The organism is Kitasatospora sp. NPDC001119 (assembly GCF_053598475.1).
This window is the reverse complement of the sequence record NZ_JBSFKI010000001.1, coordinates 395,498-451,195: the sequence shown is the minus strand read 5'-3', so window position 1 is coordinate 451,195 and position 55,698 is coordinate 395,498. Positions and strand designations below refer to the sequence as shown.

51 protein-coding genes (2 of these 51 only partly in view) are annotated in these 55,698 nt (G+C 74.0%); 24 read left to right on the top strand and 27 right to left on the bottom strand.

Translation table 11 applies throughout. The annotated features are described in order from the left end of the window. A protein-coding gene (locus ACWDD9_RS02105; protein WP_449810574.1) for a hypothetical protein crosses the window boundary here: on the top strand, nt 1-1,278 show its 3' portion. The gene continues 1,098 nt to the left of window position 1, outside the view; 1,278 of the gene's 2,376 nt are visible here — the last part of the coding sequence; its start codon lies beyond the left edge, outside the window; its stop codon occupies nt 1,276-1,278. 118 nt (nt 1,279-1,396) lie between these two features. Here ACWDD9_RS02105 and ACWDD9_RS02100 read toward each other — a convergent pair whose 3' ends face one another. Then, nucleotides 1,397-2,227, bottom strand: coding sequence for a helical backbone metal receptor (locus tag ACWDD9_RS02100; RefSeq protein WP_449810573.1), 831 nt, complete (start codon nt 2,225-2,227; stop codon nt 1,397-1,399). Nucleotides 2,228-2,487: 260 nt separating this feature from the next. On the opposite strand from ACWDD9_RS02100, the gene ACWDD9_RS02095 reads away from it, so the two are divergent. From ACWDD9_RS02095 to ACWDD9_RS02085, 3 genes are read left to right on the top strand one after another with little or no spacing between them, the layout of a single operon-like run. Continuing rightward, complete coding sequence (locus ACWDD9_RS02095; RefSeq protein WP_079272427.1) at nt 2,488-3,588, top strand: ABC transporter substrate-binding protein; 1,101 nt, start codon at nt 2,488-2,490, stop codon at nt 3,586-3,588. A gap of 3 nt (nt 3,589-3,591) precedes the next feature. Next, the gene (locus ACWDD9_RS02090) at nt 3,592-4,680 is read left to right on the top strand and encodes a FecCD family ABC transporter permease (protein WP_049651665.1); all 1,089 of its coding nucleotides are present in this window, start codon (nt 3,592-3,594) and stop codon (nt 4,678-4,680) included. Beyond that, nucleotides 4,677-5,486 (top strand): ABC transporter ATP-binding protein, encoded by an 810-nt coding sequence (locus ACWDD9_RS02085; protein WP_387820247.1) that lies wholly within the window; start codon nt 4,677-4,679, stop codon nt 5,484-5,486. The genes ACWDD9_RS02090 and ACWDD9_RS02085 overlap by 4 nt, the downstream gene beginning before the upstream one ends. A 32-nt stretch (nt 5,487-5,518) precedes the next feature. Here the strand turns inward: ACWDD9_RS02085 and ACWDD9_RS02080 are convergent, their stop codons facing one another. From ACWDD9_RS02080 to ACWDD9_RS02065, 4 genes are all read right to left on the bottom strand, one after another. Further along, the gene (locus ACWDD9_RS02080; protein ID WP_449810572.1) at nt 5,519-6,502 is read right to left on the bottom strand and encodes an L-tyrosine/L-tryptophan isonitrile synthase family protein; all 984 of its coding nucleotides are present in this window, start codon (nt 6,500-6,502) and stop codon (nt 5,519-5,521) included. A gap of 94 nt (nt 6,503-6,596) precedes the next feature. Then, nucleotides 6,597-7,928: a cytochrome P450 family protein gene (locus tag ACWDD9_RS02075; RefSeq protein ID WP_449810571.1), complete on the bottom strand. Its 1,332-nt coding sequence runs from the start codon at nt 7,926-7,928 to the stop codon at nt 6,597-6,599. Between the two features lie 88 nt (nt 7,929-8,016). Continuing rightward, nucleotides 8,017-9,390, bottom strand: a complete 1,374-nt coding sequence (locus ACWDD9_RS02070; RefSeq protein ID WP_380775766.1) for an MFS transporter — start codon at nt 9,388-9,390, stop codon at nt 8,017-8,019. Nucleotides 9,391-9,649: 259 nt separating this feature from the next. Continuing rightward, a complete protein-coding gene (locus tag ACWDD9_RS02065; protein ID WP_049651662.1) occupies nt 9,650-10,252 on the bottom strand; it encodes a sigma-70 family RNA polymerase sigma factor in 603 nt (200 codons plus the stop codon). A gap of 16 nt (nt 10,253-10,268) precedes the next feature. Here ACWDD9_RS02065 and ACWDD9_RS02060 point away from each other — a divergent pair, with 16 nt between their 5' ends. Then, nucleotides 10,269-10,535 (top strand): zf-HC2 domain-containing protein, encoded by a 267-nt coding sequence (locus ACWDD9_RS02060; RefSeq protein WP_375873333.1) that lies wholly within the window; start codon nt 10,269-10,271, stop codon nt 10,533-10,535. 327 nt (nt 10,536-10,862) lie between these two features. Here ACWDD9_RS02060 and ACWDD9_RS02055 read toward each other — a convergent pair whose 3' ends face one another. Continuing rightward, nucleotides 10,863-11,780: a hypothetical protein gene (locus tag ACWDD9_RS02055; RefSeq protein ID WP_449810570.1), complete on the bottom strand. Its 918-nt coding sequence runs from the start codon at nt 11,778-11,780 to the stop codon at nt 10,863-10,865. Nucleotides 11,781-12,538: 758 nt separating this feature from the next. Here ACWDD9_RS02055 and ACWDD9_RS02050 point away from each other — a divergent pair. Then, complete coding sequence (locus tag ACWDD9_RS02050) at nt 12,539-13,768, top strand: cytochrome P450 (RefSeq protein ID WP_074004426.1); 1,230 nt, start codon at nt 12,539-12,541, stop codon at nt 13,766-13,768. Nucleotides 13,769-13,904: 136 nt separating this feature from the next. Here the strand turns inward: ACWDD9_RS02050 and ACWDD9_RS02045 are convergent, their stop codons facing one another. Together ACWDD9_RS02045 and ACWDD9_RS02040 are read right to left on the bottom strand one after the other, a co-directional pair. After that, nucleotides 13,905-14,612 (bottom strand): N-acyl homoserine lactonase family protein, encoded by a 708-nt coding sequence (locus ACWDD9_RS02045; RefSeq protein WP_049652745.1) that lies wholly within the window; start codon nt 14,610-14,612, stop codon nt 13,905-13,907. Nucleotides 14,613-14,671: 59 nt separating this feature from the next. Then, entirely contained in the window at nt 14,672-15,130 is a 459-nt protein-coding gene (locus ACWDD9_RS02040) for an Lrp/AsnC family transcriptional regulator (protein ID WP_049652743.1), read from the bottom strand. Between the two features lie 228 nt (nt 15,131-15,358). On the opposite strand from ACWDD9_RS02040, the gene ACWDD9_RS02035 reads away from it, so the two are divergent. From ACWDD9_RS02035 to ACWDD9_RS02025, 3 genes are read left to right on the top strand one after another with little or no spacing between them, the layout of a single operon-like run. Continuing rightward, nucleotides 15,359-15,988, top strand: coding sequence for a LysE family translocator (locus tag ACWDD9_RS02035; RefSeq protein WP_449810569.1), 630 nt, complete (start codon nt 15,359-15,361; stop codon nt 15,986-15,988). Between the two features lie 22 nt (nt 15,989-16,010). Continuing rightward, nucleotides 16,011-17,486, top strand: coding sequence for a CoA transferase (locus ACWDD9_RS02030; protein ID WP_449810568.1), 1,476 nt, complete (start codon nt 16,011-16,013; stop codon nt 17,484-17,486). 46 nt (nt 17,487-17,532) lie between these two features. Next, nucleotides 17,533-18,168 carry a DUF6461 domain-containing protein gene (locus ACWDD9_RS02025; RefSeq protein WP_449810567.1) on the top strand — a complete coding sequence of 212 codons (636 nt, stop codon included), beginning with the start codon at nt 17,533-17,535 and terminating at the stop codon, nt 18,166-18,168. A 121-nt stretch (nt 18,169-18,289) separates the two neighbouring features. On the opposite strand, the gene ACWDD9_RS02020 is transcribed toward ACWDD9_RS02025, so the two are convergent. Further along, nucleotides 18,290-18,889, bottom strand: a complete 600-nt coding sequence (locus ACWDD9_RS02020; protein ID WP_049652737.1) for an HdeD family acid-resistance protein — start codon at nt 18,887-18,889, stop codon at nt 18,290-18,292. Nucleotides 18,890-19,062: 173 nt separating this feature from the next. On the opposite strand from ACWDD9_RS02020, the gene ACWDD9_RS02015 reads away from it, so the two are divergent. Then, a complete protein-coding gene (locus ACWDD9_RS02015) occupies nt 19,063-20,982 on the top strand; it encodes an NAD-binding protein (RefSeq protein ID WP_449810566.1) in 1,920 nt (639 codons plus the stop codon). A 113-nt stretch (nt 20,983-21,095) separates the two neighbouring features. Here the strand turns inward: ACWDD9_RS02015 and ACWDD9_RS02010 are convergent, their stop codons facing one another. The 5 genes from ACWDD9_RS02010 to ACWDD9_RS01990 form a co-directional block, all read right to left on the bottom strand. Beyond that, nucleotides 21,096-21,881, bottom strand: a complete 786-nt coding sequence (locus ACWDD9_RS02010) for an enoyl-CoA hydratase (RefSeq protein WP_380737525.1) — start codon at nt 21,879-21,881, stop codon at nt 21,096-21,098. 189 nt (nt 21,882-22,070) lie between these two features. Further along, on the bottom strand, nt 22,071-24,797 hold the full coding sequence (gene aceE / locus ACWDD9_RS02005; RefSeq protein ID WP_449810565.1) for a pyruvate dehydrogenase (acetyl-transferring), homodimeric type: 2,727 nt from the start codon (nt 24,795-24,797) through the stop codon (nt 22,071-22,073). A gap of 193 nt (nt 24,798-24,990) precedes the next feature. Next, nucleotides 24,991-25,656: a GntR family transcriptional regulator gene (locus ACWDD9_RS02000; RefSeq protein WP_049652728.1), complete on the bottom strand. Its 666-nt coding sequence runs from the start codon at nt 25,654-25,656 to the stop codon at nt 24,991-24,993. 43 nt (nt 25,657-25,699) lie between these two features. Then, nucleotides 25,700-26,797 carry an enoyl-CoA hydratase/isomerase family protein gene (locus tag ACWDD9_RS01995; protein ID WP_449810564.1) on the bottom strand — a complete coding sequence of 366 codons (1,098 nt, stop codon included), beginning with the start codon at nt 26,795-26,797 and terminating at the stop codon, nt 25,700-25,702. Nucleotides 26,798-26,945: 148 nt separating this feature from the next. After that, a complete protein-coding gene (locus ACWDD9_RS01990; RefSeq protein WP_449810563.1) occupies nt 26,946-27,599 on the bottom strand; it encodes a TetR/AcrR family transcriptional regulator in 654 nt (217 codons plus the stop codon). Between the two features lie 101 nt (nt 27,600-27,700). On the opposite strand from ACWDD9_RS01990, the gene ACWDD9_RS01985 reads away from it, so the two are divergent. Further along, a complete protein-coding gene (locus ACWDD9_RS01985; protein WP_380737517.1) occupies nt 27,701-28,471 on the top strand; it encodes an SDR family oxidoreductase in 771 nt (256 codons plus the stop codon). Nucleotides 28,472-28,561: 90 nt separating this feature from the next. Here the strand turns inward: ACWDD9_RS01985 and fahA are convergent, their stop codons facing one another. From fahA to ACWDD9_RS01960, 5 genes are all read right to left on the bottom strand, one after another. Further along, nucleotides 28,562-29,785 carry a fumarylacetoacetase gene (gene fahA / locus ACWDD9_RS01980; RefSeq protein ID WP_449810562.1) on the bottom strand — a complete coding sequence of 408 codons (1,224 nt, stop codon included), beginning with the start codon at nt 29,783-29,785 and terminating at the stop codon, nt 28,562-28,564. Next, a complete protein-coding gene (locus ACWDD9_RS01975) occupies nt 29,782-30,693 on the bottom strand; it encodes a hypothetical protein (protein ID WP_449810561.1) in 912 nt (303 codons plus the stop codon). Before ACWDD9_RS01975 ends, fahA begins: the two co-directional genes overlap by 4 nt. Next, a complete protein-coding gene (locus ACWDD9_RS01970) occupies nt 30,690-31,892 on the bottom strand; it encodes a homogentisate 1,2-dioxygenase (protein WP_049659946.1) in 1,203 nt (400 codons plus the stop codon). Before ACWDD9_RS01970 ends, ACWDD9_RS01975 begins: the two co-directional genes overlap by 4 nt. Before the next feature lie 140 nt (nt 31,893-32,032). Next, a complete protein-coding gene (gene hppD / locus ACWDD9_RS01965) occupies nt 32,033-33,247 on the bottom strand; it encodes a 4-hydroxyphenylpyruvate dioxygenase (protein WP_049659944.1) in 1,215 nt (404 codons plus the stop codon). 229 nt (nt 33,248-33,476) lie between these two features. Next, nucleotides 33,477-34,841, bottom strand: coding sequence for a phosphoribosyltransferase family protein (locus ACWDD9_RS01960; protein ID WP_449810560.1), 1,365 nt, complete (start codon nt 34,839-34,841; stop codon nt 33,477-33,479). 341 nt (nt 34,842-35,182) lie between these two features. Between ACWDD9_RS01960 and ACWDD9_RS01955 the strand changes: the two genes are divergently transcribed. From ACWDD9_RS01955 to ACWDD9_RS01940, 4 genes are all read left to right on the top strand, one after another. Beyond that, nucleotides 35,183-35,578: a hypothetical protein gene (locus ACWDD9_RS01955; protein ID WP_449810559.1), complete on the top strand. Its 396-nt coding sequence runs from the start codon at nt 35,183-35,185 to the stop codon at nt 35,576-35,578. Continuing rightward, nucleotides 35,575-35,985, top strand: coding sequence for a hypothetical protein (locus ACWDD9_RS01950; protein ID WP_449810558.1), 411 nt, complete (start codon nt 35,575-35,577; stop codon nt 35,983-35,985). The genes ACWDD9_RS01955 and ACWDD9_RS01950 overlap by 4 nt, the downstream gene beginning before the upstream one ends. Nucleotides 35,986-36,031: 46 nt before the next feature. After that, nucleotides 36,032-36,697 (top strand): hypothetical protein, encoded by a 666-nt coding sequence (locus tag ACWDD9_RS01945; RefSeq protein WP_449810557.1) that lies wholly within the window; start codon nt 36,032-36,034, stop codon nt 36,695-36,697. Between the two features lie 201 nt (nt 36,698-36,898). Continuing rightward, nucleotides 36,899-37,609 (top strand): response regulator, encoded by a 711-nt coding sequence (locus ACWDD9_RS01940; protein WP_234348413.1) that lies wholly within the window; start codon nt 36,899-36,901, stop codon nt 37,607-37,609. A 166-nt stretch (nt 37,610-37,775) separates the two neighbouring features. Here ACWDD9_RS01940 and ACWDD9_RS01935 read toward each other — a convergent pair whose 3' ends face one another. Then, entirely contained in the window at nt 37,776-39,491 is a 1,716-nt protein-coding gene (locus ACWDD9_RS01935; protein ID WP_074004212.1) for an acyl-CoA dehydrogenase family protein, read from the bottom strand. Between the two features lie 91 nt (nt 39,492-39,582). Then, nucleotides 39,583-40,131, bottom strand: coding sequence for a PadR family transcriptional regulator (locus ACWDD9_RS01930; RefSeq protein WP_049652276.1), 549 nt, complete (start codon nt 40,129-40,131; stop codon nt 39,583-39,585). A gap of 185 nt (nt 40,132-40,316) precedes the next feature. Here ACWDD9_RS01930 and ACWDD9_RS01925 point away from each other — a divergent pair, with 185 nt between their 5' ends. Then, nucleotides 40,317-40,790: an SPW repeat protein gene (locus tag ACWDD9_RS01925; RefSeq protein WP_310593178.1), complete on the top strand. Its 474-nt coding sequence runs from the start codon at nt 40,317-40,319 to the stop codon at nt 40,788-40,790. Nucleotides 40,791-40,921: 131 nt separating this feature from the next. Here ACWDD9_RS01925 and ACWDD9_RS01920 read toward each other — a convergent pair whose 3' ends face one another. Both ACWDD9_RS01920 and ACWDD9_RS01915 read right to left on the bottom strand, forming a co-directional pair. Further along, nucleotides 40,922-42,307, bottom strand: coding sequence for a class II fumarate hydratase (locus ACWDD9_RS01920; RefSeq protein ID WP_449810602.1), 1,386 nt, complete (start codon nt 42,305-42,307; stop codon nt 40,922-40,924). Between the two features lie 156 nt (nt 42,308-42,463). Continuing rightward, the gene (locus tag ACWDD9_RS01915) at nt 42,464-43,243 is read right to left on the bottom strand and encodes a carbon-nitrogen hydrolase family protein (protein ID WP_449810556.1); all 780 of its coding nucleotides are present in this window, start codon (nt 43,241-43,243) and stop codon (nt 42,464-42,466) included. Nucleotides 43,244-43,585: 342 nt separating this feature from the next. Between ACWDD9_RS01915 and ACWDD9_RS01910 the strand changes: the two genes are divergently transcribed. Further along, entirely contained in the window at nt 43,586-45,583 is a 1,998-nt protein-coding gene (locus tag ACWDD9_RS01910; protein ID WP_449810555.1) for a cholesterol oxidase substrate-binding domain-containing protein, read from the top strand. Between the two features lie 31 nt (nt 45,584-45,614). Here ACWDD9_RS01910 and ACWDD9_RS01905 read toward each other — a convergent pair whose 3' ends face one another. After that, entirely contained in the window at nt 45,615-46,244 is a 630-nt protein-coding gene (locus tag ACWDD9_RS01905) for a helix-turn-helix domain-containing protein (protein WP_449810554.1), read from the bottom strand. 183 nt (nt 46,245-46,427) lie between these two features. Between ACWDD9_RS01905 and ACWDD9_RS01900 the strand changes: the two genes are divergently transcribed. Further along, entirely contained in the window at nt 46,428-47,192 is a 765-nt protein-coding gene (locus ACWDD9_RS01900) for an AzlC family ABC transporter permease (protein WP_049652290.1), read from the top strand. Beyond that, nucleotides 47,192-47,500 carry an AzlD domain-containing protein gene (locus tag ACWDD9_RS01895; protein ID WP_369808302.1) on the top strand — a complete coding sequence of 103 codons (309 nt, stop codon included), beginning with the start codon at nt 47,192-47,194 and terminating at the stop codon, nt 47,498-47,500. The genes ACWDD9_RS01900 and ACWDD9_RS01895 overlap by 1 nt, the downstream gene beginning before the upstream one ends. An 86-nt stretch (nt 47,501-47,586) precedes the next feature. Here ACWDD9_RS01895 and ACWDD9_RS01890 read toward each other — a convergent pair whose 3' ends face one another. Next, complete coding sequence (locus ACWDD9_RS01890) at nt 47,587-47,913, bottom strand: hypothetical protein (protein WP_074004216.1); 327 nt, start codon at nt 47,911-47,913, stop codon at nt 47,587-47,589. 80 nt (nt 47,914-47,993) lie between these two features. Next, the gene (locus ACWDD9_RS01885) at nt 47,994-48,533 is read right to left on the bottom strand and encodes an N-acetyltransferase family protein (RefSeq protein ID WP_449810553.1); all 540 of its coding nucleotides are present in this window, start codon (nt 48,531-48,533) and stop codon (nt 47,994-47,996) included. A 100-nt stretch (nt 48,534-48,633) separates the two neighbouring features. On the opposite strand from ACWDD9_RS01885, the gene ACWDD9_RS01880 reads away from it, so the two are divergent. From ACWDD9_RS01880 to ACWDD9_RS01860, 5 genes are all read left to right on the top strand, one after another. Continuing rightward, the gene (locus tag ACWDD9_RS01880) at nt 48,634-49,821 is read left to right on the top strand and encodes an acyl-CoA dehydrogenase family protein (RefSeq protein ID WP_049652265.1); all 1,188 of its coding nucleotides are present in this window, start codon (nt 48,634-48,636) and stop codon (nt 49,819-49,821) included. Nucleotides 49,822-49,896: 75 nt separating this feature from the next. Then, entirely contained in the window at nt 49,897-50,274 is a 378-nt protein-coding gene (locus tag ACWDD9_RS01875; RefSeq protein WP_049652263.1) for a hypothetical protein, read from the top strand. Between the two features lie 318 nt (nt 50,275-50,592). After that, a complete protein-coding gene (locus tag ACWDD9_RS01870; RefSeq protein WP_117490852.1) occupies nt 50,593-51,471 on the top strand; it encodes an alkaline phosphatase family protein in 879 nt (292 codons plus the stop codon). Nucleotides 51,472-51,885: 414 nt separating this feature from the next. Continuing rightward, a complete protein-coding gene (locus ACWDD9_RS01865; protein ID WP_049657923.1) occupies nt 51,886-52,368 on the top strand; it encodes a hypothetical protein in 483 nt (160 codons plus the stop codon). A 276-nt stretch (nt 52,369-52,644) separates the two neighbouring features. Beyond that, nucleotides 52,645-53,946 (top strand): multidrug effflux MFS transporter, encoded by a 1,302-nt coding sequence (locus tag ACWDD9_RS01860; RefSeq protein WP_449810552.1) that lies wholly within the window; start codon nt 52,645-52,647, stop codon nt 53,944-53,946. 164 nt (nt 53,947-54,110) lie between these two features. On the opposite strand, the gene ACWDD9_RS01855 is transcribed toward ACWDD9_RS01860, so the two are convergent. Then, nucleotides 54,111-55,698: the 3' portion of a glycosyl hydrolase family 18 protein gene (locus tag ACWDD9_RS01855; RefSeq protein ID WP_449810551.1), read on the bottom strand. The gene runs 470 nt beyond the window's last position; the window shows 1,588 of its 2,058 coding nt (coding positions 471-2,058); its start codon lies beyond the right edge, outside the window; its stop codon occupies nt 54,111-54,113.

Genomic DNA, 55,698 nt, shown 5'->3' with positions numbered 1-55,698 from the left:
GAAGAGCCGACCGACCGGGCCGACGCCGAGGCGGCTGCCCTGCAGGCGCTGGCCGGCGGACAGCGGGACGGGCTCGTGGAAGAGGCCCCGGCCGCGGTGACGGCTCCGGTGGAGGACGCCGAGGAGACCGCTGCGGCGACTGCGACTGCGGTGGCCGAGGCTGAGGCCGAGACCAAGGAAGAGACCGAGACCGAGACCGAGACCAAGGCCGAGGTCGAGGTCGAGATCGAGGCCGAACCGGCGTCGGACGCGGTTGCCGCTGACGACGAGCCGGCGGCGGCGCAGGCCGAGGAGGAGACCCCGGCCGCTGTGGTCTCCCTCCCGGCGCCCTCCCCGGCGGCCGACGACCTGGTGGCCGCCGCGACCGCCGCCCTGGCCGAGGCCGCGGCCGCGGACGAGACGACGGTGGACACGGAGCCGGAGGCTGCCCCGGTCGCCGAGGCCGTCGAGGGCAAGGAGACCGCGGTCGAGGTCGCGGTCGAGGAGCCGGTTGTCGAGGCCGCTGAGATTGCCGTCGACGCCGAGGTTGTGGCCGAGCCGGTTGTCGAGGCCGAGCCCGAGGCCGTTGCGGTGGAGCCCGCTGTCGAGGCGTCGGCCGTGGAGGCTGATGAGCCTGCGGTTGAGGTCGAGGCGGTCGTCGAGGCCGTTGTGGTGGAGCCCGCCGCTGAGGAGTCGGCCACCGCGACTGCCGTTGAGGCGGAGACGGTCGAGGCCGAGGTCGACCCTGTGGTCGAGGCCGAGGCCGAGGCCGTTGTGGCGGAGCCCGCCGTCGAGGAGCCGGCCGCCGTGACTGCCGTCGAGGCCGAGGCTGTGGTTGAGGCCGAGCCCGAGAGCGTTGTCGAGGAGCCCGTCGCCGAGGCCGAGGCTGTGGCCGAAGAGGTGGCGGAGCCAGTGGCCGAGCCCGAGGCTGCCGTGGAGGCGCCTGCGGTTGAGGTCGAGGAGCCCGCCGTCGAGCCCGAGGCCGAGCCCGAGCCCGTCTCCGCTGCCGAGGAGTCGGTCGTCGAGGCCGAGCCCGAGCCCGTCGCCGCCGTCGAGGCGCCCGCCGCCGAGCCCGAGGCCGACGCCCGTCCCGCGAAGCCGGACTTCACGCCCGGCCGCCCCGTGACCGCCTACTCCGCCGACGAGCTGCTCGCCGTCGTGCGGTGGGTGGACGGCGACGGTGCCGAGCGGACCGATGAGGAGCTGCTGCGGGCGGCCATGAAGGAGCTGGGCTTCGCCCGTCTCGGCCCCCGGATCAAGGAGGCGCTGGGCGCCGCCGTGGCCGCCGCGCGCGGCTGACGACGTACGGCCACACAGGCCGAGGGCCCGGGACGCGAGCACGCGTCCCGGGCCCTGTCGTGTTCCGGGGCGCCCTGTGGCGACGTACGCCGGTCCCCAGGTGTCACGGGCGGTCGTCCTACGAGGCGTCCGGACCGTCCGGACCGCCCGGACCGAGGGGGTGGTCGAGGGCGTGCCGCAGTACGGCCGGGGCGGTCACCAGCGACGGTCCGTACCAGGTCAGGTGCCGTCCGCTGACCAGTGCCGCCGGTGTGCCCGGGAACGCCTCCGGGCCGTCCTCGGCGCTGAAGCGGTACGGCTCGTCCGGCAGGACCACCAACTCCGGCTGGCAGGCGAGCAGTTCGGGCAGTGGAACGGCCGGGTAGCGCTCGGGGTGGTCGGCGTGGACGAGCCGCAGGCCCAGGCGGCGCAGCAGGTCCCCGGCGAAGGTGTCGCGGCCGAGGACCATCCACGGGCGGCGCCAGATCGGGACGACGGTCCGGGGGCCGTCGTCCTCCGGGGGCGCGCCGTCGCTCCCGACGGAGGCCCAGGCGGCCTCCGCCTCGTCCAGCCAGGCGGGCCGGGGCAGCCCGCAGGCGGTGGTCAGCAGCCGGTGCAGGGAGCGGAAGGCGTCGTCCAGGGTGCGGATGTCGGTGACCCAGACCGGGACGCCGGCCGCCCGCAGCGCGTCCAGGTCGGGGCGCCGGTTCTCCTCGTCGTTGGCGAGGACGAGGTCGGGCGCGAGCGCGAGGATGCGCGGGACGTCCGGGTTCTTGGTGCCGCCGATCCGGGTGACGGACAGGTCGGCGGGGTGGCTGCACCAGTCGGTGGCGCCGACCAGCAGGCCGGGTGCGGTGGCGGCGACCGCTTCGGTCAGTGACGGCACCAGCGAGACCACCCGGCGGGGCGGGCGCGGTCCGAGCCGGACGGGGAGGTCGAGGTCGTCGCGCGGGGCGGTGGGGTCGGCCATCCGGTCAGCCTACGTCCGGCCCCCGGCGAGGGGGCGTGCGGACGGCGACCGGCCGCGCGCGGCACCGGAGACCCACTGCCGGGAACCCGTTGCCGGCCGCGCGTCGCCGGAGACCAACCGCCGGGAACCCATCGCCCGGGCCGTCCGACTACCTGGTCCGGGTCCGCAGCACGGGCCCTCAGTACGACCACCCGGTGCCAGGGCCGAGCCCGGTCACCCGGGACCGTCACCGAGCACCATCACCGACCAGGAGAGTTGTCATGCGCCCTCGTGTCGTCTGCGGAATCGCGGCCGCCGTCGCCCTGTTCGCCACGGCCTGCGGAAGCGGGACCGGGGGCGGGTCGAGCGCCTCCGTCACCGTCCGGCCCGACGCCGGCGGTGGTTTCCCCGTCACGGTCGCCGACTGCGCGGGCAAGGAGACCACCATTGCCAAGGCGCCCGGCAGGATCGTCACCAGCAACGCCTCCAGCCTGGAGCTGCTGCTCCGACTCGGCGCGGGGGAAAGGGTGATCGGCACCGGCTTCCCGCCCGGCAAGGGCACCCTGCCCGCCGCGCTCGCCGAGCAGGGCGCCAAGGTGCCGGTGCTCGGGGACAAGAGCATCCCCAAGGAGAAGCTCCTCGGCTCCGGCGCCGACCTCTACGTGGACACCTTCGGCGCGATGCCGATGATGGGCGGCGGCGCCACCGGGCCGAGCGAGGAGGAGTACGCGGCGGCCGGCATCCAGCACGTGTACCTGCTCTCCACCGCCTGCGCCGGGACGCCGAAGGCCGCCAAGGCGCCGCGCACCGACCTGGCCGGGATCGAGGAGGACGTCCGCCGGCTCGGCGCCGTCACCGGCACGGCCGCGCGGGCGGAGGAGCTGGTCGCGGGGATGGAGAAGCAGCTCGGCGAGGTCCGCACCGCGCTCGCCGCCGTGCCGGAGGGGCAGCGGCCGAGCTACTTCGTCTTCGACTTCGACGCCGGCACCAAGCAGCCGGTGGCGGTCTGCGGCCGGCAGGTCGCCAACGCCGTGATCACCCAGGCCGGGGCGCGCAACGTGTTCGCCGACTGCGACGCCGACTTCAAGCCCGGCTCCTGGGAGGACGTGGTCGCCAAGAACCCGGACTGGATCCAGCTGGCCGTGCGCAACCGGGGCAGCGAGGAGGCCACGCGCAAGGCCTTCGACGAGGCCGAGGCCTTCCTGAAGGGCTTTCCCGCGACGCAGGGCCTGAAGGCCGTCCAGGAGGGGCACTTCGTCCGGCTCGGCTCCGAGGTGACGACCATCGCGGGGGTGCGCAACGCCGACGCCGTCCGGCAGATCGCCGCGACCGTCCACCCTGACCTCGTCAAGGCCCCCGACCTCGCCAAGAACGGGCAGTAGCCGGTGACGTCGGCCACCGCTCGGAAGGAGCGCGGCGAAGTCCGCCCGGCCCGCATCCTGCGGGCCGGGCCGCTGGCCGCCGTCCTCGTCGTCGCCCTGGTGCTCGCGCTGACCGCCGCCGTCTCGCTCGGCTCGGTGGACGTCCCGGCCGCCGAGGTCTGGTCGGTGGTCGCCCGCCGGCTCACCGGTCGGGCCCCGGAGCCCGGGACCCGTGATCTCATCGTCTGGCAACTGCGCGTTCCCCGTGCCCTGTTGGCGGCCGTGGTGGGCGCCGGGCTCGGCCTGGTCGGCACCGCCGTGCAGGCCCTGGTCCGCAACCCGCTCGCCGACCCGTACCTGCTCGGTATCTCCTCCGGGGCCTCGCTCGGCGCGGTCGCCGCGATCGTCCTCGGCACCACCCTCGGGCTCCAGCTCTCCTTCGGCAGCGCGCTCGGCCTCACCGTCTCCCTGGCGGCGTTCGCCGGCGCGCTCGCCGCGTTCTCGCTGGTCTGGCTGATGGCCCGGCGCGGTGGCGGCTTCTCCCCGCTGCGCCTGGTCCTCGCGGGCATCGGCATCGCCCAGTTCCTCGGCGGCATCACCAGCTACCTGGTCCTGCAGACCCGCGACGAGCAGCAGACCAGGGGCGTGCTGTTCTGGCTGATGGGCAGCCTCGGCGGCGCCGTCTGGGCCCAACTCGCCGTCCCGGCCGTCGCGGTGGCGCTCGGACTGGCCCTGCTCCAGGCCCGCGCCCGGGGGCTCAACGCGATGCTGATGGGCGACGAGACGGCCGCCGGGCTCGGTGTGGACGTCGCCCGGCTGCGCCGCGAGGTCTTCGTCGTCACCAGTGTGCTCACCGGGGTGCTGGTCGCCGTCTCCGGGGCGATCGGCTTCGTCGGGCTGATGGTGCCGCACGTGTGCCGGCTGCTGGTCGGCGCCGACCACCGGCGGCTGCTGCCGCTGTCCGCGCTCACCGGGGCGCTGCTGCTGGTCGTCGTCGACACGGTGGCCCGCACCGCCCTGGACGGCCAGGAACTGCCGATCGGCGTGGTCACCGCCGTCCTCGGCGCCCCCACCCTGCTCTACCTGCTGGACCGACGACTGGAGCGCAGTTGAGGATCGCCGTCGAGGACCTGAGTGTCGCCCTGGCCGGCCGGACGGTGCTGGCCGGGGCCAATCTGATCGCCGAGGAGGGGGAGATCGCCGGACTGGTCGGCCCCAATGGCAGCGGCAAGTCCAGCCTGCTGCGCACCGTCTACCGGCACCTGCGGCCCAGCGCCGGGCGGGTGCTGCTGGCCGGGCGGGACCTGGCGGAGCTACGGCCCGCCGAGTCCGCCCGGCACATCGGGGCGCTGCCCCAGGAGCGCGGCGGGGACTTCGAGTTGAGCGTCCGCGAGGTGGTCGCGATGGGCCGCACGCCCTACAAGCGGGCCTTCGCGGCCGACGACGCCGAGGACCGCCGGATCACGGCCGAGGCGCTGGCCCGGGTCGGCATGGCCGGGGCCGCCGACCGCCGGTTCGCCCAACTGTCCGGCGGGGAACGGCAACGGGTGCTGCTGGCCCGGGCGCTCGCCCAGCAGCCGGACGTCCTGGTGCTGGACGAGCCGACCAACCACCTGGACGTCCGGCACCAGGTCGAACTGCTCGCCCTGCTCCGGGAGCAGCGCCGCACCACCCTGGTGGCCCTGCACGACCTCAACGCCGCCGCCTCGGTCTGCGACCGGCTGCACGTCCTGCACCGCGGCGCCCTGGTGGCCTCCGGGACGCCGCGCGAGGTGCTGACCGCCGAGCTGCTGGCCGAGGTCTTCGGGGTGCGGGCCGCGGTGGTCGAACACCCGCTCACCGGCGACCCGTTGATCGCCTTCGACCACCGCGCCCCGGCAGCGGCGGCGGAAGCGGAGGCCGCCGCGCCGGGGCGCTAGGTGTTCCGTCCCTTCCCGTACGCGACCGTGTCCTAGCGGCACTCGTAGTGGCTCGGCCGGCCGTCCCGCAGGACCAGTCGGCCGAGCCGGGCGGCCTCGTCGCTGCGCAGCAACTCCCGCCGGCCGTCGGCGCGGTGGAGCACGGAGGAATGCCAGGGGGTGGTCCAGGAGTCGGCCGCCGCCAGCAGCCGGATGCCGAACTTGGACGCCCCGGCCGGCTGCGGGTGGATGGAGAGCCGGACGGCGCGCGGGTGGTGCTCGGCGATCAACTCGCCCCAGGCGCGGCTGCGCTGGATCACGCCGTAGGCGCGGCGGCGGCACTCCCGCTGGAGGGCGGAGCGGGTGCCGGTGAAGCCGACGGTGTCCTCGGTGAGGAAGCGGGTGATGCCCCGGTAGAGCCGCAGGGTCTCCTCCTCGGTCAGCACCTGTTCGCGCAGCTCCTCGACGCTCGGCGCGTACCGGGCGTGCACCCGGGCGCGCTTCTCGTCGTACGGGAGGTCGCCGAGGACGGCCCGCAGGTCGAAGGTGTCGAGGTGGGCCAGGCCCTCGCGGGCGATCATGGCGGTCAGGGCGTCCGAGTAGGCGTCTATGTGGTCGTCCGGGACGTTGATCAGGTCGCCGAAGATGTGCCCGTCCGAGCAGATCAGGATGCGCGCACCGGGTGCGTGCAGGCGGCCGATCTCGGCGCACAGGCCGTCGAGGAAGGTCAGCGACAGCCGTTCGCCCTCGTCGGGCAGGTGGCCGAGCACCTTCGCGGGGTTCGGCGACTTGCAGGGGAAGCCGGGCAGGGTCAGGACGATCGGTTCGCCGGCGGCGATGAAGTCCGCCAACTGCGCCAGCTGGAGCGGGAAGTGCTCCGGGCGGGCGTCGAACTCCGGGTCCGCGGCGCGGCGGTGCGGCAGCAGCAGGCCGAGGACGCGGGCGGCGAGGGCGGCGGCGGTGGTGCCGGGGGCGCTGGTGGCAGTGGTGAGGGCGTCGGGGGTGATGACGGCAGGGGCGGTGCCGACGGGCGGCATGGTGGGTCCTCCACGAAAGGCGGTGCGGTACGGGTTTCGGGCTCCGGGCGGTCGGAGCCGGACGGTCGGAGCCGGGGCGCGGTGCGCCCGGGGGTCAGCGGCGGTGGTCGTAGGCGACCGGCAGCCGGTTCACCCCGCGGGCCAGGACGGCGGGGACCCAGGCCAGGTCCGCCAGGCCGTCGCCGGCCGCCTCGGCCGGACGCAGCCCGGGCAGCCGGGTGAGCAGGGTGGCGAGGGCGACCTGGAGTTCGGCCCGGGCCAGCGCGGCGCCGGGGCAGTAGTGGATGCCGTGGCCGAAGGCCAGGTGGGCGTTGGGCGTGCGGTCGAGGTCGAGGCGGTCGGGCTCGGGGAACTGCGCGTCGTCGCGGTTGGCGGCGCAGAGCGAGACGATCACCGAGTCGCCGGCCGGGACGGTGGTGCCGAACAGGTCGCTGTCCTCGGCGAAGAACCGCCAGGTGGTGAGCTCGAACGCGGCGTCGTGGCGCAGCAGTTCCTCCACCGCCCGGGCGAGCCGGCCGGGCTCGTCGACGCCCTCGCGCAGCCGGGCGAGCTGCTCGGGGTGGCGCAGCAGGGTGACCAGCATGGTGGTGATCTGGTTGGTGACCGGCTCCTGCCCGGCGACCAGCAGCTGGAACACCATCGAGTCCAGCTCCGCGCGGCTCAACTCGCCCGCGTCATGGGCGGCGACGAGCCGGCCCAGCAGGTCCTCCTGTGCCGCCCAGCCGGGTTCGCGGCAGTCGGCGCGCTTACGGGCGACGACGTCGGCGATGTACGTCTGGAGGCCGCGCAGTCGGGCCTCGTACGCCGGGCGGCCGGGGTCCTGCGGGCCGACCGGCTGGACCACCTTGCCCCAGTCCCGGTCGAAGCGGTCCGCCAACTCGGGCGGAAGGCCGATGACTTCGGCGAGCACCCGGAAGGGGTAGTGGGCCGCGAAGCCGGCCACCAGGTCCGCGCCGCCGGACTCCGGCAGCTCGTCCACCAGGGCGTCGGCCAGCTCCCGGAACCGGGGGCGCAGCGACTCCACCCGGCGCGGGGCGAAGGCGTCGAGCACGAGCCGGCGCATCGAGGTGTGCTTGGGCGGGTCCTGGTGGAGCAGGTGGACCTGGAGCTGCGAGTGCTGGGGCTCGGGCATGATCGACGCGAGCCGGCGCCAGTTGTCGTTGCCGAGGCTGTGGTTCTTCCCGAGGCGGGGGTCGTTGAGGGCCGCGTGGGCGGCCCGGTAGCCGGTGACCAGCCAGGCGTGGATGCCGCTGGGGAACTCCACCCGGTGCACCGGCCCGGCCTCGCGCATCCGCTGGTAGAGCGGGTACGGGTCGCGCTTGCACTCCGGACCGTACAGCGGGACGGGGGAGGGCAGCCGGTCGTACCCGTACGGGCAGCGCGGGGCGTCGTCGGTGGCGGCCGGGTCGGGGATCGTGTCGGTCATCTGAGGAGGTCCTTCGGTGGGGAGGGGGTGGTGGTGGGGTGCGCTCGGGCGGGTGCGGCGCGGTGCGGTGCGGTGCGGGGTGGGGCGGTCAGGGCCTGGGGCGGCGGTGCAGGGCGAGCAGCGCGACGGCGGTGGCCGCGACGAGGGCGGCCAGGGCGATTCCGGCCCGGGTCCCGGTGGTGTCGCGGGCCCCGGCCAGGGCGGTGGCGGTCGCGAGGGCCGGGCCGAGCGCGAAGCCGAGGCTGCGGGCGAGTTGGACGGCGGAGCCGGCGGTGGCGAGCTTCCCGGGTGGGGAGGCGGACATCACCAGGGCCTGGGTGGGGCCGCCGTTGAGGCCCATCCCGGCACCGGCGAGGGCGAGTCGCGCGGCGATCTCGGGGGCGGACCAGCCGGTGTCCAGCGGGACGAGCAGGGCCAGGCCGAGGGTGGTGACGGCGGCGCCGGTGAGCGCGGTCGGGCGGGCGCCCCAGCGGTCGGCCAGCCGGCCGCCGACCCGGCCGGCCAGCACCATGCCGAGCGGGAACGCCAGCATGGTGAGCGCGGTGGCCGTGGCGCTCTCGCCCCGAGGGCCGCGCAGGTGCTGGGCGAGCAGGTAGTGGCAGGCCGCGAATCCGGCGGCGAGCGCCAGCACGGAGGCGTTGACCCCGGCGGTCCCGGCGGCCCGCAGCACCTCGGCCACCGGTCGGCCGCCCGGGCGGCGCAGCCAGAGCAGCACCAGCGGAACGGCGGGCAGGACGAGCAGCAGCCACAGCGCGGACTTCGGGGCCAGGGTGAGCCCGAGCAGGACGGCGGCCACGGCGGCGCCGATCAGCGCGGCGTCGCCGAGCGAGGACCGGTCGGGCGGCCGCAGTCCGCCTCGGCGCGGGGCGTGGCGCCGCACGATCAGCACGGCGGCCAGGCAGACCGGCAGCTTCACCAGGAAGATCGCCCGCCAGCCCAGGTGGTCCAGCAGCAGACCGCCGATCACCGGCCCGGTGACGGCGCCGAGTGGACCGAGCGTCGCGGGCACGCTCATCGCCCGGCCGCGCAGCTCGGGCCGGACGGAGGTCGCGGCGAGCACCGGCATCAGGACGAAGAGCACGGCCCCGAAGGCGCCCTGGAACAGCCGGGCCGCGATCAGCCAACCGGCCCAGGGGGCGCAGGCGGCCAGCACGCTGCACAGGGCGAAGCAGCCGACCGCGAGCAGCAGGGCCGAGCGGGTGCCGACCTGGTCCAGCCAGCGCCCGGCGGGCAACAGCAGGGCGACGAGCGGGAGTTGGTACCCGAGGACGGCCCACTGGGCGACCCCGGGGGAGACGTGCAGGCCGGCCGAGATGTCGGTGAGCGCGAGGTTGACCACGTTCATGTCGAGCATTGCGACGAAGGACAGCAGTCCGGCGGCGACGACCAGGCTCCAGCGGTCCGCCGATGGTTGCTGACGCTCCGTCAGAGATGAGGCGGTCGGGGTTGGTTGCGCCGTCATGAAGTCCCTCCGTCTCCCGTACTGCTGTACCGGACGCCGCCTCGGCGGCGGGGTCCGGTACAGCAGTCGGTGGCGAGGGGGCTCCGGTTCCGAACACTTGGGGGATTTCTTCTCGATAGCCGGAAGCTGACGGCTGGCAGCGGACAACGGACAGATGACAGACGACAGCTTTCAGCGAACAGATAACAGATTTCGAAATCTGTTATCTGTTCGCTGTCAGTTGTCCGCCGCTGCCCGCTGCCCGCCGCCCGCCCGCCGCTCAGCAGGCGGTCGCGAGCTCCCCGGCCTCGGCGGCGCGCAGGCGTGCCACCAGCTCCTCCCGCGCCCGGGCGACCCGGGAGCGGACGGTCCCGACGGGGCAACCGGCGACCTCGGCCGCCTCGGCGTAGCTCAGGCCGACCACCTGCGTCAGCACGAAGGCCTCGCGCCGCTGGGCGGGCACCCGGTCGAGCAGGTCGCCGAGCGCGACGCCGTCCTCGAACCCGGCCGTCGGTGCGCCGCCCTGCCGCTCCGCCGCCTCCTGCCAGTCCGGCAGAGCCGCGCAGCGCGGCCGGGCGGCCGCCATCCGGTACCGGTCGATCACCGTCCGCCGGGCGATCGACAGCAGCCAGGTGCGGGCGGAGGAGCGCCCCGCGAACGCGGGCAGGCCGCGCAGTGCGCGCAGGAAGGTCTCCTGGGCGAGGTCGTCGGCGGACTGCACGTCGGTCAGGTGGGCGACGAAGCGCCAGACGTCCCGCTGGGTCGCCCGGACGAAGGCCTCGACGTCGGCCGCCCGTCCGGAGCGGGCGGTCAGTGCCAGTGCGGTGAGCTGCTCGTCATCCACGGCGGCCCCCTGCCCGGCCGGTCCCGGCGGCACGGCCATGCGGGACGATGGTCGTATGAGATGCGCGCAGTTCCGTACCGCTCTGTCCGCCCGGCTCGACGGCGAACCGAGCGGTCTGCCGGAGGTACGGCTGGACAGGCACGTCGCGCGCTGCGCCGGCTGCCGGGAGTGGCTGGCCAGGGCCGAGCAGCTGCACGGCCGGGTGCGGGCGGGCGCCACCGACGGGCCCTCGCCCGAGTGGTCGGCCCGGCTGCTGGCCCGGCTGGGCGAGGGCGGCCCCGAAGGCCGTGCTCCGGACGGACCGCGGTCCGTCGAGCGCTAGGCGCGGTGGGCGTGCCCGGCGGGGCGGGCACGTCCGGGGGAGCGGGAACGGCGGGACGGTGGCGCCGGCCGGAGCCGGTGCGCCGTCGAAGTCAGGCATGGGAAGGTCCCGAGGGGAAGGCGGGGAGCGGCACCGCGCAGGGCGGCACCGTCGGCGTCCATGGGCAGCCGCGCGGCACGCCGGCCCTGGGGAGGCGCGGCGGCGGACGCGGGCCCGCACCCTGACGGCACGACGGCGCGGGGCGCGGCCGTACGGCAGGGCGACCTGCCCGTCGCGGGGCCCCGGTGGCCGGAGGTGGCCGGGCGGGGAGGAGCAGCGGCGGGCGCGTCAGCAGGCGAGGGCGAACGCCGGCGGCCCGCGCCGGACCACGGCATGCGTCAGCAGCACCGACCGGGGCGGCCGGGCCCGGTCGTCGGCCGGGCGGGGCGGTGCCGGGGCCCGGTAGCCGAAGGGGCGCGCGAACAGCGCCAGCAGCGGGAGCAGGAGCGCGCCCGCGACCACCGCGCCGAGCGCACCGAGCAGCTCGAAGAGCCGGACCAGCGCCGCGTCGCCGCGCCAGAGCAGGAGCGCGCACGCCAGCGCGGCGAGCACGTGGGCGGCGGCCATTCCCGGTGACATGCCGTGGGACATCCCGTGCGCCATGTCGTGCGCCGGTCCTTGCGCCGGTGCGCTCACCAGGTCCTGCGCCGTGCCGTACGACCCGCCGCCGTGCAACGCGCCGTCGGGCATCATGTGCGGTCCGTCGGGCATCCCGGTCATCCCGGGCAGGCCCGCGTCCACGGCGGTCGCGCCCGAGCCCCCGTGGTGCGTCCCGGCCGCCGGCCGCAGACTGCCGGTGGCCGGCGGGACGTCCGGGTCGATGCCCGCCATCCGCGCCAGTTCGACCGGGGAGAGCCCGCCGGGTGCCCGGTCGGGGTTGCACAGCAGGAGGGCGGCCCAGTCCGTGGTGGCGAGCCGGCCGAGGCCGCCGCCCCCTCGGGAGAACGCCGCGGCCTGTTCGAACAACTGGTGCAGCGCGGTCTGCGCCACGACCATCCAGAGGCTGATCACCCCGAGCCCGCGCCGTTTCCCGGCGAGCAGCCAGGTCAGCCCGAGGACCGCCCCGAACCCGCCGGCCAGCACCGTCGGAGAGACTCCGGATCCGGCCATGGCGACGTGCGCGGTGGCGGCCATCGCCATGCACAGCGCGGCGAAGACCACGGCGCGCAGCAGGCGGATCCGGTCGGTCATCACGATGGCACTCATCGTCGCACCCGCCCTGCCCGGCCCGTAGCGCACCCTCCGGTCATGGCCGGTTCTGTGCCGTGAGACCATGCCCGGCCGCCGGCCCCCGGAGCCCGCCGGATCACCACCCGGTTCGGCCCGCCGACCCGACGCGACGAACCGAACAACGGCTCGTAGGACCATCGGGGCGGTTTGACAGCACGTACCCCATTGCTCACTTAATGTGCACCACCCCGTACGGTGCGTATCGGGACGACGCTGTTCAGAAGCAGGGAGGTCCGGCCTTGGAGACCCCGACGGATACCTCGGCGCCCATTGCCGACAATGCCAAGTCCGCTGCCCCCACGGAGCCGACCGTCCCGCAGCAGGCGACAGGCCGGAAACAGGCGACGGCCGTGGTTGAAGTCGAAGCCGAGGAACCCGGCGAGCAGGCCGAAGCCGCCGCCCCGGCCGGAGCTGTCGAACCGGCCGAAGCCATCGAGCCGGATGAAGCAGAGGAGTCGGCCAAGGCTGAGGAAGCTGCCGGACCGGCCGAAGCCGCCGAGTCGGCCGACGTCGCCGGACCAGCCGAAGCCGCAGAGCGGGCCGAAGCCGAAGAGCCGACCGAAGCGGCGGACGCGGCCGGAGCCGCTGAACCGGCCGAGGCCGCAGAGCAGGCCGACCCACCCGGATCCACCGAGCCCGCCGACGAGGCCGACCCCGCCACCCCGGCTGAAGCAGCGGAGTCGGCCGAGGCCGCCACCCCGGCCGAGCCCGCGAAGCCGACCGAGCCCGCCGCCCTGCCCGCGTCCGTCGACCTCGCGGACCCCGGCTTCTGGCAGCTGCCCGCCCCCGACCGCGCCGCCGCCTTCGCCGAGCTGCGCCGCCGCCCCGGTCCGGTGTTCTTCGGCGACCGCGCCACCGGTCGCGGCTTCCACGCCCTGGTCCGTCACGCCGACGTGGTCGAGGCCAGCCGCACCCCCGCCGTCTTCCTCAGCGGCCCCGGTGTGACCACCCCCGTCCCGGCCCGCTGGGTCCGGCTGCTGTTCGGCGACTCGATGGTGAACCTGGACGACCCCCGCCACGCCCAGCTGCGCCGGATCGTCTCGCGGGCGTTCACCCCGCGGCTGCTCGACCGGGTCGAGGAGGACGTCCGGCGGATCAGCACCGAGCTGGTCGACCGGATCGAGCGGGAGCGGCCGGAGGACTTCGTGACCGCGGTCGCCGCCGAACTCCCGTTCCAGGTGATCTGCACCATGATGGGCATCCCGGAGCGGCCGCGCCGCACCATCCTCGACCTGGTCAACCGCACCTCCGAGGACATCGGTGTGGCCCGGCCGCTGCGCCGCCGGCTGCGGGTGCCGGGGCGCGGGCTGCGGGCGCTCGCCCGGATGCAGGGCATCGTCGCCGGGATCGGCCGCCGTCGCCGTCGCCGGCCGGAGGAGGACCTGATCTCCGCGCTGGTCACCGCCGACGTGGACGGCCGCCGGCTCACCGGACGCGAGCTGGGCGCCTTCTTCAGCCTGCTGCTGGTCGCCGGGGTCGAGACCACCCGCAACGCGCTGGCCCACGGCCTGCACCTGCTGACCGTCCACCCCGAGCAGCGCGCCCTGCTACTCGAGGACCTCGACGGACGGCTCGGCGGCGCGGTGGACGAGATGGTCCGCCACGCCACGCCGATCATCCAGTTCAACCGGACCCTCGCCGTCGACCACGAGCTGGGCGGCTCCGGCGGCCCGCTGCTGCGCGCGGGGGAGAAGGTCGCGCTGTTCTACGGCTCGGCCAACCGCGACGAGGAGGTCTTCCCCGACCCCGACGTCTTCGACATCACCCGCACGCCCAACGCCCACCTCGGCTTCGGTGGCGGCGGTCCGCACTACTGCCTCGGCGCGCACCTGGCCCGGCAGGAGATGACGACGCTGTTCCGCGAGCTGTTCACCCGCCTTCCCGAGGCGCGGTCGGTCGGCGAGCCGCAGCTCGTCCCGTCCAGCTTCGACCACCGGGTCCGCTCGCTGCGCTTCACCTTCTGAGCCTCCTGAGCGCCCCGGCCGCCCTAGATGTCCCGGCTGCCCCGGCCACCCTGGGCGCCCCGGAGGTCCAGGCCGCCCCGGACGCTCCGGGCCTCCTGAGCGACCGGTCCCCTCCGGACGGCCGGGGCTCCGGCGGCTACTCGGCCGGCTCCCAGACCGCGTTGTCGTGCGCGAACAGCACCCGGTGCGGCCCGTGCTCGGCCACCCGGTCGAGCCAGGCCCGGTACCCGGGCAGCGGCGGGGCCACGCCCTCGCGCACCGCCCGCCGGGCGAGCACCGCCTGCCCGTACTCGGAGGCGAAGTCGTAGGCCTGCCCGGCCAGCAGGACCGGCCCGCCGCCCGGGCGGTCCACCAGCAGCGACTGGTGGCCCCCGGTGTGGCCGGGGGTGGGCAGCACCCGGACGCCCGGCCAGACCTCGGCCTCGCCGTCGAGTTCGCGGTACTCGGCGCCGGGGAAGTCGACCAGCGCGTCGATGGTGTACCCGCCGCGCCGGGCGGTGGCCAGCTCCTCGGCCTGGACCAGGACGGGCGTGCCGGCGAACAGCGGGTTGCCGCCGCAGTGGTCGAAGTGGAGGTGGCAGTTGACCACCAGGTCGATGTCGGCGACGGCGACCCCGGCCGCCGCGAGCGCCTCCGGCAGCGGGCGGCGGACCGGGCGGTAGTGCGCCTCGGTCTCCGGTTCGCCGCCACCGATCCCGGTGTCGAACAGCAGCAGTCCCTCCGGACGCCGGACCAGGTACGCGAGCACCGGTTCCACGCGCGGCTCCGGGCCGCCCACTTCGGTGGCCGGTCGGACGAAGTACCCCAGGTCGAGACGGCGGATCACGTGCAATTCAGCCCCCATGTCGCAGTGCGTCGCTCTGCCCCCGTACGGGCGGCCGCGCGGGCCCCCCGGTTCGCACCCTACCCGCCGACCGGCAGCCCCCGGTCGGCCTTCACCTGCTTCATCGTCAGGTGCGAGTTGACCTGCGCGATGCCCGGCAGGCCGGAGAGCACGTCGGTGATGAAGCGTTCGTACGCGGCGATGTCGGCCACCGCGATCCGCAGCAGGTAGTCGGGCTCGCCGAACAGCCGGTGGGCCTCCACCACTTCCGGCAGCTCGGCCACCCGGCGCTCGAACTCGGCGACCGTCACCTGGTCCTCGTGACGCATGGTGATCGTCACGAAGGGCTGGAACCCGCGCCCGACCGCCGCTCCGTCCAGCACCGCCCGGTAGCCGCGGATCACACCGTCCTGCTCCAGTTGACGCACCCGGCGCAGGCAGGGGGACGGGGTGAGGTCCACCCGGGAGGCCAGCTCGGCATTGGTCAGGCGCCCGTCCTGCTGGAGCTCGCGGAGGATTCTGCGGTCGATTCGGTCCATGGCGCAACATTCTGCCAAAACGCTGCTCCGACCAGCATGAAGTCGCCATCGCGTGCCAGCCCGATCCGGCTACCTTCAGTGACCGAACCCGCTGCCGGGTCACTCCGGCAGATCCCCGGGGCACCCCGGCAGGCCGCTGGAACAACCTCCGGCCGATCGCCGGAACGACCCCCGGCCGATCCCGCCGGGCCCACACCGCGACGAGCACGACAGGCCACGCCCACGCCCATGGACACCCACGCCCTCCTCCTCTTCCTCGGAGTCGACCTCCTGCTGGTCTGCACCCCGGGCCCCGACTGGCTCTACATCGCCGCCCGCGGCCTCGGTCAGGGACGCCGCGCCGCGCTGATCGCGGTCGGCGGGGTCTGCGCCGGGTACGCCGTCCACACGCTGCTCTCCAGCGCCGGACTGGCCGCCGCGCTGCGCGCCGTCCCGGCCGCCCTGCCCGTGCTGCGCCTCACCGGCGCCGCGTACCTGCTGGTGCTGGCCGTCATGATGCTGCTGGCGCTGCGCAAGAGCGGGGGCGCCGCCGCCCTCGCCGCGCCCAAGCCGCAGCCCACCGCGACGGTGCTGCGCCAGAGCATGCTGACCGCGCTGCTCAACCCCAAGGGGCTGCTGCTCTACCTGTCCCTGGTGCCGCAGTTCGTCGACCCGGCCGCCGCCCTGCCGGTCGGCGGCCAGGTGCTCGCGCTCGGCTCGCTCAACGTGCTGGCCTGCGCGGTGGTGTACGGGCTGGTCGCGTACGCCAGTGGGCGGCTCGGCGGTCGGTTCGGCGGCACCCCGCAGGCGGCCCGCCGGATGACCATGGTCTCGGCGGTGCTGTTGATGCTGGTGGCGGGCGTCACAGCGAGCGCCTGAGAACGGGAGCACAATGCCGGGCATGACCGAGCGCCCGTTGCCAGAAGGAACCACCGCGGCCACTGGAACCACCGGAACCACGGCAGCCGCCGGAGCCGTCGACCGCCCGACCGCCCACGCCTGGGCCGCTCTCGGCGGACCGCCCGAGCTGCTGGAGCGGGTGACCTTCCACGGCCCGGAGGACGTCCTGCCCTCCGGGCTGCCGGTGCGCCGGCTCGCCCGGGCCACCGTGGCGGTCTGTTCACTGGCCGCCGCCGAGCTCGCGTCCCACCGCGCCGGAGGCTCGGCGCCCCTGGCCGCGTCCGTCCCCGCCGTCCGGGTGGACCAGGGGGCCGTCGCCACCGCCTTCGTCAGTGAGCGGCACCTGACGGTCGACGGCCGCGCGCCCGTCAACTTCGCCCCGCACTCCGGCTTCTGGCGTACCGCCGACGGCTGGGTGCGCACCCACGCCAACTACCCGCACCACCGGACCCGGCTGCTCTCCGCCCTCGGCCTCGCCGCGGACGCCGGGCCCGAGCAGCTCGCCGAGGTGCTCGGCAGGCTGCCGGCCGAGCGGATCCAGGAGCGTGCGTACGCGGCGGGAGCGCTCGCGGTGGCCGTCGTGCCGGTGAGCAGCGTCGTGCACCCCCTCGTGGAGCACCTGGAGGTCGGCGCCGCCGCCGGAACCGCGCCGGTCCGCCCGCTCGGCCAGGCCCCGGTGGACCGGCCCGCCGCCGGGATCCGGGTCCTCGACCTCAGCCGCGTGATCGCCGGACCGGTGGCCACCCGTACCCTCGCCCTGCTCGGCGCCGACGTCCTGCGGGTCGACTCGCCCCGGCTGCCCGAGGCCGACGACGCCCACGCCGACACCGGTTTCGGCAAGCGCTCCACCCGCCTCGACCTCGCCGAGCCCGCCGACCGCGCCGTCTTCGACGGCCTGCTCGCCACCGCCGACGTCGTCGTCTCCGCGTACCGCCCCGGCTCCCTCGACGCCCACGGCCTCGGCCCCGACGCGCTGTTCGCCCGTCGCCCGGACCTGATCCTCGCCCAGCTCTGCGCCTGGGGTTGGACCGGCCCCTGGGCCGGGCGGCGCGGCTTCGACAGCCTGGTCCAGGCGGGTGTCGGCATCGCCGCCCACGAGGCCGCCCCCGAGACCGGATCCGCCACCGGCGGCCGCCCCGGCGTGCTGCCCGCCCAGGCCCTCGACCACGGCACCGGCTACCTCGTCGCCGCCGCCGTGCTGCGCTCCCTCACCGACCAGCGCACCCGCCGCCCCGGCGGCCGCCACCTGCGCTTCTCCCTCGCCGGCACGGCCTCCTGGCTGCTGCACGGCATCGAACCGGAGACGCCGCGGGGAGGCCCGTCCGAGCCCTACGACCCCGCCCGCCGGCTGGCCGAGGTCGACTCCCCGTACGGGCGGCTGCGCCACGCCCTGCCGCCGATCGGGTACGAGGGGGCGCCCGCCGACTGGTCGCGCCCGCCGGGGCGTTGGGGAACGGACGAGCCGGTCTGGCTCTGACGGCCTCGGGCGGGCGCTGTCCGAGGCGTCTGGCAGCATCGCCGTCATGACCGCACACGCCACGGACTACACCTGGTTCACCCGGTGCTACCCCGTCCTGGGGGAGGCCTGCTGCCTCACCCAGGTGCAGGGGCTCGAGGCCGGTGAACTGCTGCGCCGCTTCAACGCCCTGCCGGGGACGGGTGCCGTCGGGCTGGAGGGGGTGGTGGCCCGCTGGAGCTCCTACACGAACGGGGCCGACGCCGAGGCCAGGGAGCTGTTCGACCCCGCCGAGGACCGGTTGCTCGTCGCCGTCACCGAACTCGACGGCTGGGCACTCGCGGTGGAGCCCTTCGGCTACCTCGGCATCCTGGAGAAGGAGATCCTCCGGCTCGCCGAGGGCACCCGGCTGGTCTCGCACTACCGCAACGCCCTGGGGGCCGACCACTTCCACTGGTGGGAGCACGGCATCCAGCGGCTGCACTTCGAGCCGCTCTTCCCCGACCAGCGGGACGGCACGGACGCCGAGGCGCCCGGCATCCCCGAGCTGCTGACCGCCTGCGGCTTCGAGCTGGAGACGGAGGCGTACGACCTGTGCGGCGAAGCCGCGTTCGCGCTCGCCGAGCGGCTGACCGACGTCCGGCTCGACCCGGAACGGCTGGAGGCCGCGACCTTCCGGATCGGCTACGCCCCGCGTCCGTGAGCCGTTTCGCGTCCGTGAGCCGTGCCGTGCCCGTGAGCCGCTCCGCGTCCGTGAGCCGTTCCGCCCAGCGCTGAGGCCGCGCCCCGGCGGGACGCGGCCTCGGTGCACCGGACGGCTGTTGTCAGACCCCGGACGGGATCTGCTTGGCCCGGCTGCGGACCTGGAGCGCCGTCACGATCTCGACCAGGCCCAGGATCACCAGCCAGCACCCGGACAGTACGGCCAGCGCGGTGATCGACCCGACCGGCCACACCATCAGCAGCACACCGGCCAGGGTGTTGGCCACGCCCGCGAAGGCCTGCCAGCCCCGGGCGGGCATCATCGGGTCGGAGATCGCGGCGGCGAGCTGGGTGATGCCGCGGAACAGCCAGCCGATCCCGATCCAGAGCGCGAGCAGCAGCAGCGACTGCACCGCACTGCGGAAGCAGAGCAGTCCCAGCAGCACGCAGATCGCGCCGCTGATGAAGGCCAGCACCCGCAGTGCGGTGGTGGAGTGGGTGCCGAACGCGGCGATCAGCTGCACGATGCCGATCACCAGCAGGTAGAGGCCGAACAGCACGCCCACCACCAGGAGCGTCTCCCGGGGCCAGGCGAAGACCACGATCCCGAGGGCGAGCGAGGCGAGTCCGGCGACCAGCAGGACCTGCCAGGCGGCCTTGGCGAGCAGTCCGAGCGGACCCTGGACCGGGGTGCCGTCGGGGGTGATGATCGGAGGGGCCACGGTGGCGTACTCCTCGGGGCTGACGCCGGGGCGGCCGGCTGACGGGCAGGGAACGAACCCCAGCCTCTCCGCGCCACGGCCGGACCGCGCGTCGGATACGGCCGTTCGGGGGATTCGCCGCGGTCGCCGGAACGTCACCCTCCGGACACTTGCCGTCGATACCATCCGTCGGTATGACTTCTGAAGGGTGGGGGACCCCTCCGGTCGAGCCGATCAGCCAGCACTACATCGTCTGCGGGGGCAACGCGCTGGCACACCGACTGGTCCTGGAACTCGTCGAGCACTACGAGGTCCCGGTCGTCGTCCTGGTCGCCGACCGGACCCGCGACCACGCGCCGCAGATCGAGCAACTCTCCGGCGTGGCGGCGGTCGTGGAGTACGCCAGCGTCACCGAGGAGGCGCTGCGCGCGGTGTCCATCGGCACCGCGCGCGGCCTCGCCCTGGTCGAGGGGAGCGACCAGGAGAACATCCACGCCGCGCTCAGCGCGCAGAACCACAACCCGGACATCCGCATCGTGTTCCGGATGTTCAACCAGCGGCTCGGCGAGAACATCGAACGGCTGCTCAGGAACGGTGCCGCGCTCTCCGGCTCCGCCACCGCCGCCCCGGCCTTCGCCTCCGCGGCGCTCGGGCGGCCCAACTCGGTGGAGATCGAAGGGCGTTACCTGCACATCGCGTTCGACGACGACATCACCTCCGACCGGATCTGCGTGGTCGCCGACCAGATCGACCGGCAGGACCTCGGCAGGATCCGGCTGCTGCCCGAGCAGCAGGGAGACTCGGCCGAATTCGTCCGGCTCGCCGCCGAGTTCGGCGACCAGGGGCCGATCCGCCCCGGTGGCGTACGGCCCGAACCGGCGCCGTCGGCCGAACCGGAGCCTTCGGCCGAACCGGCGCCGGCGGCCGAACCGGAGCCTTCGGCCGGGCCGATGCCGCCGGCCGGTCCGGTGCCGTCGCCCGGCCCCGCCCCGGAGGGGGAAGCGGGCGGCCGGGCGGCGCTCCAGGTGCTGCGGATCGAGCCCCGGGAACCGATCGACTGGATGAGACGGCTGCGCTGGCGGCTGCTCGACACCATGCGCTTCTTCACCAGCGCCCGGATGCGCCTGGTGCTGCTCACCGCCCTCGCGGCGGTGCTGCTGGCCTTCGGCGTGCTCTGGTACCTCAACCGGAACTTCGGCTGGACCGTCTACATCGCGCTGCTCGACCTGGCCGGCGCCGCCCAGCCGGACCAGCTCTCCGACGTCGCCGCCGGGACGGGGGCGGGCACCGGCGGGTTCTGGCAGCGGGTCGCGCAGGTGGTGATCACCATCTGCGGGATCACCTTCGCGCCGGTCGCCACCGCGATCGCGGTCGAGGTGCTGGGCTCCGGGCGGCGCGGGCAGCCGCGCAACCCCGGGGCGGGCACCCGGGACCACGTGATCGTCGTCGGCCTCGGCAACGTCGGCACCCGGGTCGCGACCCAGCTGCACACCATGGGCGTGCCGGTGGTCTGCATGGAGCGGGACCCGCAGGCGCGCGGCATCGCCGCCGTACGGGCACTGGGGATCCCGGTGGTGATGGGCGACGGCCCGTTCGAACAGCAGCTGCGCCGGGCCCGGCTGAAGCACAGCAGGGCGCTGGTCGCGGTCAGCGGGGACGACGCCACCAACCTGGAGGCGGCCCTGGAGGCGCGCCACGGGAATCCCGAGGTCCGGGTGGTGGTGCGGCTGTTCGAGGACGACTTCGCGAGTCACTTCTACAAGACGCTGGACAACGCGGCCTCCCGGTCGGTGTCCTACCTGGCCGCGCCCGCCTTCGCGGCGGCGCTGATGGGGCGCGAGGTGCGCGGGACGCTGTCGGTGCTCCGGCACGTGCTGCTGATCGCCGAGCTGACGGTGGAGGACGGCAGCGGGCTGATCGGGCTGAACCGGCACGACCTGGAGGACCCGGGCGGCGTCCGGGTGATCGCGGTGCGCTTCGCCCACGGCGGACAGCTGCAGTGGAACTTCCCCGACCGCACCCGGCGGCTGGCCCCGGGCGACCAGATCGTGGTCGCCGCCACCCGCAGCGGGCTCGCCCGGCTGAACACGGTGGCGGTGGAGGAGCAGGGCTGAGCGGGGCTGTCCTCGGACAGGGTTCAGCTGACAGATTTCAGATTTCAACATCTGAAATCTGAAATCTGTCAGCTGTTATCCGTCGGCCGTCAGTTGTCAGCCGTCCTCGGCCGTCAGCGGTTCTGGAACTCCGGCGGGCGCTTCTCGGCGAAGGCCGTCATGCCCTCCTTCTGGTCCGCCGTGGCGAAGGCCGCGTGGAAGAGCCGGCGCTCGAAGCGGACGCCCTCGGCGAGCGTCGTCTCGAAGGCGCGGTTGACGCTCTCCTTCATCATGATCGCGGCCGGGGCGGACATCGCCGCGATCGTCTCGGCGGTGGCCAGCGCCTCGGACAGCAGCTGGTCGGCGGGGACGATCCGGGAGACCAGCCCGGCCCGCTCGGCCTCCTCGGCGCCCATCATCCGACCGGTCAGGCACAGCTCCATGGCCTTCGCCTTGCCGACCGCCCGGGTCAGCCGCTGCGAGCCGCCGATGCCCGGGATCACGCCGAGCTTGATCTCCGGCTGCCCAAACTTCGCGGTGTCCGCCGCCAGCAGGACGTCGCACAGCATGGCCAACTCGCAGCCGCCGCCCAGCGCGAACCCGGCGACCGCCGCGATCACCGGCTTGCGCAGGGCGCCGAGCCGGTCCCACGGGCCCAGCCAGTCGTCCAGGTAGACGTCCGGGAACCGGTTGCCCTGCATCTCCTTGATGTCGGCGCCGGCCGCGAAGGCCTTCTCCGAGCCGGTGATCACCAGACAGCCGACCTCCGGGTCCCGGTCGAAGGCGGTCGCGGCGGCGACCACCTCGTTCATCAGCTGGGTGTTCAGCGCGTTGAGCGCCTTGGGCCGGTTGAGCGTGATCAGCCCCACCCGGCCCTTGCGCTCGACCAGGATCGTCTCGTAGGTCTCGGTCTCGGTCATCGCCGTCGACTCCCATTTCCGCTGCTCGGCGCCCGTGGGAGCGCCCTGACCACCCAACGATCTACGACGCGCCCCGCCTCGCGCCAGTCTTGGTATGCGAGACGCCGGTCACCAGGGGACGGAGGCGGCGGCGGGGCGGTCGGACGGAGGCGGCGGGACGGAGTGCCGGCCGGACGGACGCCGGGCCGGTCAGAAGCGGACGCCGTAGCGCTCCGCCGCCTGCCGTACGGTCTCCGCCTTCACCTCGCCCCGGCGGGCCAGCGCGGCCAGCGCCGCGACCGTCACCGACTCGGCGTCCACCCCGAAGTGCCGCCGCGCCGCCGCCCGGCTGTCCGAGAGGCCGAAGCCGTCGGTGCCCAGCGAGGTCCAGTCCTGCTCCACCCACGGGCGGATCTGGTCCGGCACCGCGCGCATCCAGTCGCTGACCGCCAGCACCGGCCCGGGTGCCCCGGCCAGCGCCCTGGTCACGTACGGGACGCGGGCCGCCGCGCCGGTACCGGCCGCGGCCTGCGCCAGGTTGGCCGCGTCGCAGTCCAGCGCCTCGCGGCGCAGCTCCGTCCAGGAGGGTGCGGACCAGACGTCGGCCGCCACGCCCCACTCCTCGCCGAGCAGCCGCTGCGCCGTCAGGGCCCACTGCACGGCGGTGCCGGAGGCGAGCAGTTGGAGCCGCGGCGGGTCGGCGGGCAGGTCGACGGCCGGGGTGGCGGACGACGCGGCGGCGTCCGCCGTGCGGTAGCGGTAGAGGCCGCGCAGGATGCCGTCCACGACCTCCTCGCCGTCCGGGAGCGCGGGCTGCACCAGCGGCTCGTTGTAGACGGTGAGGTAGTAGAACACGTCCTCGCCGTGGGGGTGTTGCTCGCTGCCGCCGTACATCCGGCGCAGGCCCTCGCGGATGATCACGGCCACCTCGTAGCCGAACGCCGGGTCGTAGGAGAGCGCGGCCGGGTTGGTGGAGGCGATCAACTGGGAGTGGCCGTCGGCGTGTTGGAGGCCCTCGCCGGTCATGGTGGTGCGGCCGGCGGTGGCGCCGACCAGGAAGCCGCGGCCCAACTGGTCGGCCATCGCCCACATCTGGTCGGCGGTGCGCTGCCAGCCGAACATCGAGTAGAAGATGTAGAACGGGACGACCGGCTCGCCGTGGGTCGCGTACGAGGTCGCGGCGGCGGTCAGCGAGGCCATCGAACCGGCTTCGGTGATGCCCTCGTTGAGGATCTGGCCGGTCGTCGACTCCTTGTAGTGGAGCAGCTGGTCGCGGTCGACCGGGTCGTAGGTCTGCCCGAGCGGGGAGTAGATCCCGGCGGTCGGGAAGAGCGACTCCATGCCGAAGGTGCGGGCCTCATCCGGGACGATCGGCACCCAGCGGTGGCCGGTCGCCTTGTCCCGCAGCAGGTCCTTGATCAGCCGGACGAAGGCCATGGTGGTGGCGATCTCCTGGCTGCCGGAGCCCTTGAACAGCGTCTCGAAGGGCTTCGCGGGCGGGGCCGGCAGCGGGGTGAAGCGCACCCGGCGGGCGGGCGCCGGCCCGCCCAGTGCGGCGCGGCGCTCGCGCAGGTAGCGGGCCTCCGGCGAGTCCGGGCCGGGGTGCGCGTACGGGGGTAGCGGGTCGTTCAACGCAGCGTCCGGAATGGGGAGTTCGAGCAGGTCGCGCATGGCCCGGAACTCGGCTCCGGAGAGCTTCTTCATCTGGTGGTTGGCGTTGCGGGACTCGAAGCCGGGGCCGAGCGTCCAGCCCTTGACGGTCTGCACCAGCACCACGGTGGGCGCGCCCCGGTGTTCCAGCGCCGCGCGGTAGGCCGCGTACACCTTGCGCGGCTCGTGGCCGCCCCGGGAGGTGGCGACCGTCTCGATCAGCCGCCGGTCGTCCACGGTGTCGGCGAGCGCCCGCAGTTCGGGCGAGCTGTGGAAGAGGTGCTCGCGGACGTACCCGGCGTCCGAGGCGGCGTAGGTCTGGAACTGCCCGTCCGGCACCTCGCCGAGCCGGCGGACCAGTGCGCCCGTGGTGTCGCGGGCCAGCAGTTCGTCCCAGGCCTCGCCCCACAGCGACTTGACCACGTTCCAGCCGGCCGCGCGGAAGCGGCGTTCCAGCTCCTGCACGATCTTGCCGTTGCCGCGCACCGGCCCGTCCAGGCGCTGCAGGTTGCAGTTGACGACGAAGGTGAGGTTGTCCAGGCCCTCCCGGGCGGCCAGCGCGAGCGCGGCGGTGGACTCGGGCTCGTCCATCTCGCCGTCGCCGAGGAAGGCCCACACGTGCGAGCCGGAGGTGTCCTTGATCCCGCGCGCGGTCAGGTAGCGGTTGAACCGGGCCTGGTGGATCGCCGAGAGCGGCCCGAGGCCCATCGAGACGGTCGGGAACTCCCAGAACCAGGGCAGCCGGCGCGGGTGCGGGTAGGAGGGCAGGCCGTCGCCGCCGGCCTCCTGGCGGAAGCGGTCCAGCTGGGCCTCGGAGACCCGGCCCTCCAGGAACGCGCGGGCGTAGACGCCGGGGGCGGCGTGGCCCTGCACGTACAGCTGGTCGCCGGAGCCGTCGGCCTCCTTGCCGCGGAAGAAGTGCTGGAAGCCGACCTCGTACAGCCAGGCGGCGGAGGCGTAGGTGGCCATGTGCCCGCCCAGGCCGCCGCGGTGGTTGCCCCTGGTCACCATGGCGGCGGCGTTCCAGCGGTTCCAGGCGGTGATCCGGCGCTCCATCTCCTCGTCGCCGGGGAACTCCGGTTCGGCGGCGGTGGGGATGGTGTTGACGTACGGGGTGTCCAGCAGCGGAGGGACGTCGAGCCGCTGCAGCTCGGCGTGCTCGACGAGGCGGCGCAGCAGGTGGGCGGCGCGGTTCGGTCCGCCGAAGTCGCGGGCGGCGTCGAGGGACGCGCGCCACTCCGCGATCTCCTCGGGGTCGTGGTCGGGAAGCTGGTCGAGCTGGGACACGGGTGGTTCCCCTTTACCGGTGCGCTTCAGGGTGCTTATTCCAGGATGCGGAATAGCATTTCTCTCCATGGAACTATTTGGACGGTAGAGAGCGATCGGGCGGTCCGTCAACCGCTACTGGCGGGTAGTTTGAGCGATGATCGATCATCTCTATACGAACTTTATGCGGAAGGGCAACCCCGGCCCGAGCGGCTCAGTCGGAGTGCCGGGCGTACTCCAGGACGTGCTCGGCCAGCAGCCGGCCGACCGCCGGGTCCTGCCGCCGGAAGGCCTCGATCAGCGGCCGGTGGTCGGCGGCGTTCTCGTGCAGCTCCGGCCGGACCCGGTGCAGCGACAGCACCGTCCACACCTCGACCCCGAGGCCCTCCCAGGCCCGCAGCAGCGTCCCGTTGCCGGAGGCGGCGACGATCTCGCGGTGGAAGGCCACCCCGTGCCGGGCCTGGCCGAGGGCGTCGCCCGCCGCCGCGGCCGCCGCCATCCGCTCGGCGTGCCGCTCCAGCGCGGTGGTGTCCCCGGCGAGCCGGACCACCGCCGACTCGGCGGCCAGCCGCTCCAGCGCGGCCCGCACCTGGTAGACCTCGCGCAGCTCGGCCGGGCCGATCTCGCGCACCCGCACGCCCCGGTTGGGCTCGGCGTCGAGCAGCCCGAGGGTCTGGAGCGCGCGCAGCGCCTCGCGGACCGGCGCCTGGCTGACGTTCAACTCGGCGGCCAGGCGCCGCTCGACGATCCGGTCCCCGGGCTGCCAGCGGCCGTTCAGCAGGCCCTCCAGCAGCAGCCCGCGCACCTGCTCGCCCAGCGGCACCCGGGACAGCGGGTCGGTGCCCCCGGCCGGAGTCGGCGGCGGGACCGGGTGGTTCATGGCGGGCTCCAGGTGTGCCGTGAAAGTGGGGAAGGGGTGGGGCTCAGGCCAGGCCCAGTTCGTCGCCCTCGCGCGGGGCGAGGAAGCGGGCGACGTCCGCCTCCGTCACCTCGGCGAGCGTGCCGGGCTTCCACCGGGGGTTGCGGTCCTTGTCGATCACCTGTGCGCGGACGCCCTCGACCATGTCGTGGCCCTCCAGCGCGGCGCAGGAGATCCGGTACTCCTGGTCGAGCACGGCCTCCAGCGAGGGGAGCGTACGGGCGCGGCGCAGCGCGGCCAGGGTGGTCTTCACGGCGGTGGGGGAGTTCGCCAGGACGGCCTCGGCGGCCTCCTTCGCCTCCGGGACACCGGAGTTCAGCAGCCGGTCGACGATCTCCTCGACCGTGTCGGCCGCGTAGCAGGCGTCGATCCAGGGGCGCTGGGCGGCCAGTGCGGCGGGCGGCGCGGGCTCGGCGTGCGCGGCGACGACGGCCGCGACGGCGGAGGCGACGGCGGTGGTGCCGGCGGTGGTGGTGCTGTCGGGCGCCGTGGCGGTGCTTCGGCCCAGGGCGTCGAGCAGGTCCGGGATGCGCCGCGAGGGCACGAAGTGGTCCGCGAACCCGCACAGCAGGGCGTCGCCCGGGCCCATCGAGGCCGCGCTGAGCCCGAGGTGGGTGCCCAACTCGCCCGGGGCGTGGGCGAGCAGCCGACTGCCGCCGACGTCCGGGGCGATCCCGATCCGGGTCTCGGGCATCGCGACGGTGGACCGCTCGGTGACGATCCGCACCGCGCCGTGGGCGGACACGCCGACGCCGCCGCCCATGGTGATGCCGTCCATGACCGCGACGTACGGCTTCGGGTAGCGGGCGATCAGCGCGTTCAGCCGGTACTCGTCGCGGAAGAACGCCCGGGTGCCGGCCCCGCCCGCCTTGGCGTCGTCGTGCATCGCGCGGATGTCGCCGCCCGCGCACAGGCCGCGCTCGCCCGCGCCGGTCAGCACGACGACGCGTATCCGGTCGTCCGCGGCCCAGCCGTCCAGGGTGGCGCGCAGGGCGGTGACCATGCCGTGGGTCAGCGAGTTGAGCGCCCGGGGGCGGTTCAGCACGAGCCGTCCGACGCCGCCGTCCAGGAACGCCTGGACCTCCGCCACCTCTGCGTTCATCGGGCCCGCTCCCGTTCCTCGGTGCTGTCGTCGGCGATGCCGATTCCCGCCGTCCACCGTACCGGGGCGGGCGCCCGTTGTGATCACTCGCCCGGCGATCATGTTTCCGACGGGCGCTCCAGGGGCGCTCCGCGGTGCGCGGGAGGCGCTACGGCCAGGCGCGCAGGGCGAGTTCGGCGGTGCGGGCCAGGTCGGCGGGGGTGGCGCCGTCGCGGGCCTGCTGGGACATGCCCTGGAGTACCGCACCGAAGTAGCCGGCCAGCCCCTTCGGGTCGGCCTCCGGCGGCAGTTCGCCGTCCTGCTGTGCCCGGCGCAGCCGCTCCTCGAAGTTGCGCAGGTTCCCGTTGCGTCGTTCGCGCAGCTGGTCCTGGATGACGGCGTCCTGCGGGGTCACATTGGTGGCGGCGGAGATCACCAGGCAGCCGGCCGGATGCGACGGGTCGGCGTAGACGGCGGCGGCCTCGCGCAGGATGCGGGCGAAGGCGCCGTACGCGGTGGGCTCCTCTGCCAGCGCGATGGCCGCGAACTCGCCGGCGGGGGAGTGGCCGTACTGGCGGACCACCTCCTCGAACAGCGACCGCTTGTCGCCGAAGGCCGCGTACAGGCTGCCGGGGCGGATGCCCATGGCGGTGGTGAGGTCGGTGACGGAGGTGGCCTCGTAGCCGTGCTGCCAGAACAGCCGGGTGGCCGCGGCCAGGGCCTCGGCGCGGTCGAAGGCCGGCGGGCGTCCGCGACGGGGAGTGCGCGGCGGGCCGGTGGGCCCGTCCGGGGATGCCGTTGTCGCCGCGTGCGCCTCTGTCATGCGCTGAATTTTAGAGCACTCACTCAAGAAGTGTGTGCTAGCGTATTTTTTGAGCGATCGCTCAAGAAATACGTTGAGTGCAAGCAGGAGGGGGCTCGGACATGGGCGCGGACAGGCTTCAGGGCAAGACGGCACTGGTCACGGGGGGCAGCAGGGGGATCGGCCGGGCCATCGCCCGCCGGCTCGGGCGGGACGGCGCCACCGTCGCCGTCGGCTACGCCCGCGATGCGGTGGCGGCGGAGGAGGTGGTGGCGGGCATTCGGGCGGACGGCGGGCGGGCCTTCGCGCTGCCCGCCGCGCTCGGGCGGCACGGCGATGCCGTCGCGCTGTGGGAGGCCTTCGACGCGCGGATAGGCGAGTACGCGCCGGCCGGGGGCGTCGACATCATCGTGAACAACGCCGGGATCGGGCGCAGCTCCGACCTCGCCGGCCTGACCGAGGAGGAGTTCGACGAGGTCTTCGCGGTCAACGTCCGCGCACCGTTCTTCATCGTCAAGCACGGGCTGGAGCGACTGCGTGACGGCGGCCGGATCATCAACATCTCCAGCGGCCTGGCCCGGCTCGCCATGCCGGAGATCATGGCCTACGGCGCCACCAAGGGTGCGCTGGACACCTTCTCGCTCAACCTCGCCCAGCAGCTCGGGCCGCGCGGGATCACCGTCAACTCCGTGGCGCCCGGGATCATCGACACCGACCTCAATGCGGAGTTCCTGGGCGATCCGGAGGCGCGGGCCTGGGCGGCCTCGGTCGCCGCGCTCGGCCGGGTCGGGGCGCCGGAGGACATCGCGGACGTCGTCGCCTTCATCGCCTCGGACGACGCGCGGTGGATGACGGGGCGCGTGGTCGACGCCACCGGCGGCTCGCGGCTGTAGGCGGGAGCCGCCGGCGGTGGGCTGACAGATAACAGCTGATGAAATCTGTCAGCTGTTATCTGTCATCCGTCATCCGTCGGTCGTGGGCCCTCAGCCCCGCACGCGCCCGGTGACCTCGCCGAACCCGATCACGGCGCCGTCCGGCCCGGGCGCCGTGGCGGTGATGGTCACCTCGTCGCCGTCCTCGAGGAACGTCCGGGTCGTCCCGTCCGGGAGCTTCAGCGGCTCCTCGCCGTTCCAGGTCAGCTCGATCAGCGCGCCCCGGGTGTCCCGCTCCGGCCCGCTGACCGTCCCCGAGGCGAACAGGTCGCCGGTGCGCAGCGAGGCGCCGTTGACCGTCATGTGGGTCAGCTGCTGCTGCGCCGTCCAGTACATGGTGGCGAACGGCGGCCGGGAGACCTGGTGCCCGTTCAGCCGGACTTCCATCGCCAGGTCCAGGCCCCACGGCTCGCCGCCCCGGTCGTCCAGGTACGCCAGCGGCTCGACGTCGCGCTCCGGCGGCGTGACCCGGGCGTGCTCCAGGGCGTCCAGCGGCACGATCCACGGCGAGATGGAGGTCGCGAAGGACTTGCCGAGGAACGGGCCGAGCGGCACGTACTCCCAGGCCTGGATGTCGCGCGCCGACCAGTCGTTGAGCAGGCAGACGCCGAACACGTGCTCGCGGAAGTCGTCCAGCGCGACCGGCCGGCCCAGCTCCGACGGCGTGCCGACGACGAAGCCGACCTCGGCCTCGATGTCGAGCCGGCGCGACGGCCCGAAGGTCGGCGCGGCGTCGGCGGGCGCCTTGCGCTGCCCGGACGGCCGCACCACCGGCGTGCCGGAGACCACGACCGTGCCCGCCCGCCCGTGGTAACCGATCGGCAGGTGCTTCCAGTTGGGGGTGAGCGGCTCCGAGCCCGGGCGGAAGATCCGGCCCAGGTTGGTGGCGTGGTGCTCGGAGGCGTAGAAGTCGACGTAGTCGGCGACCTCGAACGGCAGGTGCAGCTCCACCTCGTCGGCCGGCAGCAGCGCCGGCGGCAGGGCCTCGCGGAAGGACTCGTCGGTGAGCCAGGTGGTGAGGTCCGCCCGCACCCGGCTCCAGACCGGGCGCCCCGCCGCCATCAGCGGGTTGAGCGAGTCCGCGTCCAGCAGCACCGACGGCGCTCCGGCCGCGCGGGCGGCCGCCCCGGCGTCCAGCACGAAGTCCCCGACGCGCACGCCGATCCGGCGCCGCCCGGGCTGGTCGGCGGCGGTGAAGACGCCGTACGGCAGGTTGTGCACGCCGAACGGCGAGTCCTGGGCGCTGGCGAGCCAGCTGCTGGGGGTGGTGCTCAACGGTCCTCCTGGTGCAGTGGACTGGGCGACGACAGCAGGCCGAGCGCGGCCAGGTCACCCAGGGGCTCGGCGATGCTACAGGTGCCGAACGCGGTGAACGAGTTGCGGATCACCACGATCTGACGGTCAGTCAGTGCGCGTGCCGCCTTGGCCAGCACCTCGCCGTCGCGTTCCGCCAGCACCGCCGCGGCGGCGGCCCGGTCGGTCTCCTGCGCGGCCAGCAGCACGTTCAGGAAGCCGTGGTGCTCGAAGCCGGTCTCCGGATCGGTGTGCCGGACGGCGTTGTGCAGCCCGGCCGTGCACTTGTACGGCAGTCCGCGCTGCGCGCAGCCGGTGAGGAAGGCGGCCAGTTCGTCCTCGTCCGGGAAGGCCTCGGCGACCAGCCCGCCGGTGCGGAACTTCGCCCGGTACGGGCTGTCCACCAGCACGTCCAGGACGGCGTCCAGCCCGTCCCCGCGCAGCAGTTCGCGCGGGAGTTCGACGGCGGCGGGGACGTCCGGCGGCAGCAGCCGGTCCAGCGCGGCCACCGCCTCGGCGGCGTCCCGGGTGGCCAGCTCGACGCCGGCCAGCTCGAACGGTGCGGCGGCGGCGAGCGCCGGGGCGAGCTCGATGCTGCCCCCCGGCAGCACCAGCCCGACCTTGAGCGGCCGGTCGCCCGCCACCGCCGAGTCGTCCGCCCCCACTGAGCCCGGAGCCGCGCCGGCCGAGACCGCCGCGGCCAGCTCGCCCAGTCGGCCGGCCCCGCAGAGGAAGGGCCCGACCGCCTCGGCGTACCAGGCCGCACGGTGCGCCCGGTGCGCGGGCACCGCCTCGGCGACCGGCAGGTTCCCGGGCGGGAACACCGCCGCGTCGTCGAACAGTCCGCGGAACAGCTCGGGGATCACACCCCCCGAAGGAAGTGCGTTCATCGCCCGGGCCCCCGACCGGCCCAGGTCCAGGCGTAGTTGGCGTCCTCAGTGGCCCGGCCGCCCTCGCCGAGTTCCAGCGGGCGGAAGGTGTCCACCATGACGGCCAGCTCGTCGAAGAACTCCGCGCCGATGCTGCGCTCGTACGCCCCCGGCTGCGGCCCGTGGGTGTGCCCGCCCGGGTGCAGCGAGATCGAGCCCTGGCCGATGCCGGAGCCCTTGCGGGCCGCGTAGTCGCCGCCGCAGTAGAACATGACCTCGTCGCTGTCCACGTTGGCGTGGTAGTACGGCACCGGGATCGCCAGCGGGTGGTAGTCCACCTTGCGCGGGACGAAGTTGCAGATCACGAAGCCGTTGCCCTCGAAGACCTGGTGGGCCGGCGGCGGCTGGTGGATCCGGCCGGTGATCGGCTCGAAGTCCTTGATGTTGAACGCGTACGGGTACAGGCAGCCGTCCCAGCCGACCACGTCGAACGGGTGGTGCGGCACGGTGTAGCGGGTGCCCGCGATCCCGTTCGGGCCGCGGTGCTTGACCAGCACGTCGACGTCCCCGGGGGCGTCCACGACCAGCGGGCCGACCGGTCCGCGGAAGTCCCGCTCGCAGTACGGCGCGTGCTCCAGCAGCTGCCCGTACTTGGACAGGTAGCGCTTGACCGGGGTGATGTGGCTGTTCGCCTCGATGCAGTACGCGCGCAGCGGCTCGTCCCCGGCCGGCACCCAGCGGTGGGTGGTGGCACGGGGGATGACCACGTAGTCGCCCTGCCCGACCTCGATCGAGCCGAACACCGTCTCGACCGTGCCGGAGCCGGACTCCACGTACACGCACTCGTCGCCGAGCCCGTTGCGGTAGAGCTCGCTCGGGGCCCCGGCGGCGACGTACGAGATCCGCACGTCGCCGTTGCCGAGGACGAGCCGGCGGCTGCCGACGACGTCCGCGGACTTCCAGTCCTGGTCCGCGAACAGCTCGTGCAGCTTGAGGTGGCGGGGGAGGAGGGGGTGGTTGGGCACCGTGGACTGGTCCGGCAGCTCCCACGGCACCGCGTTGACCACCGCCGAGGGGATGCCCCGGTGGTAGAGCAGTGAGGAGTCCGAGGAGAACCCCTCCTCGCCCATCAACTCCTCGTAGTACAGCCCGCCTTCGGGGGTGCGGTGCTGGGTGTGCCGCTTGGGCGGGATGCTTCCCAGCTGCCGGTAGTACGCCATCTCCGTGGTCCTCCTCGACCGTTCGGCAGAGATCCGTTCGTCAGAGCCTGCCAGAGCCTGTCAGGGCCCGGACAGACCCTTGTCAGGGTCCGTCCGGGCTTCTGCAGAGCTCGTTGGGGCCCGTCAGAGCCCTCGGACGCTCACAGGTTGCCGCGTCGGTCCTGCTCGCGCTCGATGGACTCGAAGAGCGCCTTGAAGTTGCCCTTGCCGAAGCCGAGCGAACCGTGCCGCTCGATGAACTCGTAGAAGACGGTGGGGCGGTCGCCGATCGGCTTGGTGAAGATCTGCAGCAGGTAGCCGTCCTCGTCGCGGTCGACCAGGATGCCGCGCTTCTTCAGCTCCTCGACCGGCACCCGGACCTTGCCGATCCGCGCGCGCAGCTCCGGGTCGTCGTAGTAGGAGTCCGGGGTGGAGAGGAACTCCACGCCGCGCGCCCGCAGCACGTCCACGGTGGTGAGGATGTCGTTGGTGGCGAGCGCCATGTGCTGGCAGCCGGGGCCGGTGTAGAACTCCAGGTACTCGTCGATCTGGGACTTCTTCTTGGCGATGGCCGGCTCGTTGAGCGGGAACTTCACCCGGTGGTTGCCACTGGCGACGACCTTGGACATCAGCGCGGAGTAGTCGGTGGCGATGTCGTCGCCGACGAACTCGGCCATGTTCACGAAGCCCATGACGCGGTTGTAGAACGCCACCCACTCGTCCATCCGGCCCAGTTCGACGTTGCCGACGGCGTGGTCGAGGGCCTGGAAGAGGCGCTTGGGCGAGCCCTCCGGGTGGGTGACCCGGCTCTCCGCGACGACGTAGCCCGGCAGGTACGGGCCGTGGTAGCGGGAGCGGTCGATCAGGGTGTGGCGGGTCTCGCCGTAGGTGGCGATGGCCGCGCGGCGCACGGTGCCGTTCTCGTCCGAGACGTCGTTCGGCTCCTCCAGCACGGTGGCGCCGGTCGCGCGGGCGTGCTCGATGCACTTGTCGACGTCCGGGACCTCCAGGGCGAGGTCGACGACGCCGTCGCCGTGGCGGCGGTGGTGGTCCAGCAGCGGGCTGTCCGGCTGGACGCCGCCCTTGATCACGAAGCGGCAGGAGCCGGAGCGGAGCACGTACGCCTTGCGGTCGCGGCGGCCGGTCTCCGGGCCGGAGTAGGCGACCAGCTCCATGCCGAAGACGACCTGGTAGAACTGCGCCGTCTGGGTGGCGTTGCCGACCACGAAGACGACCGCGTCCTGGGCCGTCACCGGGAAGGGGTCGGCGGCGGCGTCGTGCTCGACGAGGCCGACGAGGCGGCGCAGCTGGTCGGCGTCAAGACCGGCCTCGCGCTCCTCGGGGGTCAACTCAAGGGCGTGGGACTGCGGGGTCATCGCTCGTTCCTCCACTTCGGGCCTCGCCGTCGAGGCTTCCGCTGGATCGCGACCGCACCGAACGGGTGGGCGGTGTGGTTGCGGAGAGCTTGCTCCTGTCGGGGTGGTTGGGCAACAGGTCGGATTTTGACTGCTCAATGTGTACAAGCTGATCAGAAATTCCCGCTGTCAGCTGCGCAAAATGCGCTGCTCACCGGGGGTGAAGCACGAGGTCTGCGCAATGGGACGGTCACGCGCTCCCGGGGCCGACGGGGCGCGGGAGGTGGCGGAGGAACCAGTCCGCGGCCAGCTCGGCGACCCGGTCCAGGGTCCCCGGCTCCTCGAACAGGTGGCTCGCGTGCGGCACCACCGCGAGCCCGGTCTCGCAGCGCAGTCGGCTCCGGGCCCGCCGGTTGAGGTCGAGCACGGTGGGGTCCAGCGACCCGACCACGAGCAGCGTCGGGGCGCGGACCCGGGTCAGGGTGTCGGGCGCGGCGAGGTCCGGGCGACCGCCCCGGGAGACCACGGCGCGCACCGCCGGGCCCAGTTCGGCGGCGGTGTGCAGCGCGGCCGCGGCGCCGGTGCTGGCACCGAACAGGCCGAGCGGCAGGCCCCGGGTCTCGGGCACGGTGGCGTCCGGGCCGCCCTCCGCCGGGCCCAGCCGCCGGGCGACGGCCGTCAGCCGGCCGCCCAGCAGCGCCACGTCGAACACGTTCCGCCGGTCGGGCTCCTCGGCCTCGGTGAGCAGGTCGAACAGCAGCGTGGCCAGCCCGGTGCGGTTCAGGTACTCGGCGACGTGCCGGTTGCGCGGGCTGTGCCGACCGCTGCCGCTGCCGTGTGCGAAGACGACGACGCCGCGCGCGCCGGCCGGGACGGTCAGCCGGCCCGCGAGGCGGACCCCGGCGACGGGCAGCGGCAGCTCCCGGTCGACCCCGGCGGAGGCCCCGGGCGGGTCGCCACGGGCGGCCTCGGCCAGCAGCCGCAGCACCTCCTCGTCCTCGGTCTGCGAGAAGTCGGCGTAGAACTCGCCGATCGCGTAGAACGGGGACGGCGTGTCGACGCAGACCAGTTCGTCGGCGACCTCGTCGAGACGCTCGGCCCAGTCCGCGGGCGCGACCGGCACCGCGAGCACCACCCGCGCCGCGCCGCGCTCCCGGACGATCCGGCAGGCCGCCCGGGCGGTGGACCCGGTGGCGATGCCGTCGTCCACCACGACCACCGTCCGTCCGCGCAGGTCGGCGGGCGGCCGGTCACCCCGGTAGCGGCGGGCCCGGCGCGCCAGCTCGGCGCGCTCGCGCCGTTCCACCTCGGCCAGTTGGCCGTCCGTGACCGAGGAGAACCGGATCACCTGCTCGTTCAGCACCCGGACGCCGTCCTCGCCGATCGCCCCCATGCCCAGCTCGGGCTGGTACGGCACGCCGAGCTTGCGGATCACGCAGATGTCCAGCGGTGCGCCGAGCGCCGCGGCGACCTCGGCGGCCACCGGCACGCCGCCCCTCGGCAGCGCCACGATCACGGTGTCGGGGCCGGCCAGGTGGCCGAGCCGGGCGGCCAGCCGACGGCCCGCCTCGGTGCGGTCGGCGAAGCGGGTGAAGTGGGTTCCGGTGACGTGCATGACACGGCCTCCGGTTCCACCGTACGTCGTTCCGGGCGGCTCGGGGCGGTCGCGGACGGGGGCTCCCGGGGTGCGTGCGGAGGGCGGTGCGAGGGATCGGGAGCCGCGACCGGACCGGGGGCGCGACCAGGGCGCGACCAGGGCGGGACCAGGGCAGGACCCTGGCGCGACCGGGGCGGGACCGGAGCGGGATCCGGCCGGGACGGGGCCGGGATCCCGGGTGGGATCGGGTCGGGAGCCGGACGGGACGACACCCCCGTGTGGTCGGGACAACGGGCGGCGCACGGTGGATCACAGAGGCGGACCGCAGCGCCCGCCCGCGACCGGAAGGAGCGCCCGTCATGTCGGGCACCGTGATCACCGACCTGCGCCGCCGAGGCGCCGTCGACCCCGGCCGCCTGCTCGCCGGACCGCTGCGCGGCGTCGGCCTGCAACGGCTCGACCCGGGACGGCGCACCGAGGTGGCCGCCGACGGCGTCGAGCACGCGCTCTACGTCACCGCCGGCTCCGGTCTCGCCGAACTGCCCGAGGGCGCCGTGCACCCGAACCAGCCGGACCACCAGGACCGCCAGGACCATCCGGAGCGTGCCGAGGCCGGCCTGCCGCTGGTCGAGGGCACCGCGATCGTGCTGCCGCTCGGCTCGCGGACCGTGCTGACCGCCGGCACGGCCGGACTGGAGTACTTCCACGCCGTCCTCGCCGTCCCGCCCTCCTCCGAAGAAGGTGACCCCAGGTGATCGTCACCACCGACACCGGCGCGGCCATGGTCGTCATCGGCCCGAACGGCGAGCGGGTACGGATCCGCTCCCTCGCCCGGCGCCCGATGCTCGCCAGCGCCTGCGAGACCTTCGACCACCTGCGGCTGAGCCCCGGCGCCCACCACGTGCTCGTGGGCCGACCCGACACCGAGACCGTCCTGCACGTGCTGCGCGGAGCCGCCGTCGTCGGTCAACTCTCCGACGAGACCGACCACTTGGCCTCCGTGGGGGACCTGCTGATGGCCCACCGCGGCCGCACGCTGCACCTCGAAGCCGGACCGCTCGGCGCGGAACTGCTCTGCCTGACCCTCGCCGTCCCCCGGCACACCGCCGGCGCCCGGGCCGCCCCGGCCCGCCGCCGAGCCACCCGCCGCGACCGGCCCTGACCGGCCCCGACGGGTCCTGCCAGTCCTCGATCCGAGGAGACCCCTCGTGATACTCGTCCCCGCTGCCGTCCCCCGCACCGCACCCGCGTTCCAGCGGCTGATCGACCCCGAGCAGCGGCCGGCCGTCCGCGCCGGACTCACCGTCGAGGCGTTGCCGCCGGGCGTCCGGGTCGAGCAACTCCCTTACGAATCCGTCGAATCGGTGACGGTGGTGCTCTCCGGTCGGCTGCTCGCGGCCGGCCGGATCCTCTCCCCGGGCGAGGCGCTGCACCACCGGCCCGGCACCTCCTACCGGCTCATCGCCGTCCGCGGCGCGCCGACCGCCGTGCTCACCGTCCGTCCCACCCCGCCCCGGGTCGTCATCCCGGCCCAGCGGTCGGGCTCCGCACCCGCCCCGAGCTGGCGGCAGGTGGAGGTGGGCACCGTACGGCTCGACCCGGTCGGTGTCTGCGGACCGTACGCGGACCGGGCCGCCGACGCCTTCCTGGTGGTCCTCTCCGGAGCCTCCTCCTTCCTCGGCGAGCTCGGTGAAGTGCCGCTGCTCCCCGGCGACTTGGTCTACGTCCGGGCGGGGGAGCGGTACGGCCTCCGGGCCGGCCGCCGCGGACCGGTCACCGCCGTTCTGGGCCGCGTCGGCACCCCCGGCGCCGCCCTGGGGCCGGAGTGGGACAGCAGGCCCATGCGCTCGGGGCAGGCCGATCCGCAGGGGTGAGGGCGCGAGGCCGGGAGGCCGCGGTGAGATGACAGTCGACAGCTGACAGAGTTCAAAATCTGTCAGCTGTCGACTGCCATCTGTTATCCGTCTGCCGCCCGTCCATCGCCGTCGGGTGCGGCGGGCGGCGGGCCGACACGCGGAGGGCTTCACGCGCACGTCACGGAAAGTCACGCGATCGCCGCTGATAGTGTCGGCCGGGTGGATGAAGAACAGCCGGTGGAACCTGCGGACCCGGCCGGAGACCCGCCCGTCCGTGTGCTGATCGTCGACGACCACCCCCTGTTCCGGGAGGGGCTCAAGGCGGCACTGGAGAGCGCTGAGGGCGTCCTCGTGGTCGCCGAGGCCGAGCGGGTCGCCGACGTTCCGGGGGCGGTCGCCCGGCACCACCCCGACGTGGTGATCATGGACCTCTCGCTGCCCGACGGCTCCGGACTGGAGGCCGTCCGGCAGCTCGCCACCCGGGAGGCGCCGCCGCCGGTGCTGATGCTGACCATGTCGGACGACGACGGGAACCTGCTCGCCGCCCTCCAGGCGGGCGCGCGCGGCTACCTGGTCAAGGGGGCCGGGCGGGAGGAGGTGCTGCACGCGGTGCGGACGGTCGCGACGGGCGGCGCGGTGTTCGGCGGCGAGGTGGCCGGGAGGATCACCGCCCTGCTGGCCGGGGCGAGGATGCGGGAGGCGGGGCAGCTCTTCCCCGAACTCACCGCCCGCGAGGCCGAGGTGCTGGGCCTGGTCGCGCGCGGGCTGGACAACCGGCGGATCGCCCGGGAGCTGGTGGTCGCGGAGAAGACCGTCCGCAACCACATCACCCACATCTTCGAGAAGCTGCACGTCGCCACGCGCGCCGAGGCGGTCGCCCGGGCCCGCGACATGGGCCTCGGCGACGGCCGGACCTCCCCGGAGCGGTGAACCGGAGCGGTGAACCGAGGGGCGCACCGGGGCGGTGAACCGAGGGGCGCACCGGGGCGGTGAACCGAGGGGCGAACGGGGAAGGTGAACGCGGGCGGTGGGCCGGAGAAGTGAACCGGGGGTGCCGGCCCGCCGACCGGCACCCCCGGAGTCCTGCCGCTCCGCCCTACGGCCGCATCTCGTACGCACCGGAGAGGGCCTCGACCCGCTCCCACACCCGCGCGTCCCGCGCCGGGTCGGCGACCGGGCGGCGCACGTTCGTCAGGGCCCAGGCGGCCTGCTCCTCGGTGGCCGAGGCCTTGCCGTGCAGCTCGGTGGCGTGTGCGGAGAAGTCGCGGACCAGCGCGTCGAAGATCCGGTCCAGCACGTCGCCGCCGTCCTCGGAGGCGGTCAGGCCGGTCAACTCGGCCTGCTCCAGCACCAGCTGGCCGTAGACGATCAGCGCGAACAGCTGGCCGATCTCCAGCAGGAAGTCCAGGTCGGCCTGCTGCTCCTTGCTCGGCGCGTTCTCGAGCAGCAGCGCGCAGAAGCCGTCGGCCTGCTCGCGGAAGCGGGCGACGTTGGGCAGCGCGGCGTGGCGGTCGTAGGCGGCGCGCCAGTCGTGGAAGCGGATCGCGCCGAGGCCGCGGGCCGGGCCCTGCCGGAACAGGAAGTCGTCGTCGGCGGCGTCCAGGCGGCTCGGCACCGGGGCGTAGTCGGCCGGGGCGAACAGGTAGTTGCCCATGAACTTGAGGATCAGCGCCAGGTTGACGTGGACGGTGCCCTCCAGCTTCGGCAGGCCGCGGATGTCCTTCGCGGCCTTGTCGAAGTAGGTGTCCGCCTCGAAGCCCTTGGCGGCGATGACGTCCCACATCAGGTCGATGACCTTCTCGCCCTCGGTGGTGACCTTCATCTTGGTCATCGGGTTGAACAGCAGGTAGCGGCGGTCCTCGGGGGAGGCGGTGCGGAAGTAGTCCACGGCCCGAGCGCTGAACAGCTTCATCGCCACCAGGCGGACGTAGGCGTCGGTCAACTCCCGCTTGACGTGCGGGAAGTCGGTGACCCGCTTGCCGTACAGCACCCGGTTGTGGGCGTGCGTGACGGCCTCGTACATCGCGTGCTCGCAGATGCCGATCGAGGCGGTGCAGAGGTTGAACTTGCCGACGTTGACGGTGTTGAGCGCGGCGTCGAAGGCGGCCTGGCCGGTGTGCAGCACGTCCTCGGCGCGCACCGGGTAGTCCTCCAGGCGGAACTCGCTGACGTACATCTGCGCGTTCACCACGTTCTTGACCAGGTGGTACGCGTCGTGGCGGCTGTCGGCGGCGAAGAAGACGTAGCCCTCCGGGCCCTCGACGTCCGAGCGGCGGCCGAACACCGAGACCAGGCCGGCCACGTTGCCGTTGCCGATGTAGTACTTGGAACCGGTCGCGGTGAAGCCGCCCTCGCCGTCCGGAGTGAGGATCATGTCGGTGGAGTAGATGTCCGCGCCGTGGGTGCGCTCGGAGAGGCCGAAGGCCATCACGTGGCCCTCGGCCAGCAGCTTGGCGGCGCGGGCGCGGACGGCCTCGTTCCCGCTCTGCCAGACCGGGCCCAGGCCCAGGATGGTGACCTGCCAGGTGTACCAGTAGCCGAGGCCGTAGAAGCCGAGGATCTCGTTCAGCTCGGCGATGCGGGCGGTGTCCCAGCGCTTGTCGGGGTCGGCCGAGGCGGGGGTCAGGAACTCCGCGAACAGGCCCTCCTTCGCGGCGAAGTCCAGGAAGTCGGCGTACCAGCTGCGGTCGATGTAGGTGTCGATCAGCGCCTTCTTGCCGCGGGACTCGAACCAGTCCACCGTCGCGCGCAGCAGCCGGCGGGTCGGCTCGTCGAACTGTGCGGGGTCGTAGTTGCGCGGGTTGAAGAGCATCGAGGGGCTCCCGGGGGTCGAGGGTGTGAGGAGGGGCGGGTGGCAGGGACCGGGCGTCGCCCGCCGTCCGCCGGTCGTCGGCGGTCCGCCGTCAGCCGGCGGAGGAGAGGCGGCGCAGGGTGGCGAGCACGTCGTCGAGCCAGGCGAGGGTCATCCGCTCGTACTCGATGCCGCCGCGCAGCACCACGTGCTGCAGCTGCTGCCCGGCGTCGAGCGCGGTGGCGTCGGGGAAGTCCCGCTGCTCGCCGTGCAGGTAGCGGGCGAGCAGGGCGGCATGGCCCTCGCGGTGCCGTTCGACCTCGGAGATCAGTGCGGCCGGGTCGTCGAAGGCGGCGGCCCGGATCTTGACCGCGAGCTCGTGCCGGACGGTCTCCGGTTCGACCGGTTCGCGCAGCCAGCCGGCCAGCGCGGCCCGTCCGGCCTCGGCCGCCGAGTAGACCTTCTTGTCCGGGCGTCCGTCCTGGCTGACCTCCTGCGCGGCCACCCAGCCGTCCGTCTCCATCCGCCGCAGCACCCGGTAGATCTGCTGGTGGGTGGCGGTCCAGAAGCGCCCGATCGAGCGGTCGAAGCGCCGGGCCAGCTCGTAGCCGGAGCCGGGCTGCTCCAGCAGTGAGACGAGGATCGCGTGCTCCAGTGCCATGGCCCGCATCCTGCTATGCAACGAGTTGCATAGGCAATGGCGACCCGGACGGTTGAGACGCAGGTCACCGGCGTGATCCGATGGTTATCGGTTATTCCGGACTATTGGGTGCAAATCGTTGGATAAGAGCCAGAATAGGTACGGGGCAAGCGCCTTACCGGTTCCGACCACAGGAGGTGGTATCGGTGGCAACCCATATCCCGACGACGGGCATGGAGCACCATCCGGACATCGTCGAACTGCGCGAACGCTACGAGCGGGTCACCTCGACCCCCCGTGCCCAGGGCATCGAGGCCCTGGCCGTCCTGGCCGGCCTCTTCCTGGCGGCATCGCCGTGGATCGTCGGCTTCACCGCGTACAACACCCTGACCGTGACCTGCCTGATCGTCGGGCTGGCCTACACGGCTCTGATGGCCGGCTACGGGTCGGCCTACGAACGCACCCACGCGCGGGCCTGGGCGGCCGCCGCGCTCGGTGCCTGGACGATCATCTCCCCGTGGGTCGTCTCCGGGTCCGTCGCGCACGGCAAGAACATCGTGACCTGCGTCATCGTGGGCGCCGTGATGTTCCTGCTCGGCCTCGCGGCGATCTCGATGGCGACCATGACGTCGAACGGAGCATCGATGCGGCGCGGCCGGGCCGGTCGCGCCAAGGGCTGATCTTCCCCGCAGCCCGTGACCGGGGCGCGGAGGGCGCAACCGCCCGCCGCGCCCCGGCGCACGTCCTCCGGCGAAGGCGAGGCCGGCGACCGGGACCAAGCCGTGTCACAGCCGCCGGCCGGCCCGGCCCGCTAGGGGTGCGTCATCCGCAGCACGTCCAGCGCCTCGTCCAGCTGCTCCACGGTGAGCCTGCCCTGTTCGACGTAGCCGCGCTCCAGCACCACCTGACGGATCGTCTTGCGTTCGGCCAGTGCCTGCTTGGCGACCTTCGCGGCCTCCTCGTACCCGATGTAGCGGTTCAGCGGGGTCACCACCGAGGGCGAGGACTCCGCGTACTCCCGGGCCCGTTCGACGTTGGCGGTGATGCCGTCCACCGTCCGGTCGGCCAGCAGCCGGGCGCTGTTGGCGAGCAGTCGCACCGACTCCAGCACGTTGCGGGCGAGCACCGGGAGCATCACGTTCAGCTCGAAGTTGCCGCTCGCGCCCGCCAGGGTGACCGTCGCGTCGTTGCCCACCACTTGGGCGGCGACCATCAGCACGACCTCGGGCAGCACCGGGTTCACCTTGCCCGGCATGATCGACGAACCCGGCTGGAGGTCCGGCAGGTTGATCTCGCCGAGCCCGGTGCGCGGACCGGAGCCCATCCACCGCAGGTCGTTCGCGATCTTCGTGAACCCGACCGCCACCGTGCGCAGTTGACCGCTCAGTTCGACCAGGGCGTCCCGCGCGCCCTGCGCCTCGAAGTGGTTCCTGGCCTCCGTCAGCGGCAGGTCGGTGGCGCGGGCGACCTCCGCGATGACGGCCTCCGGGAAGCCGGGCGGGGTGTTGATCCCGGTGCCCACCGCCGTGCCGCCGAGCGGGAGTTCGGCCACCCGGGGGAGGGTGGCCAGCAGCCGCTCCCGCCCGTGCCGCACCTGCGCCGCGTAGCCGCCGAACTCCTGGCCGAGCGTGACGGGCGTGGCGTCCATCAGGTGGGTGCGGCCCGACTTGACCACCCGGGCGAACTCGGCGGCCTTGCGCTCCAACGCCTCCGCGAGGTGCTCCAGCGCCGGGACCAGGTCGTGGGTGACGGCGCTGGTGGCGGCGATGTGGATCGAGGACGGGAAGACGTCGTTGGACGACTGGCTGGCGTTGACGTGGTCGTTCGGGTGGACCGGCCGGCCCAGCCGCTCCCCGGCCAGGGTGGCGATCACCTCGTTGGTGTTCATGTTGGACGAGGTGCCCGAGCCGGTCTGGAACACGTCCACCGGGAACTGGTCGTCCCAGCGCCCCTCCGCGACCTCCTCGGCCGCCGCCGCGATCGCCTCCGCCGTCTCCTCGTCCAGCACCCCGAGCCGGGCGTTCACCCGGGCGGCTGCCGCCTTGATCCGGGCCAGCGCGGCGATGTGCGCCCGCTCCAGCCGCTGACCGGACACCGGGAAGTTCTCCACCGCCCGCTGCGTCTGCGCCTGCCACTTCGCGTCGGCCGGCACCCGGACCTCGCCCATCGAGTCGTGCTCGATCCGGTACTCCTGCAGCTTCTCCTGCTGGCCACCCATCGCGCGCTGCACCTCCTGTACGGGCCCGACCGGGCCCGGAACGGATCTCCGATCACCACAGCCGCGAGCGGGGCCCGGGTATTTCCGGTGGGGGTGACCCGGTTTCCGGTTCTGGTCCCGGTTCGGGCCCGGCGCCTACGGCCGAGGCAGGCCGGTACGGGCCACCTCGGCGCGGACCAGCTCGCCCGGGGCGGTACCGGCCTGGACGACGAGGCCGCCGCCCGGGGCCCAGACGCCGGAGCCGCCCGAGCTGTCCGGGTACTCGCCGGTGGCCCCGGCGCAGGTCGCGAGCACGCACCACACCCCGTGGGCGGCGGCCCGGTCGCGGACGTGGCCGTCCCGGCGCTCGGCCTGGGCGGCGCCGGGCCCGTAGAGGGTGGAGGCGACGTAGGCGTCGATGCCGAGCGCGGCGGTCTCCTCGGCGTGCGTCGGATCGGCGGCGTCCGCGCAGACGGCGAGGCCGAGCCGCAGACCGTCCAGTTCCAGGACGACGGGCTTCCCGCCCGGGGTGAAGCGCTCGACCTCGGCGCCGTGCAGGCGCATCTTCCGGTAGACGACCTCGGCGCCCTCCCCGGTGACCGCCAGCGTGGCGATGGACTCGCGCCCGTCGGCCTCGACCGCCGGCGCCCCGACCAGGGCGACGGCGCCGGCCGCGGCGCAGGCCGCCACCAGCGGTGCGAGCCGGGCGTCCGCCGGGTCGACGGCCGGTGCGGCCAGGTCGTAGCCGGTCAGCGACAGCTCGGGGAACACCACCAGCCGGGTGCCCGCCTCCCGTACCGCCTCGGCGTGCAGGGCCACGTTCTCGGACACGGTGTCCGGACGGCCGGCGGCGGCGCAGACGGGCTGGGCGACGGCGACCGTCAGCGGCCCGGGCACGGGACGCGCGGGCACGGGCGGGTTCGCGGACGAGGGCATGGCGGGGCCTCCGGCGGGCGGGGTGGGGTGATCGCGATCAACCTATGCGCCCGCCGAGGAGCCGGGCAACAGAGTCCGGACGAGGAGCTGTGCAGGTGGACGGGGTTCCCGGGGCGGATCGGACCGATCTCACTCGAAGGAGTGAGATCCCCGGCGGGTGCTTCAAACGGCCGTACGCCCCTCCATACGCTCCAGACCGGGCCGGGCGGACTCCGGCCGGACCCGGATCGCCGCAGCTCGGCCCGGGGGGACCAGCGCGAAGGGGCGGACGGACGGATGACCACAGGACACGGCCCGAGGGGCGGAACGGGTGACGGGGCGACACCGGAGGGGATGACCCCCATGAGTACCCGCATGAACGCCCAGGTGGACGCCGCTGCGGACCCCCCGACGAAGGCGTCCGCGGGCGCCCGGGCGCAGGCCCCGGCGAGAGCCTCGTCGACGGCCCCGGCGGGCCCGCGGAGGAGCACCACCGACGGCCTCACCCGCCGACAGCTGCTGGGCGCGTCGGCGGTGCTCGGCGGCGCGGCCTGGCTGCTGCGCGGCACCGTCGGCCCGGACAGCGCCGAGGCCGCCGGGCCCGTACCGCCCGGGCTGCCCGCCGGCACCGAGCTCTACCAGCGGGTCTTCCAGAACTGGTCCGGCGAGATCCGCACCGACCAGCTGTGGACCTGCGCGCCGCGCACCCCCGAGGAGGTCCCGGCCCTCGCCGACTGGGCGCACGCCAACGGCTGGCGGCTGCGCGCCTCCGGCTACCGGCACACCTGGGCGCCGCTCACCGTCGCCGCCGGGACCCCGGAGAGCGCCCGGGTCCTGCTCGTGGACACCAGCCGGTACCTCACCGCCATCAGCGCCGACTCGCCCGGCACCGTCCGGGTGCAGACCGGCGCCACCATGGAGGCCCTGCTCGCGCACCTGGCCCAGCGCGGCCTGGGCCTGACCGCCTGCCCCGCCCCCGGCGAGCTCACCGTCGGCGGCGTGCTCGCCATCGGCGGCCACGGCACCGCCACCGCGGCGGTCGGGGAGGTGCGGCCGGAGGGGCACGGCTACGGCTCGGTCAGCAACCAGGTCGTCCGGCTCACCGCTGTCGTCCTCGACCCGGCCACCGGCCGCTACACGCTGCGCACCTTCGACCGCTCCGAGGCCGACAGCGCCGCCTTCCTGGTGCACCTGGGCCGCGCCTTCCTCACCGAGGTGGTGCTGCGGGCCGGTGCCGACCGCCCGTTGCGCTGCGTCAGCCGGCTCGACATCCCGGCGAGCGAGCTCTTCGCCCGCCCGGGCAGCGGCAGCGGCACCGGGACCGGCGGCGGGCTCGGCGGAGTGCTCGGGGGAGTGCTGGGCGGCGTCCTCGGCGGCGGGAGCGGCCCGCGCACGCTCGCCGAGTTCGTGGACCGCGACGGCCGGGTCGAGGCGATCTGGTTCGCCTACACCGAGTACCCCTGGCTCAAGACCTGGAGCGTCACCCCGAACAAGCCGCTCGGCTCCCTCTCCGTCGACCACCCCTACAACTACCCCTTCTCGGACAGCATTCCGGAGCCGGTCGCCCGGCTCGCCGGGGAGATCGTCGCCGGCGCCTGGGCATCGGCCCCGCTGTTCGGCCAACTCCAGTACCTGGTCGCGAAGGTGGGGCTCACCGGCGACATCACGGACATCCTGCTCTCCGGCGACCTGCTGCGCCGGCTGCTCAGCGGCGAGGTGCTCACCCACCTGCTCGCCGGCGGACTGCACTCCGACCTCTGGGGCCCTTCCCGCGCCCTGCTCCAGTACGTCCGCCCGACCACCCTGCGGGTCACCGCCAACGGCTACGCGATCCTCACCAAGCGCGCCGACCTCCAGTGGGTGGTGAGCGAATTCGCCGCCTACTACCGGGAGTTGCTCGCCGCCTACCAGGCCCGGGGCGAGTTCCCGGTGAACGGCGCGGTGGAGATCCGGGTCACCGGCCTGGACGACCCGGCCGCCTCCGGCGTCCCCGGCGCCCGGCCCCCGCTGCTGTCCGCACTGCGCCCGCGCGCCGACCGTCCCGAGTGGGACACGGCGGTCTGGCTGGACGTCCTGGCCTTCCCCGGCACCCCCGGACTGGAGCGCTTCGCCCGGGAGTTGGAGCAGTGGCTGCTGCGCACCTTCGACGGCACCCGGGCGGGCCTGCGGGTCGAGTGGTCCAAGGGCTGGGCCTACACCGACGCCGCCGCCTGGTCCGACCCGGACATGATCGGCCGGGCCATCCCCGACAGCCTGCGGGCCGGCGGCGGGCCCGGCTGGGACGAGGCGGTCGCCGTCCTGGACCGCCACGACCCGCACCGGGTGTTCGGAAACGCCTTCCTGGACGGGCTGTTGAAGTAGTCCGTGCCCGTGCGGGGATGCTGACTGGTCGTCAGATGTGTTCCATGACGATCACCGCGAGGGTGTCCGGGGCCAGGGCGCGGAACACGTGCGGAGCGTCGCCCGGGTAGCTCACGTAGTCGCCCGGGCCCAGTTCCACCGGCGCCTCCGTCGGCCCGACCAGCGCCCGCCCGGCACCGATCAGCACGTGCTCGACGGTGCCGGGCATGTGCGGGTCGGAGGCCCTGGTCTCGCCCGGCTGCGCCTCGATCCGGTAGATGTCGCGCCGGGCGTTGGGCGGGCAGGAGGAGAGCACGGTGGCGGCGTAGTCGGCACGCTCGGAGTGGGTCACCGGGCCCTCGCCGGCCCGGATCACCTTGACCACCGGGCGCGGCGGGTCGACCAGCCGGCTGAACGGCACGTTCAGCGCGACCCCGAGTGCCCAGAGCGTCTCCACGCTGGGGTTGCCCGCACCCGACTCCAGCTGGGACAGGGTGGACTTGGCGATGCCCGCACGCCGGGCCAGCTCGGCCATCGACAGGCCGCTGCGCTCGCGCTCGCGCCGGATCGAGGCGGCGATCTGGCCGATCAGCTCGGTGCCGTTCCCGTTGCCGCTGCCGCCGCCGGGGCGGTTGCCGGTGCCGCCGTCGGGGCCCGTGGCCGGGGTGGTCTGGTCACTCATGCTCGCCACTCACGCTTCCTCCTGGCCCCTTCCACGTCCACGGCTCCCGGTGCGGCCGATGCCGCCGTTCATGCTGCCACGGTCGGTCGCGCCGACCGTACCGACCGCGTCGGCCATCGTTCGCCGGATCGGTCCGCCTGTTCGCCTTGACGAACGAGGCTGGAGCGGTTCACCCTAATGAACATGCGTTCGCTACTCCGAACACTGGAGCGCGCCACCCTCCGGGACGTCGCTCTGGTCTGCCTGGCCGATGCCCTCGTCGGCGCCTCCTTCGGCGCGATCAGCGTCTCCGGCGGTCTGCCGCTCTGGGTGCCGGTCGCCCTCTCCGTCCTGGTGTTCGCGGGCGGCTCCCAGTTCGCGGCGGTCGGCGTGGTGCTCTCCGGCGGCGGCGCCCTCGCCGCGGTCGCCACCGGGCTGGTGCTCAACGCCCGGCTGCTGCCCTTCGGCTTCACCGTGGCCGATGTGCTCGACGGCCCCTGGTGGCGGCGCCTGCTGGGCGCGCAGCTGCTCACCGACGAGACCGCCGCCTTCGCCCTGCAGCAGAACGAGCCGCGCCGGCGCCGGGCCGTGTACTGGCTCTGCGGGATCGCGCTGTTCGTGGTCTGGAACGTCTCGGTGCTGCTCGGCGCGCTCGCGGGCGGGCTGCTCGGCGACACGGACGCGCTCGGCCTGGACGCCGCCTTCCCGGCGGTGCTGCTCGCCCTCGTCCTGCCCTCGCTCGTGGACCGCCGCATCCGTACGGCGGCGCTGGTGGGAGCGGTGGTCGCGGTCGCCGCCACGCCGTTCGTCCCGGCCGGGCTGCCGGTGCTGCTGGCCCTCGTCGGGCTGCTGTTCGCCGGACGGCCGGCGGCGGGGGAGGCGGCCCGGAGTGCCGCGGACGAGCAGAACGTGGAGAACGCGGTGGGCGGGGAGAGTGCCGTGAAGAGCGAGAAGGAGACGGTTCGATGATGCCGCTGTACGCCGTTCTGCTGCTCGCGGCCGGAACGTACGCCTACCGGCTCGCCGGGCCGCTGCTCGCCGGCCGGCTCGCCCTCTCGGAGCGACTGCGGCACCTGCTGGCCGTCGCGGCGACGGTGCTGCTCGTGGCCCTGGTCGCGACCGGGGCGCTGACCCAGGGGCACGGCTTCGCGGGGTGGGCCCGCCCGGCGGGCGTGCTGGCCGCAGGGGTGCTCGCGCTGCGCCGGGCACCGTTCCCGGTGGTGGTGGTCGCCGGTGCGGCGACGACGGCGGTGCTGCGGCTCTGCGGGGTGGGGTGACGGCTGACAGCTGACAGAGTTTGAAATCTGTTATCTGTTATCTGTTATCTGTCGGCTGTCATCTGTTCGCTGTCACCCGCCCTCCGTCACCCGTCCTCCGCGTCCCCCTCGGCCAGGCGCTCCGCCTGGACCTCCGGCCGCTCGCTGTCCCACAGCAGCTCCCACACCTTGAACACGCAGTGGTAGTCGCGCATGCTCCCCTGCGAGACCAGCAGGTAGGTGTCCCCGTCGCGGAGCAGCGTCCGCCGTCGACTGTTGAACGGGTGCTGCGGGGTGTAGGAGGGGACGAGCCGCTTCAGCTCCTCGACGGCCTCCTCGCGGCTGCCCTCGACCTCGGCGAGCACCTTGCTGCCCCAGGTCCGGTCGTGCCCGGTGCCCACCGTCTCCTCCACGACCAGCGCCCAACGTGCCATGCCCTGCTCCCGTTCCGTTCCGATCCGTCGTGTTCCCCCGGCCCGCCCGGCCCGCTTCGCCCGCTCGGGCCGTCGACCCGTCAGCGCGTCGGCGACTTGAAGAAGATGGTGGTCGGCCGGAGCACGCCCGCCGGATCGGCCGCGAAGTCCGGCACCGAACCGACCCGGGTCCAGCCCGCTCCCTCGTAGAGCCGCTCCGCCGGGCTCCCGGTCTCGGTGTCCAGCACCAGCAGCCGGATGCCCAGCTCCACCGCCCGTTCCTCCAGCGCCGCCAGCAGCCGTCCCGCCAGCCGGTGCCCGCGATCGGCGGGGTGCACCATCAGCTTGGCCACCTCGCCCCGGTGGCGGCCGTTCGCGGTGGTGGCGGGCCGCAGCTGCACCGTGCCGGCCAGCCGTCCGTCGGCCCGGTTCCGGGCGGTCCACAGCACCAGCCGGCCGGCCGCGAGGTCCGGGCCGAGCGCCCGCCACCACGTCCTGGCCTCGTCGGGCGCCAGCGGGGCGAGGAACCCGATCGAGGCGCCGCCGTGCACGGTCTCCACCAGGAGCCCGGCGAACTCCTCCGCCGAGTCGTCCAGCTCCCGGGCCGTCACCTCGCCGATCACGTACGCACCGTCGGACATGTCGCCATCCTCACTCGTTCGCGCCCGCCCACCGCTCGGCCGGGTGCGCGATACTCGCCGGTATTCCGCTGGTATTCCGCCGAGAGTACAAGGAGCTTCGATGACGAAGCCGACCCGGATCGACCCGTCCGACCTGCTCGCCGTCGGCGACCTGCTCTCGGACGAGGAGCGGCTGATCCGCGACACCGTCCGCCGGTTCACCGAGGAGCACATCCGCCCGCACATCGGCGACTGGTTCGAGCGCGGGGTCTTCCCGGTCCGCGAGCTGGCTCCCGAACTCGGCGCCCTGGGCGTGCTCGGCATGCACCTCGACGGCTACGGCTGCGCGGGCGCCGACGCGGTGGCGTACGGGGTGGCCTGCATGGAGCTGGAGGCGGCCGACTCCGGGCTGCGCAGCTTCGTCTCCGTCCAGGGCTCGCTCGCCATGCGCTCGATCCACGCCTTCGGCTCCGAGGAGCAGAAGCAGCGCTGGCTGCCCGGCATGGCCGCCGGTGAACTGATCGGCTGCTTCGGCCTCACCGAGCCGGACTTCGGCTCCGACCCCGCCAACATGCGGACCCGGGCGGTGCGGAAGGGCGGTGAGGGCGGTGACTGGGTGCTGTCCGGCAGCAAGATGTGGATCACCAACGGCAGCATCGCCGACGTCGCCGTGGTCTGGGCGCAGACCGAGGAGGGCGTGCGCGGCTTCCTGGTCGAGCGCGGCACCCGCGGCCTGACCGCCACCGACGTGCACGGCAAGCTCTCACTGCGGGCCTCCGTCACCAGCGAGCTGGCCTTCGACGAGGTGGTGCTGCCCGCCGACGCCGTGCTGCCCGGGGTGGTCGGCCTGCGCGGCCCGCTCTCCTCCCTCAACGAGGCCCGCTACGGCATCCTCTGGGGCACCGTCGGAGCCGCCCGCGACTGCTACACCGCCGCCCTGGACTACGCCAAGAGCCGGATCCAGTTCGACCGCCCGATCGCGGGCTTCCAGCTGACCCAGCAGAAGCTGGTCGAGATGATGCTGGAGGTCGAGAAGGCCTACCTGGTCGCGCTGCGGATCGGCCGGCTCAAGGAGCAGGGCGCGGCCCGCCCGCCGCACATCAGCTTCGGCAAGCTCAACAACGTCCGCACCGCGCTGGAGATCGCCCGCAGCGCCCGGACCGTCCTCGGCGCCAACGGCATCACCACCGAGTACCCGGTGCTGCGGCACGCCAACAACCTGGAGTCGGTGCTCACCTACGAGGGCACCAGTGAGATCCACACCCTGGTCCTCGGCGAGGCCATCACCGGCGAGTCCGCCTACCGCTGACGGGCCGCCGCCCGCCCTTCCCGGCCCGGGAAAACCGGTGGCCGGGCCCGTCGCGGCCCGGCTACCGTCCCTGCCATGACCAGCCAGTACGTCCCGACGCGGCCCCCGACCACCACCCTCTGGCGCCCCACCGGCCCGGAGGAGCTGGCCCTGGTCGAGGCCGCCGACCGGCGCGCCTGGCCGCCCCGCCTGCCCGAGCAGCCGATCTTCTACCCCGTCCTCAACGAGGACTACGCGATCCGGATCGCCCGGGACTGGAACGTGCCCGCCTCCGGCGTCGGCTACGTCACCCGCTTCGAGGTCGACACCGCCTTCCTCGCCCGCTACCCCGTCCAGCGGGCGGGCGGGCGGACGATCCTCGAACTCTGGGTGCCCGCCGAGGAGTTGGCCGAGTTCAACCGGCACATCGTCGGCCGCATCGAGGTGGTCCACGAGTTCCGTCCGCAGTCGTGACCCGCCCCGCCGCCGGCAGCCCCGACCTGCCCCGCCGTCCGTAGCGCCGACCTGCCGCCGCCCCGCCTGCCGCCCCGCCGCCCGGAGCCCGCCGCCCGGAGCCCGCGGCGTCGGCACGGTCGGCGGGGCGGCCCGTTCCGTACGGCCCCCGTCGGCCGCGGACCGCCCCGGCGGCTTCCCGGCGCTCTTCCGACACCTCGTGGACACCCGGCGTTCGGTGAGGTGACGCCGACCGGTACGGCGGTCGGTGGAGCATGGCGCGGTCGGCGGCGCCCTCGGCGGGCGCGGCCGGGTGCGCACGACCGAAAGGAACGCCCCATGTCCGCTGCCCAGTGGCCCCGCCCCCGCGTGCTCGTCGTCGGGATCGACGGTGTCCGCCACGACTACCTGGCGCAGGTGCCGATGCCGCGCCTGGAGGAGGTCGCCGCGGCCGGGTTCCTGGTGCCGGTCACCGTCGCGGACGGCACGCCCACCATGTCCGGGCCGTGCTGGACCACCATCGTGACCGGGGTCGAGCCCGCCAAGCACGGGGTCTGGGGCAACCACCTGGGGGGCAACCGGCTCGACGTGTTCCCCGACTTCGCCACCCGCCTCGCCCGGGGCGACCGCCGCCGCACCTTCGTCGCGGCCGGCTGGGACCCGCTGATGATCAACGAGTCCGGCGGCCCGCTGTTCCGCGCCCCCGGCCGGCTCTCCTACGTGGCCCCCGCCGAGGACACCCCCGAGGCCTGGGAGGCGGTGGACGAGGAGGTCGTCCGGGAGGCCGTCCACGTCCTCGGCGCCGCCGACCCCGAGGCCTCCTTCGTCTACCTCGGCGCCGTCGACGAGACCGCCCACTTCCTGGGCTGCGGCGACGAGTACCGCGCGTCCATGCGCACCGCCGACGAGCGCCTCGGCCGCCTCCTCGACGCGGTCCGCGGCCGGGCGACCTACGCCGAGGAGCAGTGGACGGTCATCGTCGTCACCGACCACGGGCACGTGGACGCCGGCGGCCACGGCGGCCGTACGGTCGAGGAGCGGACGGCCTGGGTCGCCTGCGCCGGGCACGGCATCCCGGCCGGCCCGCCCACCGGCGAGATCCGCCACCCGGACGTCGCCGCGCAGGTGTACGCCTCCCTGCTGCGCCCGATCGACCCGCACTGGACCCTCGACGGCCGCCCGTTCCCGCTGGCCAGGCCGGTGCCGGCGGCGGTCTGAGCGGCGGGCGGTCCGCGATCCGGGGGTACCGGCGCCCCCGGGTGCAGCAGGCCGGGCTGCGGCGGCGCCGGGCTTGAGCGAGGCTCGACCGGGGCTCGGGCCGCGCTCGACCCGGGCGTGCCGGCCTGGGCGCCGGAGCGGCACGCCTCCGAGCCCGCGGGGCCCCGGACCTGCGGGCCTCAGGGTCCCTGCCGAAGGACATACGCCTGAAGGTGGAGAAGGTACCCCGTGGGTTGGAGACAAGATCGCGACCTGGTGGTGACGATCCGACGGGTCGGGACGGGCCACGATGGTTGCACCGGACGGTGGAGCACGCCGACCGGGTCGGCGACGCGGACCTGAGCGGCCGCCGGCGGCGGAGACGAGCGGTCGGCGACGGCCGCACCGGTCACGACACGGAGAGGACAGCCGGGCATGAAGGGCATCGTGAGCAAGGTCGCGCTGGGAGTCGCTGGTACCGGCATGGCCGTCGCCGTGGCGGCCGTGGCAATCGGCCCGCGGGTGTCCGACTGGTACGACGAGCACCACCAGCAGCAGGGCTCGTACGAGACCGGCACCCAGGCCAAGGCCGACCGCCGGTCGATGCCGACCTGGCTGCCCGACAACGCCTCCGGGGTGAAGTACCTGATGTCCACCAGGGGCGACGACCGCCTGCTGCGCGCCACCCTCCCGGAGGAGCGGCTGCCCGTCGGCTGCACCGCCGGGCAGCCGGGCAAGAGCGCGCACCCGGTGCCGGAGTCGCTCAAGGCCGGCTGGTTCCCCGAGGGCGTCGCGACCAAGGTCATCGGCACCTGCGGGTACTACAACGTGGCGCTGACCGGCAACCAGCTCTACGCGTGGCAGGACGGCGCGGCGGTGCAGGCGGCGCTGCGCGCCGAGCACGTCGCCAAGCGCTGAGTCCGGCGGGGCACCCGAGTACTCCTGAGCACTCCCGGGAACCCCTGAACACCTCTGAGCACTCCTGGTCGCCGCGACCGGGGAACGGAACGGCCCGCCGGGCACCGGAAGGTGCGGGCGGGCCGTCGCCGTGTGCGGGCCGGAAACGGGCGGCGGACGATCCGCCCGGCGCACCCCCGCAGCCGGACAGCACGTACCCCCGCTGTCGGAACCGGACCGTGCTGCGGTAGGACGGAGCGCGAACGAACCCCACGTCGCCCGTCCGTAAGGAGAACCATGCCCGGCCCGACCGTCGGCCCCACCGACGACACGTCGACCGCTGCCGCCACCACCGCCGCCCCCGCATCCGTCGCCGCACCCGCCACCGGCCAGTCCCGTCCCGGCTGGGCCGTGATCGCCGCCCTCGGCGGCCTCACCGCGCTCGGCCCGCTCACCACCGACCTCTACCTGCCGGGCCTGCCCGCGATCGCCGACGACCTGGTCGCCCAGCCGGCCGCCGTCCAGCTCACCCTGACCTTCTCGATGTTCGGGGTCGCCGCCGGGCAGCTGCTCTTCGGGCCGCTCAGCGACCGCTACGGGCGCCGGGTGCCGCTGCTCGCCGGGCTCGTCCTCTACACCCTGTCCAGCGTGGTGTGCGTGTTCGCGCCGAACCTGGCCGTGCTGATCGCCGCCCGCTTCGTCCAGGGCGCGGCCGGGTCCGCCGGGCTGGTGATCGGACGCGCCGTCTCCCGGGACCGCTTCCAGGGCGTCGCGCTGCTGCGCTTCCTCGCCTCGATCGCCCTGATATCCGGGCTGGCACCGATCCTCGCGCCGATCATCGGCGCGCAGCTGATGCGGTTCACCTCGTGGCGCGGCACCTTCGGCGTGCTGACGGCGCTCGGGCTGCTGCTCACCCTGGTCTCGTTCGGGGTGCTGCGCGAGACGCTGCCGCCGGAGACCCGGGACCGCGGCGGCGTGGGCGCGACCCTGCGGACGATGGGACGGCTGCTGGGCAACCTGCCGTTCCTCGGGCTGGCGCTGACCAGCTCCCTCGCCTTCGGGGCGCTGTTCGGCTACATCAGCGGGTCGTCGACGGTGCTCCAGCACGTGTACCAGGTCTCGCCGCAGACCTACAGCCTGCTGTTCGGGCTGAACTCGTTCGCGATCGTGGTGATGACCCAGGTGAACGGGCGCGTACTGGCGCCGCGCTTCACGCAGCGGGTGCTGATGCTGGGCAGCCTCGCGGCGGCGGTCGCCGCCGGGGTGGCGCTGGTGCTGCTGACCACGGTGTGGGACTTCGGACTGGCCGGGTTCTGCCCGCCGCTGTTCGTGATGATGGGCAGCCTGGGCGTGCTGCTGCCGAACACCGCCGCCCAGGCGCTCGGCCTGGTCGAGCCGCAGGTGGCGGGTACCGCGTCGGCGCTGCTCGGGACGGGCAACTTCCTGTGCGCCGCGGTGGTCGCGCCGCTGAGCAGCCTCGGCGGTCAGCCGTCGGCGGTGCTGCTGGCGCTGGTGGTCCTGGTCTGCGGGGTGCTGGCGACGGTGGTCTACCTGGCGCTGTGCCGACCGGAGCGGATGCGGGCGGCGGTGGGGGGCTGACGGGAACGGGCGGCAGGCCGCGGCCGGACGACTGACGGCGGACGGATGACAGCGAACGGGTAACAGCGAACAGAAGACAGATGACAGCTGACAGATGTTGAAATCTGTCAGCTGTCATCCGTTATCCGTTATTCGTCAACCGTCATTCGTCGCCTGGGGCGGTCTCAGGCGATGGAGAAGTCATCCCCGTACACGTTGCCCTGGCCGTACCAGCCGTGCAGGTACACGGAGACGGTGCCGTTGGCGCCGGTGGTGAAGGGAACGGACACCTTGGTCCAGCCGGAGGAGTTGGCCCACGCACTGGCGGTGGCGCCGCCGTTGACGCCGATGTAGGCGTAGTTGCCCTGCACCCAACCGCTCAGGGTGTAGCTGGTGTTGGGCTTCAGCGTGACGGTCTGCGCGCACTCGCCGGTCTGGGCGGCGGTGGCTGCGGCCTGGAGGGCCTTGGTGCCGGAGTGGACCGGGGTGGAGACCACGGCGCCGCCGCTCTGGCAGGTCCACGGGGCCAGGCTGCCGCTCTCCAGGTCGCCGTTAACCAGGCCGGTGGTCGGCGTGGTCCCGGTGACGGTCAGCGTGTAGGACGCGATGTGGTTGCCGGAGGCCCCGGTGGCGCTGATGCCCAGCGGGTAGGTGCCCGGAGTCACGGCCGAGGTGGTGGAGATGTTCAGCGTGGCGCTGTTGCCGGCGGTGACGCTGCCGGGGGTGATGGTGGCGGTGATGCCGGGGACGGGCTGGCTGACGACCGCGAGGTTGAGGTTCTGTGCCGAGCCGGCGGTGACCGCCGTCGAGATGGTCGCCGAGACGGACGAACCAGCAGCGACCGTACCGGAGTTCGGGTTCACGGCGACAGAGAAGTCATTGCCGGGCTGGGTGCCGGTGACGGTCAGGGTGAAGGTGCCGGTGTGGCTGCCGGAGGCCGCCGAGCCGGTGACCGTGATCGGGTAACTCCCGGGCGTCACCGAGGAGGTGGTGCTGATGTTCAGCGTGGCGCTGTTGCCGGCGGTGACGCTGCCCGGGGTGACGGTGGCGGTGACGCCGGCCGGGGCGCCGCTGACCGTGAGGTTGACGCTCTGCGCGGAGCCCGCCGTCACGGCCGTCGCGATGGTGGCCGAGGTGGACGAACCGGCCGCGACCGTGGCGGAGTTCGGGCTGGCCGACACCGAGAAGTCGTTGCTCACCGTCGAGCCGCTGGTGAACGGCGCGAAGACGTGGGTGAAGTCCCAGGTGTTCTGGGCGATCCCGGAGCAGTTGTCGTTGCCGGCCGTGCCCGGGCAGCCGCCGTTGTCGCGCTGGAGGGCCCAGAAGGACAGCGTGTTGATGCCCTTGGAGACCGCCCAGTTGTACACGGTGGTGGCGTTGGCCAGGGTGAAGGTCTCGGCCGGACCGAAGTCGTCGACACCGATCATCTCGGTGATCCCGATCGAACCCCACAGCTGGGCGGGGGTCTTGGACGGGTAGAGCTTGGCGAGCTGGTTGTAGAGGCCCTGCGCGGAGGTCTGGGTGTCGGCCGCCATGTCGTGGGCGGCGTTGTCGTAGTAGTCGAAGGTCATCATGTTGACGACATCGATCCGCGCGTTGTTGCTGACCGCGTTCTTCAGCACCGCGAGACCGCTGCTGGCCAGCCCGGAGGTGGTGGTGGGCAGCGTGTAGGAGAACTGGATGTTCCGCCCGTTGGCGGCGGCCCAGTCCTGCACGAGCTTGATGGCCTTGTTGCGGCGGTCGATCCCGGCGGTGTTGGTCAGCGAGTTGTCC

Coding starts and splice junctions, on each gene's coding strand:
- ACWDD9_RS02100 (WP_449810573.1), bottom strand. CDS start 2,227: ATGGCCGACCCCACCGCCCCGCGCGACGACCTCGACCTCCCCGTCCGG.
- ACWDD9_RS02095 (WP_079272427.1), top strand. CDS start 2,488: ATGCGCCCTCGTGTCGTCTGCGGAATCGCGGCCGCCGTCGCCCTGTTC.
- ACWDD9_RS02080 (WP_449810572.1), bottom strand. CDS start 6,502: ATGCCGCCCGTCGGCACCGCCCCTGCCGTCATCACCCCCGACGCCCTC.
- ACWDD9_RS02075 (WP_449810571.1), bottom strand. CDS start 7,928: ATGACCGACACGATCCCCGACCCGGCCGCCACCGACGACGCCCCGCGC.
- ACWDD9_RS02070 (WP_380775766.1), bottom strand. CDS start 9,390: ATGACGGCGCAACCAACCCCGACCGCCTCATCTCTGACGGAGCGTCAG.
- ACWDD9_RS02065 (WP_049651662.1), bottom strand. CDS start 10,252: ATGGCCGTGCCGCCGGGACCGGCCGGGCAGGGGGCCGCCGTGGATGAC.
- ACWDD9_RS02060 (WP_375873333.1), top strand. CDS start 10,269: ATGAGATGCGCGCAGTTCCGTACCGCTCTGTCCGCCCGGCTCGACGGC.
- ACWDD9_RS02055 (WP_449810570.1), bottom strand. CDS start 11,780: ATGAGTGCCATCGTGATGACCGACCGGATCCGCCTGCTGCGCGCCGTG.
- ACWDD9_RS02045 (WP_049652745.1), bottom strand. CDS start 14,612: ATGGGGGCTGAATTGCACGTGATCCGCCGTCTCGACCTGGGGTACTTC.
- ACWDD9_RS02040 (WP_049652743.1), bottom strand. CDS start 15,130: ATGGACCGAATCGACCGCAGAATCCTCCGCGAGCTCCAGCAGGACGGG.
- ACWDD9_RS02035 (WP_449810569.1), top strand. CDS start 15,359: ATGGACACCCACGCCCTCCTCCTCTTCCTCGGAGTCGACCTCCTGCTG.
- ACWDD9_RS02030 (WP_449810568.1), top strand. CDS start 16,011: ATGACCGAGCGCCCGTTGCCAGAAGGAACCACCGCGGCCACTGGAACC.
- ACWDD9_RS02025 (WP_449810567.1), top strand. CDS start 17,533: ATGACCGCACACGCCACGGACTACACCTGGTTCACCCGGTGCTACCCC.
- ACWDD9_RS02015 (WP_449810566.1), top strand. CDS start 19,063: ATGACTTCTGAAGGGTGGGGGACCCCTCCGGTCGAGCCGATCAGCCAG.
- ACWDD9_RS02010 (WP_380737525.1), bottom strand. CDS start 21,881: ATGACCGAGACCGAGACCTACGAGACGATCCTGGTCGAGCGCAAGGGC.
- ACWDD9_RS02000 (WP_049652728.1), bottom strand. CDS start 25,656: ATGAACCACCCGGTCCCGCCGCCGACTCCGGCCGGGGGCACCGACCCG.
- ACWDD9_RS01995 (WP_449810564.1), bottom strand. CDS start 26,797: ATGAACGCAGAGGTGGCGGAGGTCCAGGCGTTCCTGGACGGCGGCGTC.
- ACWDD9_RS01990 (WP_449810563.1), bottom strand. CDS start 27,599: ATGACAGAGGCGCACGCGGCGACAACGGCATCCCCGGACGGGCCCACC.
- ACWDD9_RS01985 (WP_380737517.1), top strand. CDS start 27,701: ATGGGCGCGGACAGGCTTCAGGGCAAGACGGCACTGGTCACGGGGGGC.
- ACWDD9_RS01975 (WP_449810561.1), bottom strand. CDS start 30,693: ATGAACGCACTTCCTTCGGGGGGTGTGATCCCCGAGCTGTTCCGCGGA.
- ACWDD9_RS01970 (WP_049659946.1), bottom strand. CDS start 31,892: ATGGCGTACTACCGGCAGCTGGGAAGCATCCCGCCCAAGCGGCACACC.
- hppD (WP_049659944.1), bottom strand. CDS start 33,247: ATGACCCCGCAGTCCCACGCCCTTGAGTTGACCCCCGAGGAGCGCGAG.
- ACWDD9_RS01960 (WP_449810560.1), bottom strand. CDS start 34,841: ATGCACGTCACCGGAACCCACTTCACCCGCTTCGCCGACCGCACCGAG.
- ACWDD9_RS01955 (WP_449810559.1), top strand. CDS start 35,183: ATGTCGGGCACCGTGATCACCGACCTGCGCCGCCGAGGCGCCGTCGAC.
- ACWDD9_RS01935 (WP_074004212.1), bottom strand. CDS start 39,491: ATGCTCTTCAACCCGCGCAACTACGACCCCGCACAGTTCGACGAGCCG.
- ACWDD9_RS01930 (WP_049652276.1), bottom strand. CDS start 40,131: ATGGCACTGGAGCACGCGATCCTCGTCTCACTGCTGGAGCAGCCCGGC.
- ACWDD9_RS01915 (WP_449810556.1), bottom strand. CDS start 43,243: ATGCCCTCGTCCGCGAACCCGCCCGTGCCCGCGCGTCCCGTGCCCGGG.
- ACWDD9_RS01910 (WP_449810555.1), top strand. CDS start 43,586: ATGAGTACCCGCATGAACGCCCAGGTGGACGCCGCTGCGGACCCCCCG.
- ACWDD9_RS01905 (WP_449810554.1), bottom strand. CDS start 46,244: ATGAGTGACCAGACCACCCCGGCCACGGGCCCCGACGGCGGCACCGGC.
- ACWDD9_RS01900 (WP_049652290.1), top strand. CDS start 46,428: ATGCGTTCGCTACTCCGAACACTGGAGCGCGCCACCCTCCGGGACGTC.
- ACWDD9_RS01895 (WP_369808302.1), top strand. CDS start 47,192: ATGCCGCTGTACGCCGTTCTGCTGCTCGCGGCCGGAACGTACGCCTAC.
- ACWDD9_RS01890 (WP_074004216.1), bottom strand. CDS start 47,913: ATGGCACGTTGGGCGCTGGTCGTGGAGGAGACGGTGGGCACCGGGCAC.
- ACWDD9_RS01885 (WP_449810553.1), bottom strand. CDS start 48,533: ATGTCCGACGGTGCGTACGTGATCGGCGAGGTGACGGCCCGGGAGCTG.
- ACWDD9_RS01880 (WP_049652265.1), top strand. CDS start 48,634: ATGACGAAGCCGACCCGGATCGACCCGTCCGACCTGCTCGCCGTCGGC.
- ACWDD9_RS01875 (WP_049652263.1), top strand. CDS start 49,897: ATGACCAGCCAGTACGTCCCGACGCGGCCCCCGACCACCACCCTCTGG.
- ACWDD9_RS01870 (WP_117490852.1), top strand. CDS start 50,593: ATGTCCGCTGCCCAGTGGCCCCGCCCCCGCGTGCTCGTCGTCGGGATC.
- ACWDD9_RS01865 (WP_049657923.1), top strand. CDS start 51,886: ATGAAGGGCATCGTGAGCAAGGTCGCGCTGGGAGTCGCTGGTACCGGC.
- ACWDD9_RS01860 (WP_449810552.1), top strand. CDS start 52,645: ATGCCCGGCCCGACCGTCGGCCCCACCGACGACACGTCGACCGCTGCC.